This window comes from Algoriphagus aquatilis (assembly GCF_042657405.1).
In the GTDB taxonomy this organism is placed as follows: domain Bacteria; phylum Bacteroidota; class Bacteroidia; order Cytophagales; family Cyclobacteriaceae; genus Algoriphagus; species Algoriphagus aquatilis.
Genome location: NZ_JBHSKS010000004.1, coordinates 371,728 through 429,213 on the forward strand (window position 1 = coordinate 371,728; position 57,486 = coordinate 429,213).

The following is a 57,486-nucleotide window of genomic DNA, read 5'->3' on the forward strand; positions in this document are numbered from 1 at the left end:
TCGGTCGGATGTTTCTTCCTTTGCAGACGCTATTCCGATTTTCAATGGCAGAAAAAAACCTCAAAATATTTACGACCCTATCCAAGATAAGCGACAGCAGTTTAGCTCCGGGTTTTTCCGTTGGTTAAGTCCTGAAGGGCGATTTGAGTTCTATGGCGAGTATGGTACCCGGGACAATGACCGCACCTTCAACGATTTTATCACCACCCCTGAGTCAGGCAGAGCATTTACCTTTGGTTTTACTCATTTGATGGATTTAAAAAAGCCGAATCGATTTTTTGAGATCAGTTCGGAAATGACGCTTTCAGGGCAGACGATTCGTGAAGATATACGACAACTACGCACTTGGTACATTCACGATCATGTAAGGCATGGATATACCCATCAGGGACAAGTGCTTGGTATAGGAAATGGTCCCGCCAGTAACCAGATTTTTGTAGGCTTGGCTTGGGTGGAAGGATTAAAAAAGATAGGGTTTCAGTTTGAGCGAATTGAATATAACAATGACTTCTACTACTATCGATATGAAGAGTCAAAGGATATTCGAAACAAATATGTGGACTTGGTATTTACGCTGAATCCTGAATGGCAATTTGGAAATCTTTTGGTGTCGGGGAAATTCCAATATGTGAATACCCTTAACTACAAGTGGTACCTGGAGAATTATCCCAACCAGTATTTTGTACCTGGTTATGACCGAAAAAATATAGTAGGCTCTCTGGGCGTGGCGTATCTATTTAGGTGAAAAGCCGATTCTGGAACCTAGTTTTTGGAATCCCAATGAAATTATCCGCATGTAAATAGCTGATTTAACCTCATTGTGAAGAGAGGAATTTTTGATTTCTTTCAAGATCCTATGCCAAAGTGCCAATCGATTGGTCAATCCATGACTCCATCGCGCGGAAACTGATTTTTTTTGTAGACCTTTTTAAAGAGGATTTTGTCTGAAGTGACGAACTGCCCATAAAACCCCATTTTCATGATTGCAACCAAATCCAGCGAAAACTCTTTTTCTCCAAAACTTAGGGTGGATATTGGATAGGCTTTCAATACGTTTTCACTACGGTGAAGTCCATGAAAAGGCGCCCACCAATAATGAATATTTCTGTGTATGATCACCATAGTACGGTCAATCACATTTAAATCACCGGAAGCATGGGTATAGAATGAGCTGATCGTTTGGTCATGGTATTCATTTTCCATGCCTGGAATAGCGAGGCAAGCATTTGGTTTTGAAATCAAAAGTGAGACAAGCTCTGAAATATAGGTTGGGTAGGGTAAGTCATCATGTGGATTGGTAAAGCAAAAATCGCTTTCGATTGCAGCTGCTATCCAAAGATTTTGAGAAGTTTTGAACCATCCCAAATTTTTATCATTTCTCCATGCCTTGAATCGGCGATCCTTCTCCGCATATTTCTGACATATCTCTAAGGTATCATCTGACGAAGCATCATCACAGATCCAGATTTCAAAATTTGGATACTCTTGGGCAGCAAGAGCATTTAGAGTATTTTCAATAAAATGGGATGCATTATATGTAGGCACAAAACCTATCACTTTGGGATACCTATCCATCCGATCGTTCAAAAATTTAAATTCTGAAAATAGAAACAGTCAGAAATATAACCTTTGGTTAAATTTTAATTGGCTGTCCGTGCACTTTTTTTATTTATTACCTGCAGATCAAACATATGGATACCTTTCTATTGGATTCTTATAGAAAAAGGTAATCACAAAAGCTTTCAGGAAATTCTGAAAATACCGAAAGTAGGTATTGCAAAATGTATAAGATATTTTAACTCCATTCAAAAAAGACCCATTTTTGTGCCTTAAAATTCAGAATAATGAAAGCAGAAAAAGATAAAGTTGTCGCAGTCTCCTATACGCTTATGGTTGATGATGGGGAAAGTGGAAAGGAATTGTTCGAAACGGTATCCGAAAATCAGCCTTTTTATTTCCTCTTTGGGTACCAGAATGTGCTCCCAAAGTTTGAGGAGGCCATCGAAGGAAAGAGTGTTGGAGATACGTTTTCGGTATTTATAGATTTTGAAAATGGCTACGGGGATTACGATGAAAACAAAAAAGTAATCATCCCAAAAGCCAATTTCAAAGAAGATGGAAAGAAGAACAAAGATCTATTGAAAGTGGGAAGCGTCATCCCCATGCAGGATGATAAAGGGAATCAGATGAGAGGAGAAGTTTTGAAAGTGGATTACCTGGGAGTTCACATGGATTTTAATCCTCCTTTGGCTGGTTATGATTTATACTTTGAAGGGAAAGTGCTTGCAGTCCGAGATGCCGAACAGGTAGAATTGGAACATGGCCATGCACATGGTCCTGACGGACATCATCACCACTAATTCCCAATAAGTTCTTTTACTTCGAATGCCCTGTTTCCCGCGAAATAGGGCATTTGTCGTATGGTAGTAGCCATAGAGTAAGCATAGATTTGACCAGTAATATTTCTAATTCTAATCTTTTACTTCTATGAGCATGTGGATTGACATTTTGAGAAAAGCAGCTTTGTTGGGCTTTTTTATCGCATTTATGGCCTGTACCGCGGATGAAGGTCAAGATCCTTCGGGTGCGGCGGAAGAGTTTTCAGGTGAGGTAGCCGGAGTCGGTTCGATTTCTGCATCAAAGGACTTTGACACGATATCCGGGACAAAGATCTCCGCTGCGGGAGCGAGTATTGTAATGATGCAAGGCACAGATAATTCCGGAAAAGGATTTATGCTTAGGATTTCTACCTATAAGGGTACCGGTACTTATGATCTTGGATTCACCAATATTGCCAATACGGCCACTTTTATAGAAGGTACAGCTGCCGGTCAGCAATACAGCACTGCTTACCAGGGTACTTCTGGAAAAATAACTGTTACCGTCGATGATGGGAAACGTATCGAAGGCACCTTTGAGTTTGTAGGAAAGGTGAACAATACCTCTGCCACTCGGAACGTAACCAACGGGAAATTCAAGGTAAACCTTCAATAAGTCGAATCACTCAATGGGTGACTATTGAGTGGTTAGGCCATTTTTTGATATGGCACTTTTCGGCAGTGGGGTGATTGACCGGACAAGTTGCTGATCTCCCCGAATCTGATTCGGGGAGATTTTTGTTCAATTTCGAAGATCGTATCCGTATGTTTTGAATGCCAAGTCGATACTTAGCTCGCGGAGACCTTCGATCCGATCAGCAGGGTACAGCAAATACGCCTTAGATAGCTGATGGACAGCTTGCCCAAATTCCTGGTTGTTGAAATGCACGATGGCGTCATTGTAATACTGCAGGCCTGCGAGTTCTACTAATTTTACTTTTCTGAAAATAGAATTATCAGCCAAGACTAAGCTAGGTCCTGCCAATCTTTGGTTAAAATTCACAGGTGTGGCTTCCTTCTTGGGCAAATATGAACTCAGGTATTTTTCTATTTCTGATGGGGTAGAGATCATCCCTCCTACTGGGAGCGTACTTTCCAAGATCACAGGTTTACCCTCGATAGACACTTGAATGAATACATGGTAATCCGTCTCAATGATGTCATAGGTAAATCCAAATCTCTCCAACAACATACCCAACACTGCAGATCCACTCACACAATCATATCTGCCTTCTGTCAGCATCTTGTTGAAGGAGGAGTGCTGCTCATATTTTTTAAATAGACGCTGATGGGATTTTTGAAAAATAGTTCTCAACAATGAAAGCTGGTCAGGATTTTTTGCCGCTTTTTCATCTATTTCCTTGAGGAGATTCACCCATTTGGTGTCTTCTGAAAGTGATTTGGCATCCAAGGCAGTGAAATAGGGATAAGGATCATTGGGCTTGGCTTTCCAGATATTTTCTTCCGTTTCACTTTCGAAGACCAATTTGTCCAAGTCCAAAACATTATCCTGTGAATAGCCCTCAAGGACAATTCCCAGAAATAAGGTGAAGATCAGACCGGTCAGTTTCATTGTCTATGAAGCGAATGTTATTCAAAGTGAATAAAATTAACAATTAGATAACATTGACAAAAAAAATGACCCAAAACTTAACATGGGGAACATGTTAGGAAGCCTTATTCGTGATGATACGGTTCGTTTCGAAGGATAGTAAATGCCCTATACAGCTGTTCGATGAAAAACGGACGGATCATTTGGTGAGAAAAAGTCATCTTGGAAAGAGAAATTTTTCCATTTGCTCTTCCGTACACTGCATCCGAGAATCCATAAGGTCCGCCAATGACAAATACCAATTGTCGGAGACCTGAATTCATTTTTTTCTGCAAATACTCTGAAAATTCAACGGAACTGAAGTTTTTTCCACGTTCATCCAATAGAATCAATTCGTCCGAAGGGATCAGTTTTTTTAGAATCAGCTCTCCCTCTTTTTCTTTTTGAATGGACTCGGACAGTGATTTGGTGTTTTTGAGATCCGGAATGATTTCCAGTTCAAATCGGATGTAATACCCCAATCGGTCACTATATTCTGAAATGAGTTCCAAAATGGCTTTGTGATCCGTCTTTCCTATGGCTAACAGTTTGATTTGCATGGGCTAAATATCCGAAAAGTGCTTTTGCGAAGGGGGATTTAGCAGACTTTTTTCCATTAATCCCCTTCAGACCCCGCAGTTACATCAAATTTTCCTTTGGTACTTCTTAGCTGAAAATGGGCAAACATTACTGATAAACAGTCTGTTCGAAGCACATAAACCAAAATTATTACTACCCATGAAAAAAGTACTCTCTCTCGTGATGGTGATGACGATCTTCTTCGCTTCTGCCTTCACACCAAAAACCACCTCTGTACATGAAGTTGATGCAGACATTGTTGACTTGGCTGTATCCACTGAGTTTTTGTCCACTTTGGTAGCTGCTGTCAAAGCGGGTGACCTTGTGGGTGTCCTCAAAGGTGACGGACCTTTCACCGTATTTGCTCCGACTAATGAGGCATTTGCCAAATTGCCAGCAGGTACTGTTGAAAACCTCCTCAAACCGGAAAACAAAGCCCAATTGGTAGCAGTCCTTACCTACCATGTGGTCCCGGGAAAAGTGTTGTCCTCTGACCTCAAAAACGGAATGAAGGCAAAAACTGCTCAAGGCAGTGAAATTACCATTACCCTGAAGGATGGCAAAGCAATGGTGAATAATGCGACCATAACCGCTGCCGACATTCAGGCTAGCAATGGTGTAGTTCACGTGATTGACACCGTGATCTTACCAAAGATGTAAACCCAAATCTTCCAGTAAAAAAGAAGCCCGCTGTACATTGCAGCGGTCTTCTTTTATTTGATGAGTTCTTTTCTTTTGAGAATAGCCTCCAAGAATTTTTTGTCATTGTCTGAATTAAAAATTCGAAAAGGGAGGTGAATGAATTGTGCTTTGGAAAGATAGAGTACAAAGGCGTCTTTGGTCATTTCTACTTTCTTGATCATATTCCACTGAACAGGCATGCCTTCGCGGACGTTGATCTTCATCAAAATCTGTCGGCTATCAATTTCATAGGCCATCTTTTGGAAGATGGGTTTGTTTTGCTCCATCTGAGTCACTCCTGTAAATTGGATTGCCCAAAAGAGCACATACAAGCCATAGGCGATCAAAGCTCCGATAAACCACCAAATGGATGCGATCCAAAAGTAGCCACAGCAAATTGCCAAGGCGATCAAGATGACCCACCACTGTTCCTTCAGGATAGATACCAATCCCATTTTGATGTAAGTTCCGGTTTCCAGCTGGTATTTTTTGGTTTTAATGATCATGAGTCAGGATTTTGAGTGCGCAAATATCCACCTATCCCGGAGATTAAGCAAACGGATACCAATCAATAATGTGGACACAGATAGAAAACAAATCAAAAAACCATTGACTAAAACTAGAGATTGCTCTATCTTAAGTTTAAATTTTTGGTGATGAATAGTTTACTGATTGATTTGATAGTGTGTGGCTTGGCTTATGTCATTACAGTGTATTTCATAGCTACAATGACTAAAAATTCCCTGAATAAAGGAAAAGGTGGAGATGAGGGTGACGGAGGGATAGAGAAAATCACACCACCAAAAATCGATTTACCGCCTGGGGTCATCTGGCCCTCAGAAGCACCTAAAAAATCAAATCGCCCTGAGCCAATGGAAGTTTAGTGGCATTTTTCACATACTCCCTGCACCAGTAGATTCATTTCCTTTTTCTCAAATCCCTTGGGTAGTTTGATCTGAGGCAAAGTAATATCTTCCAGACAGGTAGTTTCTCCACATTTTTCGCACTTGAAATGTACATGTTCGTGGCTATGGGTATGTTCAGATTCCCCATGAGCACAAAGCGCATACTTCGTGGCCCCACTATCATCCAGTACTTTGTGAATCAAATCTTTATCTAAAAAAGTCTTGAGCGTCCTGTAGATTGTCACTCGGTCAAACTGATTGTTGAGCGTCTCCTCCAAGTCTGCATGGGAAAGCGCTATATTTTTATTTAAAAATTCCTGAATGATCTCCAGACGGCAATCGGTGATTCGAAGCTTGTGAGATTGTAGGATGGAATTGGGATTAGTCATACGGGTCTTTTGCTATTCCAAATTAACTCAAAAAATAGAAGTGAAAAAAAAGGCGCCGATATTGGCGCCCTTTTCGATTAATCTCCTGAAGTCTCTTTCAAGATTTTGTTGATTCTTTCCAAAGCATCTTCGAGGTGAAGTTTGCTCATACGGTCAGAAGTTCTTCCGATAGCTCCTCTGATTTGATTTTGAAGTGTTTTCAATTCACCTCTAGCAATTGGTCTGATATCAGACTGTGCCGCATTAAGCTGTGGACCAGCAAAAGCTCTGAATTGAGCAGGCAGCTGTGCCACACTTCCTGTAAGCAATAATTCCAATCGCTCAATGTGTGCTCTCTGCAAGGCTCTGCGGTGAACATCGATGGTTCTACCCGCAGCTAGTTCAGTCCAAATGCCTTTTCTCAAGTCATCAAACAGCTCGGTGATCTTGTAGGCATTGTTTCCATTGAGGGCTTCATTTTCGATCACTCTACCTAGTCTGCCCCATTCAAGGATGCCATTTAGGGTAGTAACTTGAATGCCTCGGATTCTTTCCAATGCACCAAAGTCTCCTATTCTGGCAATGATTGCCTCATCCATCAGCCAGCTTGGAGTTGCGAAAAGCTGCTTATTCAAGAAGTCCACTGCTGACTTTTGCATTTCCTTGGAGGTGTGGGTATAGACAGCTTCATTTTGTCCCGCAGACTTGTAGACTTCCATGACACCGCCGACGTTGGTTCTCACATGGCCCATGTATCGGTTAAACTGCCCGATGACCTGTCCATACATTTCTTCCAAGTCAGCATAGTTTTTATAAGGCTTGTCTTTTTCGCTGGTCCATTCCATCAGGTTTGGCATGATGCGCTTCAGGTTTTTGATCCCGTATTCGGATGCAAGCATGGCATTGTCACCCAAATCTTCAGATTGCGTCGTAGGGTCGTAGCTGTTGCCTTGACGACCGTAGCGGTACACAGGATCACCTTTTTTCTCCACGATCCACTTGTCCAAGGTTGGCAGCTCATCTTCAGGTGTCTTGGCATCCAGAATAGGCTTGTAACCCCACATGATGGCATACTTGTCATATGGCCCTACATCGGGCATCAGGCTAACGCCTTTGTCTTCCGGTTGGGCGACATAGTTAAAACGCGCGTAGTCCATGATTGAGGGTGCTGTTCCAAATTCCTTCGTAAAGGCCGGATCTCTCAGCTTTTCTACTGGATAAGCTACCGAAGAGGCAAAGTTGTGAGGCAGACCCAAGGTATGTCCCACTTCGTGAGCGGATACAAATCGAATCAATCTACCCATCACTTCGTCGTCAAATTTTACACTTCTCGCGTCAGGATTTACAGCAGCCGTCTGGATGAAGAACCAGTTTCTCAAAAGGTTCATCACATTGTGGTACCATCCGATATCAGACTCGATGATTTCACCTGATCTAGGATCAGATACGTGAGGTCCGTAAGCATTTTGAATATCAGATGCGAAATATCTGATTACGGAGTATCTCGCATCTTCAGGGCTCCAGGTAGGATCTTCTTCTGGACTTGGAGCTTCTTTGGCAATGATGGCATTTTTAAAACCTGCTGCCTCAAAGGCTTTCTGCCAGTCTTCGACTCCTTGCTTCAAAAATGGCACCCACTTCTTAGGCGTAGCAGGATCGATGTAGTATACGATCGGCTGCTTGGGCTCCACTAATTCCCCACGCTTAAACTTCTCCTCATCGCCAGGTTTCACTTCCAATCTCCATCTGTCAAGGTACCTTCTCGATGTGGCACGCTGCTCGTCTGCACCATAATCCACGTAGGATCTGGCAAACCAACCTACACGCTGATCGGCAAGACGCTGCTTCATCGGCTCCTTTGGAAGGAGGATCATGGAGGCATTCATCTCCAAGGTGATCAATCCCGTCACGCTGTTTGACGGAGGCTCTGAAGCTGCATAGGTAAGTACATACCTAGCTTCGATATTGATCGGATAGGTATGAATGTGCTGGATAAACGAACGCTCATTATCCAGTCGAGTGATACGATACTCAGTTCTTCGATTTCGCTGAATACCAAGGGCTTGGTTGTCTTTAGTAAATAGATCTGTTGCCTCGATCACGGTTCCTGTAGAATCTGTTCCTCTGGATTTGATGGCAAACTTCTGAAGAATGGGCTCTAGGTTGGAGGCCTTTACGGCCATGGAGATCGGTAAGGAGTCAGCAGCGTAGTTGTTGACAGAGACTACTTTAAGAAGGATGTCATCCTGATTTTTCTCCCACCGTACCATCAGGTTGGTGGTGTTTTCACCACCATATCCGATGCCGTCAGCAGTTTTGGCGATTCTCACCACCATCAGCATGTCACGGCCTAGTAGGGAATCAGGGATTTCGTAAAAGTATTTGTCTTCGATTTGGTGCACCTTGAAAAGTCCTGCTTTGCTTTTTGCTTTAGCTGTGATGACTTCTTTGTACGGTTTTGGTCCGTTGGCGGGTGCTTGTGGTCGGGCAGGTGTGGCAGGAGCAGCGGCAGCGGGAGTTTCAGCACCTTTTTTCTTTTTTTTCTGTGCGAAAGAGTCCTCTGCCTGAAGCAACGCACCCATTAGACCTAATACAAAGGTGGTTCTCCTTAGTAATTTGGGTAGGGTTTTGTTCATAGCTTTCAAATTTGATTAAGAAATAAAGTAACTTCCAAAGCGTGGGATAAGGGAGATGTAAAACTTATTTTTTGATAAGCGGTTGCATCATAAAATCAAAGGCACTTGGACAAGCAAAAAAGAGAAGTGATCGTCATCGGTGGAGGGCTTGCAGGATTGGTATCCTCCTTACTTTTGGCCAAAGACGGACACAAAGTACTACTGATTGAAAAGAAAGTTTATCCTTTTCATCGGGTCTGCGGCGAGTATGTTTCCAATGAAGTTCTAGACTTTTTAACCAGGAGTGGCCTTTTGCCTGATTTTTTAGAGCTTCCGCAAATCAGCCAATTTCAATTTTCGGACACCAAGGGTCAGACTGTTCGCATTCCTCTTGATTTAGGAGGCTTTGGCATTAGCCGATACGTCATGGATGAATGGCTTTATCAGCTTGCCTTGGAAGAGGGGGTGGAAGTCAAAACAGGAATTCAGGTAAGTGATTTGACTTTTGATCCTGCCTCTGACCTATTTCAGGTTCAGCTATCTGATTTTTCTACCATCACAGCAAAGTATGTTTTGGGGGCTTTTGGAAAAAGAAGCAAATTGGACAAGGTGCTCAAGCGCAAGTTTTTCTTTGAGCGAAGTCCCTACATCGGGGTGAAGTATCATGTGAAAACTGACTTTGACCGCGAAACAGTAGCTCTTCATAATTTCGATGGAGGGTATTGCGGGATCAACGCCATCGAATCCGGCAAATTCAACCTCTGCTATCTTGGTAGTAGGGATCAGCTCCGCACCTACGGTTCGATCGAGGAGATGGAGCGTGAGGTCCTTTGGAAAAACCCGATCCTCAAGCACATTTTTCAGGAGAGTGAATTTTTATTTGAAAAACCTGAGGTCATCAATGAAATCAATTTTGAGCCCAAGCAACCAGTAGAAAATCACGTGCTCATGATCGGTGACACCGCCGGATTGATCACCCCGCTCTGTGGCAATGGCATGGCCATGGCGATTCACTCTGCCAAGCTTGCCGTGGAAGCACTTACCCAAGGTGACTCACGGATTGAAGTAGAGCAGCTGTATTCCAAAAAATGGAATGCACATTTTCGACGGAGATTGGCCGTGGGACGGACAGTCCAAAAGCTCTTTGGTTCAGGTCGAGGGTCGGTGCTGGCCCGAGGACTTATCCAATATGTTCCCTTCGCAGCCAATCTGATTATGAGAAATACACACGGTCAGCCTTTTTGATCAGTACCCGAAGACCTGAAGGATCTGGGTATTTTCCAGAAAGTAATAAATAAAGAAAGCGTTGAGTGAAATAGCAGACAGGGCATTCATCCCCATGGCCCAGCTGTAGGAGGCATATTTTTCAGGATTGGTCCGAACAAAACCAAACCAAACCAGAAAAAACAACAGGATTGGAGCCATTGCCCCAAGGTAAATCCAGAGGATAGGGGTCTGTCCTCTGTCCAAAAAATACCAGACAAATGCAGCTCCGGTAAGGGCAAAGAAGAAACTTGAAAATGCAAAAGTACCTTGGATCCCCAAGGTTCTGCTCAACGTTTGGTCTCCTCTACGAGCATCTTCCCGATGCTGATAGACCTGGGTCAAGGGATAATTGCCCCAAAGCATCAAGCTGGTCAACAGGCCCGGGATGAGCACATGGGGCTTGAAGATTACTTCCCAACCCAATTCACTCAAGCCTGCATAGGCCATGGCAAAGGTGAAATAACCTTGAAAAAGTCCTGCGATCACCCAACTGGTCCAAGGATATTTTTTGATCCGGATGGAGGGATGACTATAAGCCATGCTTACCAAACCATAGACGGCGAGCATGCTGGCAAAAAACCAACTGATCCATGCTCCCAAAAGCAAGGCGATCACAAAAAAAACCTGTGCCAGCCAATATAAATCTGGAGTCACTTTGGGAGGAAATTTCAATCCTCCGATACTCTCCTCATCCCGATCAAAATAACTGTTGTACCCATTGCTACTGGGATACAAAAACAAGTGCAGGGCAATAAAGACCAAAGCCAATCGCATTTCGTTGAGATTGGGGGTCAGGGCCAGCGCAAAAAAGAAAACAGGCATCAGGAAAAATGAAAACGGAATGCGAAGATGTTTGATACTGGAGCGCGTGATCATAGCGGAGTTGGATTGGGTACTTAACCTTATTGGATAGAAAGGGTTGTGAGTATACAGACCAAATTAGAAATATTCCCCTAACTTGAATTAATGAATTCCAGCATTGTTAGCATTGGCATCTCCTATCCGGGAAAGCCGATTTCTCAGTCCGAAATATCCCGATTTATGCAGATGGCGCATCAGCTGGATGATTTGGAAAGCCGAAAGCTTCAATTTTTTTATCGGATTTCCGGAATTGATTTTCGCCATAGTGTCTTGGAAGATTTTGAGAAAAAAGAACCCAACGATTTTTCCTTTTTCCCCAAGTCAAAAGATCTAAACCCATTCCCTGGGACCAAGGCCCGGATGGAAGTGTTTCAAATAGAAGCACCTCGCTTAGCTTTGAAAGCTTCTCAATCCGCTTTGAATCAGGCAAAAGTTCCAGCTCATGAAGTTACCCATCTGGTGTTGGTCTCCTGCACCGGAATGGTCGCTCCGGGAGTGGAGCTGGACTTGGTACAGCACTTGGGTCTTGATGATTCGGTGGAGCGGTATTGCATTCATTTTATGGGCTGTTATGCTGCATTCACAGGATTGAAGCTTGCTGACAAAATCCTGAAAGCGCAGCCTGAGGCCAAAGTCCTGGTCGTGGCGGTGGAGCTTTGCACCCTTCATTTTCAGAAAGAATACACCGAAGACAACCTCCTCGCCAACTCGCTTTTTGGAGATGGGGCTGCAGCTGCCTTGGTCATGAGATCGGACCAGGGTTTGGTGATTAAAAACTACCTGAGTCAGATCCTGCGCGAAGGAGAAAAAGACATGGCTTGGGGCATTGGTGATTTTGGGTTTGAGATGAGGCTGAGCCAGTACATTCCTGCGCTTTTGGATCAGGGTATAAATAAATTGAAAGGTGCTTTTGAAGCGAAGTTTGGTCTCTCTCAGATTACCCAATTTGCCATTCATCCGGGGGGAAAGCAGATTTTGCAGAAAGTTCAAGAGGCTTTTGACCTACCTCCTGAAGTGAACAGGCATTCGATGGATGTCTTGAGAAATTTCGGGAACATGTCCTCTGTCAGTATTTTGTTTGTTTTGGAGAAAGTAATGAAGGACAATGCCATCAAGGGGGATTTATTAGCCATGGGCTTTGGACCTGGTTTGACTTTGGAAACACTCTTACTGGATAAGCGATGAGTATTTTTTCCCAAAGAAGTACGGAAAAGGAAATCATGGACGATCTGGACTGCTCAGGTCCTGTCCTAGAGCAGACCCTTCGAGAACTCAAAACCATCAATCGATGGCTGGGAGGAAATCACGTCACCACATTGGGACTGACCCAACTTATTCGCGAAAATCCCCAAAAGCACTACGAAATCACAGACATCGGTTGTGGTGGAGGAGATATGATCCGAGTCATGAGCAGGTGGGCTCAAAAGCATGAAATCCCGGCCCAATTTACCGGAATCGATGCCAACGGGAACATTATTGAATTTGCCAAGGTTAGACAAAGTGACCTGCCTGCCATCAGGTGGAGGGTTCAGAATGTCTTCGAACCCGAATTTGCTGCCGAAAAGACGGATCTAATTACCTGTACGTTATTTACCCACCATTTCACAGATGTGGAATTGAAGGAGCTTTTGAAAGCGATGAAATCAAAGGCCCGATTGGGGATCGTGATCAATGACCTGCATCGTCACCGCCTTGCCTATTACAGCATCAAGTGGCTGACCAAGCTCTTCAGCAGATCACCTATGGTACAAAATGATGCTCCGCTGTCTGTGTTGAGAAGTTTTTCCAAAACCGATTGGGAAAGAGTCCTTAAAGGCGCTGGCATTCAGCGGTTCCAAATTCGCTGGTTTTGGGCATTCAGATGGCAGGTCATCGTACGTTTTTAGGATTTAAACCAAAGCAATAACTAATGGAACTATCACCGGAAACAGTGAAAACCCTTTGGGATGAAGGCATTCAATTGGCCTACAAAATCATTCCCACATTGATATATGCTCTTCTTTTTTACCTAATCGGTCGTTTTTTCGTCCGTAAGCTCCTCAAAGGATTTGAGCTGATTTTGGAAAAAAGAGAAGCCAATCCTTCGCTAAATAGTTTTTTGGTAGGATTGGTGAAAGCCTTGCTTTACGTATCTCTATTTATTGGAGTGGCGACGATTTTGGGAGTGCCGATGTCTTCATTCTTTGCCATTCTCGGAGCAGCAGGTTTGGCGATAGGCTTGGCATTGCAGGGCTCTCTTTCCAATTTTGCCGGAGGAGTTCTGATCTTATTGTTTAAGCCATTCCAAGTTGGGGATGCGATCAATGGTCGCGGATTTACTGGTGTAGTAAGAAAAATAGACATCCTCTATACCCACTTGACCACTTTTGACAATCAGGAAGTAATCATTCCCAACGGAGCTTTGGCCAACTCAGAAGTGGTCAATCTCAACTCCCAACCCACACGCAGAGTCGAAATCAAGGTTGGTGTGTCATACAGCTCAGACCTTAAAGTAGTCAGAGAGACTATCCTGGCTTTGTTGTTAGAGGATTCGCGGATTTTGACTGATCCTCAGCCGGTGGTATGGCTCAATAATTTTGGCGATAGTTCACTGGATTTGGTGATTAGAGTTTGGACTCAGACGGAAAACCTGTGGCCGGTTTACTTTGAGACTATGGAAAAAATCAACAACACGTTCCGAGAAAAGAACATCGAGATTCCTTTCCCGCAGCGCGTGATCAATCAAAAAGGCGATTAACTCAATTCACCCTTTCAAGCTTTTTTAATACTTCTTGAGCACCTCATGTAAAGGTTTTCTTTCCAAATCAGGCACAAAAGCATTTTTCTTGGGATAGCCTACCGGTAAAAGCAAGTAGGGGCGTTCATTCTCTGGGCGCCCCAGTATTTTACTTAGAAAATTCATGGGGCTTGGCGTGTGTGTAACGGTCACCAAACCGGCCAAATGAATGGCCGAGATCAACATGCCGCAGGCTATTCCTACGGATTCGTTGACATAGTAGTGTTGGGATTTGACCCCATTTTCCAAGCCGTAAGATTGCTTGAAAACCGCGATCAGGTATGGCGCTTCTTCCAGAAAAGGTTTTTGCCAGTCAGTAGCCAGAGGTTTTAAATCTTGCTTCCAATCTTCAGGCATTCGTTCAGAATAGCTGATTCGTTCCTCTTCTTCGGCAGCTATCCGAATTTGTTTTTTGATTTCGGGATCAGAAATCATACAAAAAGTCCAAGGCTGCTTGTGTGCCCCTGAAGGAGCTGTGGCTGCGGTACGAATGATGTTTTCGATGATTTCCTCGGGGACCATTCGGGAGTCTATCGCTCTTACAGTCCTCCTTTTGTTCATTTTTTCGAAGAAAGAAAAAGCATTTACACGCATTTCATCCTCGGTGAGCTGATTGAATGGTAACCTGACATGAGGAAACCCATTGATTTCTATTTTTTCCATATTAAAAAAGGCTACCCCGAAAGATAGCCTTTACTTGATTTCCGAAAAAAACGACTTAGTCTAAAGTCATCTCTTTCACTCCACCGGGATAGGTAATGGTGAGTTTTTTATCACATTCTCCAGTACCATAGTCAACGGTGAAAACAAAAGACAAATAGCTAAAATTGATTTTTCCCTTGTTGGGGATCGAAATGCCTGATTCTACACAGGATTGGGTCACTATGAGTGGCTCTGAAATAGAAGCAGTGTAGGAGATTCCAGTCTTGCTCGTGCCACTGCCAGTGCCTGTTACAGATGCCTGATATCCCGAAGAGCCAAGGGTTATTTTTCTAACCTGATCGGTGATGAAAGAGGATACTTTTCCGTCAGGCCAGGTGACTTTGCCATTCTGGATTTTAACAGCCAGCGTGATTTCAAAATTCTGAATGTTGATGCCTGTATTGGTGATGGTGCGGGTACCTTCCACTTTGAGTCCGTTGACTTCGTAGCCTTGGAAAGTGGTAACCACGCTAGATCCGGGAATTAAGAAGCTGCCTGTATAGGTGAAAATGACTTTGCCTTTTCTGGTGATTCCATTAGAGGTACAACCTGAGCCAAATTCAAGAGTAATTTTTTTACCTGCTGTGTCGTGATTGAGTGTGGCAGTAGAGCAAATAGATCCATTGGCTATAGTAGTAGTTCGAAATCCAAGGCCGCTCGCTTCCAGAGACTTTAAGGTGAGATTGTCCAAGTCTTCCAAGACGGTGTTGACCTCAAATTCATCTTCCACCAAAGACAAATCTGGTTCCGGCAGGATGGAGTCGAGTCCTTCGTTACAGGAAAATAATGCAAACGTGATAAAGGATAAGACGACAAGTGGTCTAAATAATCGGGTCGTATTCATAGAGATAGAAGTTAAAAGTAGATCAAATCTACTCTTTATTTTCAGGTTTGGCAGGCCGGAAAACCTGTTTTTTTGACTTTCCTCCCACACAGCCGATGTTTTGCGTGAGGGGAATGTCCGTGGGCATTATCCCAAAACCTTCACTGAAATCCCATTCTTCCACGATAGGTTCTTGAGGTAGTTTCTTCTTTTTCATAGCACATCCAAGTTACCACTTTAAAACGGCCATGGATCCGAAAAAGGTTTATTGGCAAAATACAAAGTCAACTCATGGTCGGTAAGTAGGCATTTTTTGAGTTCCTCCGTGATGGTTTTTTCATCAGGATACTGCCCAATCAGAACTAGCTCATTCATCCGATCTCCAAAGTTTTTGTGCCATTTAGACTCAATCAAAGCCTGATTTTCGATGAAAGAAGCGTATTGAATGCGTTGCTTGAAAGGCATCGAAGCCCACCACACCCCCATGGGTTCTGCTTTGAGGCTACCCCCTGCCTGTGACCAGGAGATGGCTTCATCCCTTCTCGAGGCTATGTAAAATAGACCCTTGCTTCGAAGAATCGAAGTAGGCCAAGATTTGGCGACGTAATTCCAAAAACGCTGCGGATGAAACGGACGACGATCTCGGAACACAAAGCTTTTGATCCCATACTCCTCTGTCTCTGGCGTGTGTGTTTTCACCAGTTCATCCTGCCAGGCCTCCGTCCCTTCCAATTCTGCCGAGTCGTAAAGGCCTGTATTCAAAATTCGAAAAGGCTCTATTTTTCCAAATTGGGTTTCCAAAATCTTGGCTTTGGGATTTAGCTTGGACAAGATGGCCTTGAGTTCCCCCGCTTGTTTGGCACTGACCAGGTCGATTTTGTTGAGTAAGATGATGTTGGCAAATTCAATTTGATCGGTTAGCAGGTTGACGATTGAGCGTTGATCTTCCTCGTCTTCATTAAGACCTGAAGAAAAAACTGTCTCTCCGCTGCCAAACTGCTGTGGGAAATTATAGGCATCCACCACGGTGACCAAGGTATCTAATCGGCTGAATCGCGACAGGTCGATTCCTTTTTCCTCATCCACAAAACTGAAGGTCTGAGCTACAGGTAGCGGTTCGGAAATGCCCGTACTTTCAATGAGGAGGTAATCAAACCGGTTTTCTTGGGCCAGTTTTTCGATCTCAATCATCAAATCTTCCCTTAAGGTGCAGCAGATGCATCCATTGCTCATTTCTACCAGTTTTTCATCCGTTCGGGATAGGGTATTTCCTTGAGCAATAAGCTGGGCGTCCACATTGACTTCGCCCATGTCATTGACGATCACGGCTACTTTTAGGCCTTCCTTATTGTGTAGGATGTGGTTAAGTAGGGTTGTTTTTCCGGCACCCAAAAAGCCGCTTAAGACAGTGACTGGTAGTTTTTTGCTTGGATTCATGGGATAATTACTGCGTTTTGAATGATGAAGGTCATCTCTTCCACATCGGTTGCGTTGAGTTGGAGGATGCCACTGACTTTGATGATTTGATCGAGCTTGGGTCTCTTGGTAGGAGAATTTTTGAGATAGACTATGGCCACGCTTTCAGGGCCTGCCCCTCCGCAAAAGAAGCATTCGGCCATGGGGTATTTGGACAAAATCATCGTTTTGGAGGTGCTGGTCTCCAAGGGAATATAGAATCCCTGTAGCTCCACGGATTTCCCCTGAAGGGCCAGCAATTCGGTACTGAATCTTGGGTAGTAGAAGTAAACGCCGTGCGTTTTGTTGAATTTCTCTTGGAAAGTAGTCCTTCCGAAAAGCTCCCAAAGTCGGCCTTGAGGTGCCGAAAAGGCGAAAAGACCGACCAATAGTATCAAACCGAAAAAATCCTTTAACCCATACCTATCTTTTGCTTTCATCAGGTGAAAATTCTTTTTCAAACCTAGTGATCTCACGTTTTAAATGCAATAATGTTGCATTTATATTTTCTTATTCCAAATACGCCTTTAGCTATCTTTGTCCATGGTTGAATTTGATTTTGACAGCAAAGAGTTGAGGCTTAAGCTTCAGTCAGTCCGAAAAAAAGCGGTCCAATTGAGCACGTTTAGGTTGGGGGCGTTTTTCGGGATGCTTGCTTTCTCGATTTTGGGTGTGGCAGAGCATGTGCTTTGGCTGATTCCTGGAGTCCTGCTGATTTGGCTTTTTATCTTTTTGATCAAAAAATTCAATGTTGCCAAACATCAGGAAGCCATCTATTTGGCCATCGAAGAGATGGAGCGCCGAAAGGCCCTATGTCAGTCGCGTGAGCTTGCATCTTTGCCCGATGGGTTGGAGTTTGCTGACAAAGCCCATCCTTTTTCGGGGGATTTGGACTTGTTTGGATCCCATTCACTTTTTCAGCTGCTCAATCATACCACATCTATCGGCGGCAAAGCGAAATTGGCTCAGCTGATGAAAGCTGAGTTTTCACAGGAGCAAGCAAAAAAGCGTGAGCAAGCGGTGGAGGAGCTTAGGGGAAAACCTGAATTTCTCCGTGCACTTGAGTCGGTGGGATTGGCTTTTGGCACAGAGAAAGAAAGCTTCCAATCCTGGAAAAGCTGGTTGGCCGAGCCTCAGAAAATTTCTTTTCTTCATCAAATCTTAGCCGTTGCAGGTCCCCTTGGTGGACTTACGTTGCTTATTCTGATTTCATTGGGGATAATTCCTCAGGCGATTCTTGGAGTTTGGATTTTGCTTGGCGTGTTGACCTTGTCTTTGGTTTTTGTCCCGCTGAAGCGAGCGGCTGAGGTCATTCCTCTCTCTGCCCAAGTGAAGTCGATGGCGATTCGGGCGGAGAAAATCGAATCGGAAAATTTTCAGGCCGAATTACTTTCACAGGAAAAATCTAAAGTCTATTCGAGCGGACATCCTGCTTCCGCCCAACTTCAGGACTTGGATCGCCTTGGGCTTTGGGTACAAAATCGGCTCAATCTGCTCTATTTGCCAGTCAACTTGCTGTTTTGGACTGATTTTGCACTTTTTCTGACCCTAGCCAACTGGAAAAATCGAGTAGCAGACTCCCTACCACAGCTACCTGAAAGTCTGGAAAACTGGGAAGTCTGGGTTTCGCTGGGGAGTTTTGAACTGGAAGTCGGCCACGCTGGAAAAAGCCACTGGACTGAGGCAAGGATCCTGGATGCAAAAAATGCATCTCATCCCCTCATCCTTCCAGGAAAAGCTATTGGAAACTCCATTCAATTGGGAAATCAAAGTCAACTAGCCCTGTTGACAGGTGCCAATATGAGTGGCAAAACGACCTTTATGCGCACCCTCGGGATCAATGCGGTCTTGGTCAATCTTGGACTTCGGCCCTTTGCCGATGAACTCACTCTTGGGCCCATTCAGCTTTACACCAGCATGAGAAACTCGGATAATCTGGGGGAAAGTGTGAGTTCTTTTTATGCCGAGTTGTATCGTATTCGCACCTTGATTACACGATTGGAATCAGGAGAGGCTATTTTCTTTTTGTTGGATGAAATTCTCAAAGGAACCAATACCCAAGACCGAATTTCGGGATCAGAGGCTCTCATCCGTCAGATGTTACATACACAGGGTTTTGGAATCATTAGTACACATGATATCGAATTGGCCGAATTGGCTAAAAAAGAATCTCGCCTCAGGAATTTCTCCTTCCACTCGGAGATTCAGGATCAGACCATTGCCTTTGATTACAAGCTGAAAGATGGACCTTGCCCTAGTTTCAATGCTCACAAGCTCATGGAATTAATGGGAATACGGTTTGAGAATGGAGCGTGAATCCAAAAATTCTACTTTTTAGTGGCTGTAACTAGTTGCGGATCGGAGCTTAAAGAGGCATAAATCTATTTTTTATACCTAGACCTGCGCTTTTATTGATTTCCAGATTTATCTATAGATAGGTCAAAAATGATCACTTTAAATTAGGTTTAACCACATCGGATTACCCATCTTATTTTGTTTCAAGGCAGTTTTTAAGCGCATTTTTCCAAAAAAATGTGGTAGCTCAACCTGATTTTTCAGGCTTTGTTTTTTGGGATAAATGTTGATAAAAGTCACCTTATTTAAATCAGTAATCCTGAAAATATCGAAATAATTAGAGTTAAATTGATTCAAAATCAATCAGTTAACTTAAACAAAATTGCCATGAGATCTTTGCTCTATGTTATTGCTGTCATCCTGGTCATCGGATGGGTATTAGGTGCGTTTGTTTATAGCGCTGGTGGTTTGATCCACATTTTGTTGGTTATAGCCATTGTCGTTGTTTTGCTCAATGTAATCAAGGGAGGGACTTGAGCGGGAAATTGATCTTGCTTTAGGATAAATACCCCATTTTCAAGTCAATTCTTCTAATTTTGGGGTCTCTATGCCTACCAAATCACCTTCCGAAATTTTAGGAGTTCTTGGTGGCGGGCAGCTCGGCCGTATGCTGATCCAGTCCGCCATCAATTACAATCAGGACATTCACATCCTTGATCCCGACCCCAATGCGCCCTGTAAGGATATTGCGCAGCAGTTCCAAGTGGGTTCGCTAAAGGATTTCGACACGGTTTATGCCTTTGGGAAAAACTGTGACGTCATCACCGTGGAGATCGAGGCCGTCAATACGGATGCCTTGCAAAAGCTGGCTGAGGAAGGGAAAAAAGTTTTTCCTCAACCCCACATTCTTAAACTCATCCAAGACAAGCGCGAGCAAAAGCAATTCTATGCCCAGCATGGAATCCCCACGGCGGATTTTGTTTTGACTGAAAATAAAGCCGATGTCATCGCCAAAAAGTCCTTTCTTCCCGCTGTCAACAAACTGGGAAAAGAAGGCTATGACGGTCGTGGAGTGCAGATATTGAGATCTGAGGCAGATTTGGAGCAGGCCTTTGATGCGCCGGGATTGCTGGAAAAGTTGATTGATTTTGACAAAGAAATCGCGGTGACTGTAGCTCGGAATGAAAAGGGAGATCTCATCGCTTATCCGGCCGTAGAATGCGCTTTTCATCCGACCGCCAATTTGGTGGAGTTTCTTTTTGCTCCCGCAGAAATCACCCCTGAGGTCGAAGAAAAAGCCCAGCAAATCGCCAAGGAAGTCATCCTGAAATTGGACATGGTCGGCATTTTGGCAGTGGAGCTATTTGTGACCAAATCAGGCGAGGTCCTTGTCAATGAGATCGCACCCCGTCCGCATAACAGCGGACACCATACCATCGAGGCCAATTTTACCTCCCAGTTTGAGCAGCACTTGCGGTCGGTGATGAATTGGCCACTTGGCAATCCCGACCTGCGTTGCCCTGCCGCGATGATCAATCTGCTGGGTGAAGACGGGTTTTCGGGTCCGGCCATCATCGAAGGTAAAGAGGAGGCATTGGCAGAAAAAGGGGTGTACATTCACCTTTATGGTAAAAAATTGACCAAGCCTTTCCGTAAAATGGGCCATGTGACCATTTTGGATGAAAGCCTAGAGGCGCTCAAGGCAAAAGCAAATCGAATCAAAGAATTGATCAAAATAAAATCCATCTCATGAACCCACAGGTAGGAATCATCATGGGAAGTCAATCTGACCTCCCTGTCATGGCAGAAGCTGCCCAGTTTCTCGAAGAACTCGGAATCGGCTACGAGCTCACCGTGGTGAGTGCGCATCGTACGCCAAGGCGCATGATCGACTATGCTGAGTCAGCACGTGAGCGTGGGATCAAAGTCATCGTAGCAGGAGCAGGCGGTGCTGCCCATTTGCCAGGAATGGTAGCTTCGTTGACCAGTCTTCCTGTGATCGGAGTTCCGGTCAAAAGCTCCAATTCGATCGATGGTTGGGACAGTATTTTGTCCATTTTACAGATGCCAAGTGGGATTCCTGTAGCGACCGTGGCGCTAAACGGAGGTAAAAATGCCGGTATTCTCGCCGCTTCGATTGTCGGTGCTTATGATGCTGAGATCGGGAAAAAAATGGATGCCTTCAAAACGGGACTTCGTGAAAAAGTCGAAGAATCTGCAGCTCAGATTGAGGCTAAGGGTTGGAAAGAGGTATTGAAGAAATAATTCCTGATTTGAGGATTGAGATTTGAAATTTGGGTGTCTCCCTGAGCGGAGTCGAAGGGTGATGGTGTGAAAAGTTAAAAAGTTGAACTATTGAAAGTAGTCACATGGAATTGCAATGGAGCACTTAGGAAGAAGTTTCAAAAAATTTCTGAATTAGATGCTGATATCTATGTGATTCAAGAGTGTGAAGATCCCTTAAGATCAAATCATCCCGAATACCAAAGCTGGGCTAAGAACCATCTTTGGTTAGGTGATACCAAAAACAAAGGCCTGGGGATTTTTGCCCGAGAGGAAGTGAAAATTGAGCTTTTAGAATGGTCGAATTATTATTTAGATCATGCCGTCAAGTATTTTTTACCATGTAAAGTGAATGATGATTTCAACCTGGTTTCTGTTTGGGCACATCAAAATAACTCTCCCAATTTTGGGTATATCGGTCAGGTTTGGAAATATTTAAAGATCAATAAACTCCTATTAAAAGATGCATTTATAATAGGCGATTTTAACAGTAATGCGATTTGGGATCAATGGGATAGATGGTGGAACCATTCAGATGTAGTCAGAGAATTTGAGGAGTTAGGGCTTAAAAGTTTTTATCATCAATCAGCAAAAGAGGATCAGGGAAAGGAGTCTACTCCCACTTTTTATTTTAGAAAAAACGAAGAGAAAGTCTATCACATAGATTACATATTCGGCCCCGAGAGATATATTCCAAACCTTTTAAAATTCGAAATTGGAAAAAAGCAGGATTGGTTAGAATACAGTGACCATATGCCTGTCTTATGTCATTACTAAAATAGGCAAGGTTTTATTGTAACGTTTTTACTTAAACCTCACCACCTTCCCGTGGGCTTTGGAAGTCATTTCTTGAGGGATTGACTCGGTAATTTCATGGTAGAGCAATTCCACCAATTTTTGCTTCAAAAAACTGCGGTTGAGAATGATGCTGACTTCTCGAGTCGGTGCAGTGCCTAGAAATGGCCTCAGCCTGGATTTTTCTTCAAAGGATAGCTCATGGGTGGCCAACTCCGGCAGCAGGGTAAGCCCTTTGTAGCGGTTGACCATATTTCGCAGGCCTTCCAAAGAGCCACTTTCGTAGTGGAAATTTTTATGACCTGACAGGCTTTGATCACAAAAACTGATCACCTGATCGCGGAAGCAATGGCCTTGCTGCAGCACCCAAAGTTCCTCTTTCTTCAATTGCTCCGGACGGATTTCTTTTTCTTTCAGCAGTTCATGGTCTTTGGAAAAATAGGCGTAGAATTTTTCGTAAAACATGGGCTTTTCCACAATCCCCGGTTCATCCAACGGTGTCACGACAATGCCTAAGTCGAGTTCGTCGTTCTTCAGTCTTCGGACTACTTCCTCTGTCACCATTTCCTGCACCTCCAATTTGACATTGGGGTACTTTTCCAAAAATTTTCTAACAAACAAATGAAGCAGGTAGGGAGCCAATGTCGGAATGATACCCAGTTTGATGACACCTGAGATATCCCCTTTCAGCTGAGCGACCAGTTCCATGATTCCTTTGCTTTCAGAGACTACTTTTTTAGCCTGGGAAATGATTTGCACGCCGATTTCAGTGGGTATCACAGGCATTTTACTTCGATCAAAAAGAATTACTCCGAGTTCTTTTTCCAGTTTACTCAGCTGCGCACTGAGCGTAGGTTGAGTCACAAAACAAGATTCGGCCGCATTTCCAAAGTGGCGATGCTTATCTACGGCGATCAAATATTCAAGCTGTTGAATAGTCATTTTGATAGAAAATTTCTATGGCAAGAAAGTAAAAAGGGAGGAAAAGAGTTCAATTTGAGTACCTGAGAAAAGTCATGTAGCTTTCCTTTCATCGGGAAATAACCCTCCTTTATCAAATTGACTTCCTGAAATTTCGAAAGACGAATCATTTCTGGTAATTTATTTCGCTTATCGCACAAAACACTTTAAACCCATTAACCTGATGAGTTCCAATTCCTTTTCCCGCCGAAAATTTCTCGGTGCCAGTCTCCTGACTTCCGCCGGATTGAGTTTGCTTCCCGGGCTTTCCCTTGCCTCTTCCCCCACCCCGTTATTTAAAGCTGCTCATGAAAGAGTCCGCTTAGGCTTCATAGGAGTGGGCCGCCAAGCCATGGGTCTGTTGAATAACTTCATGCGTATTCCCGGTGTAGAGGTCGTCGCCGCAGCGGATGTCTATGCGATCAAAAGAGAGCGTTTTGCGCTTCGCGTTCAGAAGAACATGACTGAAGCTGGCAAAACCTATGTTGCTCCCAAGCTGTATGAAGATTACCGCGAGCTCTTGGCAAATCCAGAAGTGGATGCCGTGGTGATTGCTTCTCCTGACCATTGGCATGCGATCATGGCGATTGATGCCTGTCGTGCCAAAAAGGATATTTACCTCGAAAAACCCCTCACCTTCACCATCAAGGAAGGTCAAGAACTCGTGAAAGCGGTCCGTGAAAACGGCATTGTACTCGCTGTAGGCTCCATGCAGCGGGCAGCAGTTAATTTCCAGACAGCCGCCATGCATGTGCAGCGAGGTAAGTTGGGCAAAATCTCCCAAGTGCTCGTCCACGTAGGAGACAATCCACATCCTAAACCGTATGATCTGGCCAAGGAAGAAATCCCGGCGGGACTCAACTGGGAAAAGTGGCTCGGCCCAATTCCATCACTCCATTTCAATGACCTCTTAAATCCAGGTATTTCCCTGAATCCTGAAAAAAATGAATCCGCTTGGGGAGCTTGGAGATGGTACAAGGAAACAGGCGGTGGGCTGATGACCGATTGGGGCGCACATATGATTGACATTGCTCAATGGGGACTCAGCATGGACCGAAATGGTCCGGTCCAGGTCATTCCTGCTGCTGGGGATAAGCCGCTCACCTATCGCTATGCCAATGGGGTGGAAATGCTCATCACCAAGTTTGACGAAGGTCGACAAGGCGTTAAGTTTTTGGGAGAAAAGGGATGGATCAAAGTTTCCCGAGGAAACTACGATACCTCAATCGCCGATTTGCAGATTGGAAAGGAACAGGAGAATTTCAGTTTTGGTGCGCATCATGTGGATTTCATCGATTGCATCCGAAAGCGAAAAGATCCTATTGTGCCAGTAGAAGTAGGTCATAGCACTTGCTCAGCTTGTACCATTGGCAATATTGCCCATGAGCTTGGCCGTCCACTGAAGTGGGATCCCATTGCGCAGGTTTTCACAGATGCAGAGGCCAACAAAAAGCTCCATTACACCTATCAGCGTGGACTTTCCCTTTGATTAAGAAGTACCTTGCTCTGGAATTTCCCGAATAATTTTTGTTAGCAGGATTGGAAACAAGTAGATTGTATCCAATCCTGTTTTTGCTTATGAACCCTTCCGAATTTCCTTCCCTGCACCTTTCCCAATTGCTCTATACCAGTTCGAGACTGTTGATTCAGCAGATTCAAGTAAAGCTGAATGACTTTGGATTGACTTATTTGCAATTTTTGGTGCTTTCGATCCTTTGGGAAGAGGATGGCTTAAAAGTCCATGAACTTGGAGCAAGGCTAAGTTTGGATTCAGGGACATTGACGCCGCTTTTGAAAAAGCTTGAATCCCAAAACCTTCTTAAAAGGAAGCGAGGTGATGCTGACGAACGCACGGTAAGTATTCACTTGACTTATCCCGGAAAAACACTTCAATCCAAAACTTTGGAAGGCATTCGGGAGTTGGAAAGCCAATTAGCCCAAGAATTAGGAAAATCAGCTGACAAAGCGATTATTCAATTGGAGGGCCTAGTGGAAAACCTAAAATCAATTAAAAAGTAAGATGGAAAAACTGATTGTGGACTACACCGCCGTAGCGGTCAATACCGGAGGAAGAAAAGGTCATGTACGCACCGAGGATGGAATGCTTGATTTTGAAGTGGCTATGCCAAAAGAAATCGGAGGCGAAGGTGGCAAGACCAACCCTGAGCAACTTTTTGCTGCAGGCTATGCAGCTTGCTTTGGTGGTGCTTTGGGGGCAGTGGCCGGGAAGACTAGTCTAAGAGATTCGGAGATCAAAGCCAAAGTACACTTGGGTCATTACGGACCGGATAGCTTTGGATTGGCGGTAGATATTGAAGTGAAAATTCCCCATGCTGAATCCCTCGAGCACGCTCAGCAATTGGTAGAGGCAGCCCATCAGGTGTGTCCGTATTCTAAGGCAACACGAGGAAACATTGAAGTGAATGTGAAAGCAGTTTAATTTCAATTGAATTTGTATCGAAAAGGCAGGTGAAAGCTTGCCTTTTCTATTTACATAGCTCATCTCCCAATTTTCTCTGATTGGTGCTTCCTTCACCGCTAAAAGCATTTAACTTTCCAATCGAAATAAAATTTTCCTTATGAAGAAAAGTATACTGTCTTTGACATTTGTCTTCACCTTGGTATGGGCAGCTATGGCCCAGCTTAAGACCCCGGAGCAGTTTTTGGGCTACAAGCCCGGAGATCGGTTCACCCCGCATCACCGTATGGTGGATTATTTTGAGTATGTGGCTTCGCAAAATCCAAACATCAAACTGATCCAATACGGTGAAACCAATGAAAAACGTCCACTGATCATGGCTATCCTTTCCAGCCCGGAAAACATGGCACGTCTGGAGCAGATCCGTACCGATAACCTCAAGCGTGCAGGTCTGATGGAAGGTGCGCCAAGCACCGAGATTCCAATCAACTGGATGTCCTTCAATGTGCACGGTAACGAATCGGTCGGCATGGAAGCAGCGATTTCCACATTTTACACACTGGCAGATCCGAAAAATCCCAAGTCTCAGGAATGGCTCAAAAATCAGGTCATCATCTTAGATCCTTGCATCAATCCCGATGGCCGCGACCGCTATGCGATGTGGTACAATCAGAAAATGAATACCCGTCTCCAGCCAGACCCGCAATCCATGGAGCACAATGAACCTTGGCCGGGAGGGAGAGCCAACCATTACCTTTTTGACCTTAACCGTGACTGGGCTTGGCAGGTGCAGGTAGAATCTCAGCAGCGCCTCAAGATGTACCAGCAGTGGATGCCACAGTTGCACTTGGATTTTCATGAGCAAGGCATCGATCAGCCCTTTTACATGGCCCCGGCAGCTGAGCCTCTTCATGAGCAGTTGACTCCTTTCCAGCATGAGTTTCAGGATATCTTTGGTCGCAATACGGCCAAGTATTTTGATCAGATGGGAAGATTTTACTTCACCAAGGAGCGCTTTGATCTTTTGTATCCCTCCTATGGCGATACCTATCCGATGTACAACGGTGCCATCGGGATGACCATAGAGCAAGGGGGTAGCGGACGTGCAGGCATCGGGGTTTACAATTCGATAGGAGACACAGTGACCCTCAGCGGACGAATTGCCGGTCATTACACCGCAGCGATGTCAGCAGCAGAAGTCACCAGCCAAAATGCCAAAAGACTGGTCACCGAGTTTGCAAACTATTTCAAGAATAACTCGACCAATCCAAAAGGAAAATACAAAAGCTTTATCATCAAAGGAGAAAACAATCCTGCTCAGGTGACCAAGTTGCTTGAGCTTTTGGATAAAAATGGCATCCGCTATGGTAAGGCTGGAGCTAAAGCCGGACTGAAAGGATTTGAGTATCAAAGCGGAAAGTCTGGGGTTATTTTTTCTACTTCAGACAAAGACATTGTAATCAATGCATACCAACCCAAGTCCGTTTTGGCTCAGGTTCTTTTCGAGCCAAATCCAACCCTTAATGATTCCATCACCTATGACATCACGAGTTGGGCGATGCCTTATGCCTATGGCTTGAAGGCCTACGCTTTGGAAACTCGACTGGATGCATCAGGAGCCTATGAGAAGCCTGCTTTCTCTGCCAATGTAGCGAGCAGTACTCCGGTGGCTTACTTGGCTCCTTGGCAAGGTACCCGGGATGCAGCCTTCCTTTCTGCCCTTCTCAACCAGAAAATCCGTGTTCGCTACGCAGAGTATCCATTCGTCGTGGAGGGCAAAAGCTATCCTGCCGGGACATTGATGATCACCAAAGGAGGGAATGAATATGTGGCGGACTTTGACAAAAAAGTAACCGAAACGGCCAATCGCTTTGGGGTTACTTTGGCGACTACGCAAACAGGCTATGTGGACAAGGGAAAAGACTTTGGATCACCAAATATCCGAGTGATCAAAGCCCCTAAAGTGGCCTTGGTCGGCGGAAACGGTACTTCTTCGCTTAACTATGGTGAAGTTTGGCACTTCTTCGAAAAAGATTTGGATTATCCTTTGACCAATCTCGATGCAGCGTCCATGGGAAGCTATGACCTAAGCAAGTACGATGTGATCATTTTGCCTTCCGTATTTGGTGCGGCTCTCAATGGTGGTGCTCAGACTAAACTGACCGACTGGGTAAAAGCAGGCGGAAGGCTGATCGCGATCGATGCCTCCGTCAATCTATTCGCAAACAAAGAAGGATTCAAGCTGAAAACCTTTGACACCGATGAGGAGAAAAAAGCTGCCGATAAGGCCGCTCAGGAGTTGGCTAAAGAGGAAAGATTGGAACCCTACACCGAAGGCGAGCGATTGGATATCTCAGGTGGCACTGCCGGAGCGATCTATGAAATCAAAATGGATGAAACCCATCCGCTTGGCTATGGTACAGGAGGTAAATTCTACACACTAAAAAATAACTCCAACCGATTTGCTTACCTGACTGGTGGAGTGAATGCAGGGATTATTTCAGGAAATGATGCCTACCGTACCGGCTACATCGGATACAAGATCAAATCACAGATGGGCAACTCGATGGTCATCGGTGCCGAAAATCAAGGTCGCGGACAGATCGTTTATTTTGTTGACAACCCGATTTTCAGAGGATTCTGGGAAAGCGGCAAATTGGTTTTGAGCAATGCCATCTTCTTAGTAGGGCAATAAATTTGAGATCGAATTTTAAATAAATAGAACCTGCTGCAGGAATGTGGCCGGTTTTTTCGTGCAAAAGGAAAATTGAGGGTTTCCAAAAGCATTTTTAATCCTGTGATTATTCCCTATCTTTTTCCTGAAATTTTGAAAGGATTCAAAATCCTTGCTCAAAGCCTATTTTGATTCACTCATGAGACATATCCTACCTCTTTGGGGATTAGCTTTTTTACTTTTTGCCTGCGGCAAAAATAAGCCTGGCTCTGAGCTGCAAAGTGATACCGTTTTACCTCCGAAAGAGATTCTGATTTCTCAACTTCCGGATTCTTTACAACCTCAACAGGTCTATTTAAAAGACACTCCTCGGCCAAGGTCAATTACTATTCCGAAAAGTGATGGTGGATATTATTCTTTTCAAGACCCTAATGGGGAATACTTGTCATTTCCCCTTTTGGCCCCAAGGTCTCAGGAGTTGTTGATGCTCAAAGATCCAAATGGAGAGGTAATTAAAAATGAGAACGGATTGCCTTACCTTCTCGGTGAGGGTGGTATTTCTCAATTCCGAACCTATTCTACCGATGATGGACTTGCCCTGGATGCGATAAATTGTTCTTTACTGGACAGCAGAGGGCATCTTTGGTTTGGCACCAATGGAGGTGGGGTAAGTCGGTACGACGGAAATTCCTTTACCAACTATACCACCTCCCAGGGCCTGACGGGAAATACTGTCCGAAGTATCTATGAGGATAGCAAGGGGGCGATTTGGTTTGGGACGATCTCAGGTGTCAGTCGGTTTGATGGATTTTCATTTACCAACTTCACGTTTGAGGATGGCTTGGCCGATGATGTGGTTTTTGGAATTACCGAAGATCAAAATGGCCACTTGTGGTTTGGAACAGGAGGTGGAGGCGTAAGCAAGTTTGATGGCAGCACATTTACCAATTACACCAAAGCAGATGGTTTGGCAGATGACGTCGTGATTGCTGTGGCCAAAGATGACAAGGGCCATATTTATTTTGGAACCAACGGGGGTGGGTTTAGCCGTTTTGATGGCAAGTCTTTTACCAATTTTACCGAATTAGATGGCTTGGCAGGAAATCGTGTCCGAAGCTTTGGCATGGCTTCCGACGGTTCTATTTGGATCGGTACGATAGGCGGCGGAGTCAGCCGATTTGATGGAAAAGTGTTCCGAAATTACTCCATCAAGGATGGCTTGGCTGATAATATTGTAAGATCCATTTTGGAGGACCATAATGGACATATTTGGTTGGGTACGGAGCGAGGAACCAGCAGATTTGACGGCAAGTTTACTACCTATACCCGTGATCAGGGCATGCCAGCCAACAGTGTCTTGACTATCGCATTGGATGATTCGGGAAAGCTGTGGTTTGGAACCGATGGAGGTGGCGTTACCCGCTTTGACGGAAGTTCATTTACCAGCTTTACAGTCAATCAAGGCCTTGGAGGCAATATTGTACTCAGCACTTTGGAAGATAAGTCTGGCAATCTTTGGTTTGGAACTGCCGGAGGCGGACTCACCAGATTTGATGGGAAGGGATTTACTACCTATTCTCTATCCCAGGGATTGGCAGGTGAGATTGTCTACTCTATCATTGAGGATAAAAATGGGAATATCTGGATAGGTACAGGAGGCGGCGGAATCAGTAAGTATGATGGCAAAACTTTTACTACCTATACCAGCAGGCAAGGACTACCTTCGGATGAGATCTTGGCGATCGCAGAAGATCAAAAAGGTATTATTTGGATAGGAACAGACGGAGGAGGGATTACTAGATTTGACGGGGAAAGTTTTGTCAACTACGGAACAGACCAAGGATTGGCAGGTCAGGTCATTCTTACCCTTTTGCCTGAAAAAGAAGGCGGTATTTGGATAGGTGCCGTTGATGGCGGAGTGAGTTATTTTGATGGGAAAAAATTTACCAACCTCACTACTGAACAAGGCTTGGTCGACAATGAGATCATGCAATTGAAGAAAGATCAGGAGGGCAACCTTTGGATTGGAACCTTGCATGGTCTTGGGTTTTTGCCCAAAAAATCCATTTCTGAATTTTTAAAGGGCAAAGATCAACTACAGGCCTTGTCCACATTGAAGTCCTTTGGAATAGAGCAAGGATTGCCGGATAATGTGATTTTGCAAATAGTCCCAATGCGGTCCGGTAAAATGGCGGTGGGTACCAATCTTGGAATTGCATTTTTTGATCTTCTCAAAGCCGATGGAGAAGAGGAGTATAAATTGCAAAACATTGAGATTTTTAATTCGGAAACCGGCTACCCAGTCAAAGACCTCACTGATGGGCAAAACGCCATGTTTGAAGACAGTAAAGGGGTGCTTTGGGCAGGAACAGGTAGTAATAAGACAGCATTGGTCCGCTTTGATTACAATGCCTTGGTTAGAAACAATAAACTCCCAAAGGTCTTTTTGAAGCAGCTTCGGATCAATGAGGAAGTGATTTCGTGGGAAACCCTCAAAAAAGGAGAGGAATCTAGCTTGGTTGATTTTGATGAGCTAAGTACCTATGGCAAAATTCTAAGTGATGCAGATCGATCAGCTTTTCAGAAGCGCTTTAAAAATCTGGAATACGACCGCCTGAGTCCATTTTTTCCGATTCCTTTGGAGCTGGAATTACCTTACCGGCATAACCACATCAACGTGGACTTTGGCACAAATGAGCTTGCAAAACCGAATCTGATCGAATACCAATACATTCTGGAGGGATATGATGAGGAGTGGAGCCCTGTCCTCAAGAAGACCAGTGCGACGTTTGGTAATATTCAGGAAGGGGAATACACATTCAAGGTAAAGGCAAGATTTATTGGACCAAGTAGTGGCCAGGCAAGTCAATGGACTGAACCGATCAGTTATTCCTTTAGTGTGCTTCCTCCTTGGTATCGTACGTGGTGGGCATTTGCGATCTATGCAGTGGCCTTTCTCTCGCTCATCTATCCAGTACATAAATACCAGCGAAATTTGGTGATCAAAGCCGAGCAAGAGAAAGCCAGGGAGCGGGAATTGGCGCAGGCAAAAGAGATAGAAAAGGCATACACCAAGCTGGAAGCAGCTCACGAAAATCTCAAATCCACCCAAGCACAGTTGATTCAACAGGAAAAACTTGCCTCTCTTGGTCAGTTGACCGCAGGGATTGCACACGAGATTAAAAACCCTCTCAATTTTGTGAACAACTTCTCAGGATTGAGTCTCGAATTTATAGACGAAATAGAGGAAGAGCTTGATAAAATGGAATCTACAGACGCTGTAGAGAACGTCCGAGACCTCCTAACAGATATCAAAACCAACTTGACCAAAATCAAGCATCATGGCGGAAGGGCTGATGGAATTGTGAAATCCATGCTTATGCACTCCCGTGGTGGAAGTGGTGCCATGGAACCTGCCGATCTCAATGAAGTGATCAAGGAATATGTCAATCTTTCCTTTCACGGAATGCGAGCTAATAAAAATCCGATCAACGTTGACATCGCACTTGATCTTCAGGAAGACTTGCCAAAAATCCCGCTGAATTCGGAGGACTTCAGTCGCGTGATTTTGAATCTGACCAAAAATGCCTTCGATGCCATGCGTGAAAAAATCACAAAAGCAGGGCCTGATTATAAAGCCAAACTGGAAGTCCGGACAAAAGATTTGGGAGATAAAATCCTTATTGAGGTGGAAGATAATGGGCCCGGTGTGCCTGATGAAATCAAGGACAAACTCCTCATGCCGTTTTTCACCACCAAAAAAGGTACAGAAGGCACAGGTTTGGGATTGAGTATTACTCACGACATCATCAAAGCCCACAAAGGTGAATTGGATATTACTACGCAAGTAGGCGAGTGGACAAAATTCAGCTTGACTTTGCCCAAAACGCAATGAATAGGAGACTCAAATTGAGGAAAATGAGTGCCTGCCATTCGAAGAATTTTTCAAAGTATCGGCGATTTGGTTCTTGCTTTTCTAAAGGATAGATTTTAAAATTATTCATATTTCATTTTTAACCCTGTTTATTCACTTTGGAACCTAATTCCCCAAGAAAGTCCCACTATCAAAGGATTTTATTTCGTCTGTTTGGCGATGCAGATCTTGAGTTTATCGACCAAATTTTATCCTCCGGTAAATCGCTAGAACTTGAAACAGGCCAGTTCCTTTTTCATCAAGGGGATACAGGCAATTCACTTTACATAGTTCTTTCGGGAAGATTTAGGGCTTTGGCCACACAAAACGACAATGTGCTCCATGCGTTGGGAGACATTGGGGAAGGCGAGCCGATAGGTGAGTTTGCTTTATTTACTTCAGCTCCCCGATCTGCATCCGTAGTTGCCATCCGTAAATCAGTCGTTCTGGAATTGACTGAGTTCGAATATCTCAAGCTGGTAAGTAAAAAGCCGGAGTTTTCTACGCTTATGGCAAGGTTTGTAATCAACCGAATGCGAAGAAACTCCCTACAACAGCATTTGGAAAGTTCTGCCAAAAATATTGCAGTCATGAACCTTCAGGCAGATCGGGATATCACTGCCTATACGAGTGCTATCCAGCTGGAATTTGAGGCCTTGAATGTTCCCATCCAGGTGTTAGATCATGATTCACATGCCTCTTGGGACACGCATGATTTGTATCGGGCACTGGAAGACCATGAGGGATTAAACTTTCTAGTATGTAGTGAAGCCGACTTGCACTGGTCACAGCAATGTGCCATCTATGCCGATTTGATTGTGATTGCCACCGATTTTTACGCAGAAAGTGAGCTGTATGAAATAGAAAAAAGATTGGGTCTGTATTCCCAGAACATTCTGAATAAAAAGATCTTCCTGCTTCTACTTCATCCTGAAAATGCCCCAAATCCAGTCAATACCAGACGATGGTTTGAAAATAGGAAGCTCGATTTGCATATTCATTACCGATTAAATCATGGTCCGGATATCCGTAGATTTGCCCGAATACTGACCAATAAAGCCATAGGTTTAGTATTAGGCGGTGGAGGAGCCAAAGGGTTTGCGCATTTGGGGGCTGTCTTGGCGCTTAATGAAATGGGTGTGGAAATCGACTTTTTAGGAGGTACCAGTGCAGGAGCACTTTATGGTATTACTACATCTTATTGTGACTTTGATCCGGAGAAGATTAGATTTTATGCCAATGATTCAGCATCAAATAAGCTGACCCGCAATGATTTCACCTTTCCCATCCTGTCGATTATGTCCGGGAAAAAAATGATCAACTACCTGAAGAAAATGATGGGAGAGACTCACTTGGAGGATTTTTGGGTGACTAGCTATTGTGTGTCCACCAATTTTTCAAATGCTTCTACCCGAATACATGATTCAGGAGTGGCCTGGAAGCAGATTGCCGCGAGTATAGCCATACCCGGTATTTATCCTCCCGTGGTGATAGATCATCAACTTCATGTAGATGGAGGAGTAGTGGATAATTTGCCTATTGAAACCATGTACAATTATCCGGTTAGGCACATTATCGCCATTTCCCTTACCCAGCTGAGGTCACAACCGGTAAAATTTGAAGAGATCCCTTCAGCCGGCACCTTGCTGATGGATTCTCTTCTCGGGAGAAAAAAATACCGACTACCTGGCATCACCTCAATTTTGGTCAACTCGCTGACGCTAAATAGCCGACAAAAGCAAGAAATGTCCAAATCCGGGGTAGCTGTCTATTTGGAAATGGAGCTCAAAGGGATTGGGATGCTAGATGACTCCAGGTGGAAAGAGATCGTACAGAAAGGCCACGATCAGATGAAATCAGCTCTGGAATCTTTGCCTGAGGAAGAGAAATTCTGGGTGAGAGAGCCCTGATTCAGTAAATTTCTAAGTTTAATTAATTCAGGGTATTGCTAATCTTCTGGTTTTTTTCAAATTAGGATTGAAAATAGAATCCATTCGGCCTACTTTGGAAAAACGAACTGTTTGAAATGACTTTTATTAACCTCATTTCCTTATTTCTCCTTTACTACCTTAAAAAAAGTAGTGAGTCCGATGGGCTGAGAGAGGACCTAAAAAAATACCTCAACTACGGCATGTTTTTGTCGGGGTTGTTGGCAGTGTTGACTAATACGGAGCTACCTCCTGTTTACCTTTATCAGTTTTTTTCCTTTTTGCTGGTCGGGGGCATTATTTATTTCATTGTAAATACCCCAGTTTTTGACAAGCATAAAAATCTTGCAATTACTCCTTTACCGATTATAGGTATTTCTCTTTTGCGCTTTTTGGTGAAGTTATATGATGAGGACATCTATGAATCGATAGAGTCCTATATCGATGCTGGGGGTGTTTTTGCCTTTATCTGGGCAGTCACCATGTGGTTAAACCACAGAAAACAAATCAAGGACAAGAAGCTCGAGCAGCTCATAGCAAAGGAGAAGGAGCGTCAATTTCACCTAGCCCAAGAAAAAAAGAATGAGCTGGAGCGATTGGTCAGTGAAAGGACTTTTGAAATCAACCAGCAAAAAGAGGAACTGCAAGAGGCCCTAGATAGTCTGAGATCAACTCAGGAGCAATTAATTCAGCAGGAGAAACTGGCCTCTCTGGGTCAATTGACCGCCGGGATAGCTCATGAGATCAAAAACCCACTGAATTTTATCAATAACTTTTCGGAACTCAGTCAGGACTTTCTTGATGAAATTGAGGAAGAACTTCAGAAGTTGCCCAATTCCCCCGAGGTCGAAAATATCCAAGACTTACTGAGTGACGTGAAGTCCAACCTTGGCAAAATAAGACATCATGGCTCGAGGGCTGATGGCATAGTCAAATCCATGCTCATGCATTCTAGAGGTGGTACAGGAACCAAAGATCCAACAGACCTGAATGCACTTATCAGGGAGTATTCCAACTTAGCTTTTCATGGCATGCGCGCCAATCCCAATCCCATTAACGTGGATGTTCAGCTTGAGCTGGACGAGTCCTTGCCAAAGGTGGATCTGAATTCTGAAGATTTCAGCAGGGTAATTCTAAACCTTGTCAAAAATGCGTTTGATGCGATGAGGGAAAAAATCGCAAAAGAAGGGAGTGATTATAAAGCCAAAGTTACCGTCCGAACAAAAGATCTCGGCGATAGGGTCTTGATCGAAGTTGAAGACAATGGTCCTGGAGTGCCTGATGATATCCGCGATAAGTTGTTGATGCCCTTTTTTACGACTAAAAAAGGAACAGAAGGTACCGGTCTTGGATTGAGTATTACCCATGATATTATTAAATCCCATGAAGGTAATCTTGAAATAAGCTCCAAAGTAGGCGATTATACCAAGTTTAGCATTGAATTACCCAAAGTCAAATCCTGAATTTTTACGATATGAAGATTTTAATAGTAGATGATGAGAGAGATGTTGAGGACCTTTTTCGTCAAAAATTAAGGAAGGAAATTCGAAGCGGTCAGCTCGAGCTCGTGTTTGCATTTTCAGGTCAAGAAGCGTTGGAAATCTTGGGTAGTGAAAATCCTCCACAGGTGGTTTATGTCTTTTCAGACATAAATATGCCTGGGATGAGTGGCCTTGAAATGCTGGCCATAATCAAGGAAAGATTCCCACAAATCCATGTAAGCATGGTGTCAGCATATGGTGACAGCGAAAACTATAACAAAGCCATAAAATCCGGGGCGAAAGGCTTTTTTACCAAACCGGTTGATTTTGAGTCTCTCAAAAAAGAGATTTCTAATCTTCAAGGAGGGTAATAACCCTATTTTCTTTGACTTCTGTGAAGAGAAAAGTCCGTCACAATTCCATTCATATCTAAAAAGAGCGAAATCCGATTTTTGTCCTTCAGAAAGCAAATTAATTGGTGTTGAATTGGAATATAAAGCTAAATTAGAAACGGGAATGGCAAGCGCTCAAGATTTATGCTGAACGATTAATTTATTTTAAATCAGTAAGTTGAAAATCTTATCGAGAATCCATTAGGGATTGATGAACTGGATTCTTTGGGAGGTATTGAGGTCTCTACTTTGGTCAGAATTTAGCAATCGGGTTGAGCTTTAGGCTAACCATTACCAAATACATCTGAAAAGACACTTTAACTTTTTAAAAAATGAAAATTTTGATAGTAGACGATGAGCAGGATGTAGAAATCATGTTTCTTCAAAAATTCAGACGTGAAATAAAAAGTAAGCTGTTGGAAGTTGAGTTTGCATTTTCTGGTCAGCAAGCGCTTGAATTTTTGAGTAAATCCGATTCTCCCGATGTGGTTTATGTTTTTTCTGACATCAATATGCCAGGTATGAGTGGATTGGAGCTTTTGGAAAACATCAAATCCAAGTTTCCCCAAATTCAAGTGAGTATGATTTCCGCTTATGGAGACAGGGAAAATTACAACAAGGCAATAAATTCGGGAGCCAAGGGATTCTTTACCAAACCTGTAGATTTTGAATCTCTAAAAAATGAAATAGCTGAATTGCTTACGAATAAATAACATGGCAAAAATACTGGTTGTTGACGACGAGGAAGATTTGGAAATGCTCTTCAGACAGAAGTATCGACAAAAAATCCGTTCGGGAGAATACGAGATGCTCTTCGCTCTCAATGGACAGCTTGCATTGGATACTCTGAAAGAAAATCCTGATGTAGATATCATCCTCAGTGATATCAATATGCCCGTAATGGATGGGCTGACTCTTCTTTCCAATACCAAAGAGAAAAACCCCCTTACCAAGACAATCATCATTTCAGCCTATGGAGATATGGAAAACATCCGAAAGGCGATGAATTTGGGTGCTTTTGACTTTGTAACCAAACCGGTGGATTTTCAGGATTTGGAGATTACCATGGAAAAGACCCTGAACTACATCAATCAGGTGAAAGGAACCATCCAAGCAATGAGGGAAAATAACATACTCAAAATGTATGTAGATGAGACCGTACTCAACTTCATGGGCGGAAAGGAAATCGAATCAGCTCTCATGGAGAATGAGACCATAGAAGCTACGGTAGCATTTATTGACTTGGTGGGATTTACCAAAATTTCAGAGTCAGAAGAACCCAATACAGTAGTAGGCCTGCTCAATGAATACTTTGATCTGATGGTCAAAGAGATCATTGAGGAAAAGGGAAGCGTAGACAAGTTTATCGGAGATGCCGTAATGTCTGTTTTCCAAGGGCCAAATCATACCGAAAGAGCGGTGAAGGCCTGCTTGGCAATTCGGGAAAAAATGAATGCCATTCCTGAATATTCGCTCAAATCACATTTCAAACCGCAAGTTTCTATTGGTATCAATTCCGGAGAAATGGTGTCAGGAAATATTGGTTCCAAGTCTTTGAAGAGACTGGATTATACCGTAATCGGAGATGTAGTCAATGTGGCTTCCCGATTACAGAATGCAGCCAATCCCAGTCAGATTTTGATCTTGGACAAGTGTGCCGAAAATCTGTCAGGGAGTTTTGCTTTAAATGCTGTGGGTGAACTTGCACTCAAAAATAAATCCAATCCAGTACGGGTTTTTGAAGTAAATTGATCAGATAATCTGGCTCATTATGCTTCCTTTTCTAAAAAAAATCCGACATCAGCTCGTCCAGGAAAACAGATTTTCAAGATATCTCCTCTACGCCATAGGGGAGATTTTTTTGGTGGTAATAGGGATTCTGATCGCCTTGCAGATCAACAATTGGAATGAGGAGAAAAAGATCAGAAACTATGAACTTAAAATGCTTAGGGAGCTAGCCAATGTGATCAAAAAGGATGAAGGTTATTTTGGCTCGATGGTGGAAAGGCTAAATCAAAAGGGTGAAGCTGTGGATAAGTTACTCCAATTAAGGGAATCCAAAATGGCTATCCGCGACTCCATTAGCAAGTATTTTCAGGTGACCAGATACGAGACTCTCTTTCAATACAACTCAGGACCCTATGGCTCAATCAAATCCAGTGGGATCGAGAAGATTTCCAATGATTCTATCCGAACCCGAATGGTGGATTTGTATGAATTTCTAATTCCAAGGACTGAGAAAATCTTGGAGAGATTAGAGGGTTCAAATTCCAAAGAAGAGGAATTGATGGAGTCTCTTACTGAACGTGTATTGATAAATAGAAACGGTAACCAGATCATTCAAAGAGTAATAGCTGATCCTCAAGTAATTTATAAGCCTGATTTTCTTCAGTTCATCCAAGTGCACAAGAGTAACACCTATGTCGCCCAATCCAGGATAGAGGCAATATTACCCGCAATGGCTCATCTAGATTCCCTTATTGAAATAGAGCTATCCTCCAGAGATGACAAATGATGTCCGTTAACGGTCTATTTTACACGGGATTGTGAAAATCTTTTTGAAAGAGAATACTTCCTGTTAGATTCATTGCCCAAACCCAAATTAGAATGAAAAAACTTACCCAACCGGCAATTTTGATTGCTTTGGGAGCGACAATCAGTGCTGCGGCAATCATGCCCAAATCCACTGAACTGTTTTTCCCAACTCTCAAAGTTGAAAAAACTATCCTTGCGGACAGCACCAAAAAGGATTCTTTAAACTATCCAAAATTCAAGGATTTGCCACTTAAGCCCGAACGTGAAGTCAAATTTACTACACAGGAGGGTACATGGATGAGTGTCGATGTCAGTCCGGATGGCAAGACGATTGCCTTTGACCTGATGGGAGATATTTATACCATACCTATGGAAGGCGGTAAAGCCAGTCCCTTGACCAGTGGCATCGCCTATGAAACCCATCCTAGGTATTCCCCCGATGGGAAAAAAATACTTTTCACCTCGGACCGTGCCGGAAATGATAACCTCTGGTACATCGATATGGAGAAAAAGGACACAGTGCAGGTGACCAAAGATAAAAACGGCGATGTACCGGGTGCACATTGGACTCCTGATGGTAATTACATTGTGGTATCCAAGGGCCGTAGAATTTCAAAACTATGGATGTATCATGTCGATGGAGGCGGAGGAATCCAACTCAACGACAATCCTGCAACCATGAAAACCATAGATCCTTTTGTAAGTCCTGATGGCAAGAGGGTGTATTTCTCTTGGAGAACAGGCTCTTGGAATTACAATGCACTGCTTCCACAGTACCAAATAGGTACTTACGACTTTGATAAAGGAAAAATCACCAGTATCACTTCCCGCTATGGATCGGCTTTTACCCCTACGCTGAGCAAGGATGGAAATTGGATGGTCTATGGCTCTAGATGGCAGGAAAAAACCGGTTTAGTTATCAGAAACATGAAGACTGGTGATGAAAAGTGGTTGGCTTATCCTGTGCAGCGTGACGAACAGGAATCCATTGCTCCCCAGGGGGTATTGCCTGCGATGGCTTTCACTCCTGACAGCAAATTTGTCATTGCTTCCTACGGTGGAAAGATCTGGAAACTCCCGGTAGATGGTAGTGCGGCTTCAGAGATTCCTTTTGAAGCAGATGTAAAATTGGCTATGGGGCCTCGATTGTATTTTAACTATGCGATCAAGGATACTACCCATAAGTTAGCTACCCAAATTCGTGATGCCGTTCCTTCTCCAGATGGTAAAAAGCTGGCATTTACGGTTTTAAATAGGCTGTACGTGATGGACTATCCAAATGGAAATCCAAAGCGAATCACCAAAAATGAGTTTACCGAAGCCATGCCCACCTGGAGTCCTGACGGTACTCAATTGGCTTTTGTCACCTGGGAAGAAAAAAATGGAGGAAGCCTATACAAAGCTACTCTTACAGGGAATGGCTCGATTATTAAGCTTTCTACCGAATCTGCACTATACTCAAGTCCAACTTGGGCTCCTAGAAACCGAATTGTAGTATTCAAAGCTCCCAATAGAGCACAAATGGAAGCCGAAGGACCATTCGTGGATGGAGCTGAAGCGGAGATGATTTGGATTCCTGCTGCGGGTGGACCCGCGCGGAGAATCATGGATGCAGGTAACTATGGCAATGCCCATTTTACTCAAGATACTAGCCGAATCTTCCTCAACGGTCCTGGAGGATCTCTGCTAAGTATCAAATGGGATGGTACAGATGAGAAAGTTTTGGCAAGAATCTCAGGGATCACGCCATTTGGCTCAGCAGCTGATCCAAATACCGACCATTCAGGTCATGACCATTTGCCTTCAGATGTAAGGTATGTGATGGGTAAGCCTTATTCCAATGCGGATGCTGTCAATTACTGTATGCTGCCTTCTGGTGCTAGCAATCGTGAACCTCAGATGATGCCCGCCAGCGCAAGCACCATCTTGATGGCTCCGGTGGGAAATAAAGCACTCGCACAAGTAAATAATAATGTCTATGTAGTGACGATTCCTTCTGCGGGAAAAGTGCCTTCCATTAATGTTTCTGAACCGGCTGCAAGTAATTTTCCATCACGTCAGCTGACTGAAATCGGTGGGGAATGGCCGGCATGGGAAGCCAATGGCAAAAAAGTACATTGGTCGTTGGGCAACGGACATTGGGTATTTGATATCGAGCGGGCTGAGTTTGTCGAGGATTCGGTGAAATCTGCCAAAAAAGCCAAAACCCTTGCTGATGCAGACAGTGTATCTGCCTTGAAAGCTAAAGGTGAAGCAGCTGTGAAAATGGCCGATTCATTGGCAAAAGCAGATAAAAAGCGAATCGATTCCCTGTTTAAAGAAGATAAGGTCAAGTTCAAAGCTGATAGTGTCCACAAAGCCAAGCTCAAAGAAAGAGAAACGTACAAGCCTACAGAGCATCAGGTCAAAGTCTACTTTGCGAAAGACACGCCCAAGGGAAGCATTCTTTTGAAAAATGCCAGAATTGTCACCATGAATGGATCTGAGGTTATTGAAAATGGGGACATTCTCATCGAAAACAATAGAATAAAAGCAGTGGGCAAATCAGGAACCCTGGATGCAGGAACAGCCAAAGTCGTGGATGTGACCGGCAAAACGATCACTCCTGGATTTATTGACACCCATGCGCACATGTGGCCAACTTGGGGCTTACACAAAAACTCCGTTTGGATCTATGCCGCAAATCTGGCTTATGGTGTTACTACGACAAGAGATCCGCAAACTGCTACCACTGACGTCCTGACCTATGGAGATATGGTGGAGGCGGGGATGGTTCCCGGACCTAGGGTCTATTCTACCGGACCCGGAGTAGGCTATTGGATGTATAACCTCAAGTCGCTCGATCAAACTAAAAATGTGCTCAAGCAATACAGTAAATACTACAATACCCAGTACATCAAAATGTACCTAGTGGGTAATAGACAGCATAGACAGTGGGTGATTATGGCAGCCAAAGAACAGCAGTTGATGCCAACCACCGAAGGGGGACTAGATTATAAATTAAATATGACCCAGCTCTTTGATGGGTATCCGGGTCATGAGCACTCAATTCCTGTATTCCCACTTTATAGCGATGTGACAAAAACCATTGCTCAAAGCAAAATGGCATACACGCCTACTTTGTTGGTTTCTTATGGAGGTCCTTGGGCAGAAAACTACTATTATACCACCGAAAGTCCACTTCACGATCCTAAGCTTAACCGATTTACACCTTATAATGAGCTAAATGAAAAGGCAAGGAGACGAGTAGGCGGTTTGGGAGGTTGGTTTGCACCGGAAGACCATGTGTTCCAAAAACATGCCCAGGGCGTAAATTCTATTGTAAAACAAGGTGGCTTGGCTGGTGTAGGATCTCACGGACAGCTTCAGGGTTTGGGTTACCATTGGGAGCTATGGTCTGTGGCGAGCGGAGACATGAGCAATCTGGATGCGCTTCGTGTAGCCACCATCTTGGGAGCTGAATCATTGGGATTGGATAAGGAACTGGGAAGTATCGAGGCCGGAAAATTGGCTGACTTGGTGATCATGGATAAAAATCCTCTGGAAAATATCAGAAACACCAATACGATAACCCATGTGGTAAAGGACGGACGCCTTTATGACGGCAATACTTTAGATGAATTACTTCCTACTTCCCGTAAACTTGATGTAAGTCAGTGGACCAAGGAAGCTCCAAAAGTGACCACCTCAGTGAAGGAATAAATACCTTGAAAAAAGGATTGAAGGCCGGCGATCAACTTAGCCGGCCTTTTTTAATTTAACCACCAGATGGTTGCATTCAATACTGTTGCGAAAGAAACCCACAGAAGGTAAGGAACCATAAGTCCCGATGCCCATCCACTTACTTTTTTGAATTGGAAAATACAGAACAGGATGCTAGCCCATAGTGGAATAATCACGACTAATCCCAATATGGGACTTTGAGCACCAAAAAAAGCAGGAGACCAAAGTGCATTGAGTACCAACTGAATGAAGTAAAAAGAAAGTAATTGCTTTTTTAGTGGGTGCTCGCTTTTCCAGATTAGAAAGCAGCTGATTCCCATTAATACATTGAGTGTAGTCCAAACGGGCCCAAATAGCCAGTTCGGTGGATTCCATTCAGGGCGATTGATGGTGAGGTACCATTCTCTTACAGAGCTTAATGTGAAAAAAGCACCTAAACCACCTGCCAATTGTGGAAGAAGAAGACTGATGAATAATTTGATGGGATTAGAAATAAGGTTAGACTGTCTCTAGAAGTGATCGGAAAGAAACGGCCTTATCCTGATAGCGTTCTTTGGTTTTGATGCGGAGAGCCGTGGCGTGGGTTTTCTCGTATTCCATCATCTTTTCCATTGACTCAGTGAAAAACTGAATGGAGTAGTTGACAGAGCCGTCCTCTGAGTCATGAAGAAGTTTATAGAATTTGTGATCCAGAAAAATTCCTGTCTCCATTACTTCAGGAATATGGATCGATTTCATCCAAGTGATAAAGTCTTCTTCGATATCAGCGGTAACGTTTGTGGTAATATTATACAAGATCATAATCAGTCTTTTGGCTTTTATTTACTTTTTTTGGTAACAATTATTTCTAGGCAAAGTTAGGAATCCCGAATAGAATCCGCCTCTAGGCTAATTTAATATGCACAAATTCAACCCCGAACGAGGAAAAAGTAAGCTTTCCAAAGAGCTCATCGGCAAAATTATCCTAGTAGCACTTCATGTGGTTGGGGTAATTGGTCTTTCCTTACCTGAGTACCAAGAACTTTTTTTGATGCTTACTCCAGCCCACTTATTAACCACTATGGTATTGATGTTACTTTACCATAAAGGTTGGAATGATGCCTTTCCAATTTTCGCCGCCGCAGCATTTTGGATAGGATTTGGATCAGAGATTATTGGAATTCATACGGGCTACCTTTATGGGGATTACGTCTATGGACCCACTTTGGGACCCAAACTATGGGATGTTCCACTAGTAATTGGCGTCAATTGGTTTATACTAGCCTATCTCACAGGCTCAGTTTTTCACAAAATACCCAATGACTGGTATGCTGCATTTTTGGGAGCTACAGCCATGACTGCCCTAGATTACATCCTTGAGCCAGTAGCAGTCGCCTTGGAATTCTGGGCGTGGAAGTGGGAGACTATTCCTGTAAGCAATTATTTGGGATGGTTTGGTGTGTCGTTTCTAGTGCATTTGATCTATCGAAAAGCCAACTTTGAGAAGTCTAATCCCATTGCTGTCTTTCTGCTGATCACTTGGATTCTTTTTTTCACCATTTTAAATTTCACACTCATCGGATAAGAAGCAGGAGTCAAGTTAGTATTGCTAACTGAAAAAATCCTTTTCAAACAAAGCAGTTAGAATTTGGTTTTGCAGATAATGATTACGGCAATAGCGTTTATAGTCCTTGGGTTTGCGGCAATGGAATTTTCAGGATGGTTTATTCATAAATTCCTGATGCATGGCCCATTATGGGTAATTCATAAGACACATCATCAGCCATCCAAGTCCTTTTTCGAATTGAACGACTTATTTTCAGTTCTTTTCGGAAGTGTGGCCATTGTACTTATTTTGCTTGGAGTCAGTGAATTGGACTATAGATTTTGGATGGGGATGGGAATCAGTCTTTACGGATTCCTTTATTTCATCCTTCATGATGTGATGGTCCATAGGAGGCTAAAATGGTTTGATCGGCCTAAAAATTCTTTTCTAAAAGGAATTTTCAAGGCACATCAAGCACACCATAAAACCAACCAAAAGGACGATGCAGTTTCTTTTGGCTTATTTGTAGTACCCAAAAAATTCTTTAAAAACGAAGAAAAGTGAGCACGTATTCAATCAAGGATTTGGAACAGCTGTCTGGGATTAAAGCCCACACGCTTCGTATTTGGGAACAACGGTATAATTTGTTGAACCCAAAAAGAACGGATACTAACATTCGCTTTTATGATGACGATGACCTCAAGCTGATTTTGAATGTCGCTCTTTTGAATGACAATGGATTTAAAATCAGCAAAATCGCTTCGATGGCATCTCATGAAATCAGAGATGAAGTAATTAAGCTGACTGAGCGCTCACTTACTCATGACGACCAGATCCATGCACTTACCATCTGTATGATCGAGATGGATGAAGAGCGTTTTGATAAAATTTTAAGTACCAACATTATCAAGTTAGGATTTGAGCAGACCATGCTCAATATCATCTATCCTTTCATGTCCAAAATCGGGGTACTATGGCAAACCGGAGCAATCAACCCGGCTCAAGAGCATTTTATTTCTAATCTGGTCAGGCAAAAATTAATTGTAGCTATAGATGGACAAATTTACCATGGTGGAGGAAAGAAGTTCTTGCTTTTCCTCCCAGAGGGTGAGCTTCATGAAATTTCGATTCTCTTTGCCAGCTATCTCATCAAGTCTAAAGGCCATAAAGTAATCTATCTGGGACAGAGTACTCCAAATGATGATTTGCTATCCGTCTTTAAACTTCATCAGCCGGAATACCTGCTTACGGTTATCACCACCTCTCCGTCTTCAGAGTACGTACAAGAGTATGTAAATGCCCTTTCGGAAAGATTTTCTTCCTGCCAAATATTGGTGACAGGATACCAGGTTATTGGTCAGGACTTGGTATTTCCAAAAAACGTACGACAAATGAATTACATCCGAGACATTAAGGATCTTCTGGAAGAACTTGAAGAAGTCTCTCAAGAAAAATAGTTAAACAAAATTGATTTTTGTTTAAACAAAGGCGCTTCTTCAAAAAGCGCCTTTTTTCGTTCATTTGGGCCTTTTGTTCCTAAAAATTATACTTTTGTTACTTTTTGTTTAACGTTTAAAAAAAAATATTCTACAAAACGTTTGCATTTTGTTTAATACTGTCTAGATTTGATTAAACAAAACAAAGCAACCATGACAACTCTAGAATTTAGCTACTCTCTTCAAAAGCTGTCTAGCTCTTTGAAGCCTTTTGCGATGAAGTTGACCCGTGATGTGGATGATGCCAATGACCTATTGCAGGACACCATGGTAAAAGCATTCACTAACAGAGACAAGTTCACCGAGGGTACCAACCTCAAAGCATGGTTATATACTATTATGAAAAACACCTTCATCACCAACTATCAGCGAATGGTGAGAAGAGGTACATTCGTAGACACGACAGATAATCTTCATTACATTAATTCTAGTGATGCCTTGATTGAAAACGGGGTATTCGGAAGCTTCACCATGGACGATATTCAGGTGGCTATCGATAAGCTGGATGATGTCTATAAAACTCCATTTTTGATGCACTTCAGAGGTTTCAAATACCACGAGATCGCAGATAAGCTTCAAATCCCGATAGGAACTGTTAAAAATAGAATCCATATTGCCCGTAAGCTTCTTAAAGAGGACTTGATGGTTTATAAGCATAAAAACTAATTCTATGTCAAAAAAACACGTGGTGGTAATCGGATCCGGATTTGCCGGTCTTTCCGCAGCCACGCACTTGGCAGACAAAGCAAATTGTACAGTAACCCTTCTTGAGAAAAATGATTCCCCCGGTGGAAGAGCTAGAAAGTTCGAGCACCAGGGGTTTGTTTTTGATATGGGGCCAAGTTGGTATTGGATGCCGGATGTATTTGAGCATTATTTTTCCCAGTTTGGGAAAAAGCCATCCGACTATTATGATTTGATCAGGCTGGATCCCTCCTATGCAGTAATCTATGGCCAAGAAGATGTCCTGGATATTCCTGCTGATTTGGGGGAATTCAAATCGATGCTGGATCGCATTGAGCCTGGCGCAGGAGCCAATTTGGATAAATTTTTGGCCCAGGCCAAATACAAATACGAGGTGGGAATCCATGACTTGGTACAGAAGCCAAGTAGATCCATTTTCGAATTTACCTCGCCGGGTTTATTGGTAGACATGGTCCGAATGGATATTTTCCAATCCATGTCCAAGCATGTGAGAAAGTTTTTTTCTCATGACAAAATCATCCGATTGATGGAATTCCCGGTGCTTTTCCTTGGTGAAACAGCCGAAAATATTCCTGCACTCTACAGTTTGATGAATTATGCAGATATCGCCTTGGGTACTTGGTATCCAAAAAAGGGCATGCATGAGATCATCAAAGGCATGGTTCAATTGGCTGAGGAAAAAGGTGTCAAAATCAGGTATTCAGCTGAAGTTGAAGAAATCGAGATCTCAAATGGTTTAGCAAAATCAGTTAGGCTAAAATCTGGGGAAAAAATACAAGCAGATGTGGTCGTGGCAGGAGCAGACTACCACCATGTGGACAGACACTTACTCAATCCTACATACAGCAACTACTCTGAAGATTATTGGGATAAGAGGGTCATGGCGCCTTCGAGCTTATTGTTTTACCTCGGTATCAATAAAAGATTAAATAATCTCAGACATCATAATCTCTTCTTTGATGAGCCTCTTGGACCGCATGCAGACGCGATCTACACCAATCCAAGATGGCCAGACAAGCCACTCTTCTACGCCTCGGTACCTTCTATCACCGACCCTACCGTAGCCCCAGAAGGTATGGAAAATGTGTTTTTGCTTATTCCACTAGCTCCGGATTTGGATGATTCGGAGGAGATGAGGGAGAAATATTACCACATCATCATGGACCGATTGGAAAAAATTTCGGGCCAAGAGATCCGCTCTCATGTGATCTACAAAAGGTCCTATGCGCACAGCGATTTCAAGTCAGATTACCATGCGTTCAAAGGCAATGCCTATGGATTGGCGAATACATTGCTTCAAACCGCGATTTTAAAGCCTGGACTGAAAAACAAAAAAGTCCGAAACCTGTATTATACAGGTCAGTTGACGGTGCCCGGACCAGGCGTTCCTCCGTCGCTGATTTCAGGAGGTGTGGTAGCGAAAGAGGTGATGAAAGAAAACAATTTGTAGACAAAAAGGTATATTATAGCAATGGATGCAATCGCGCTTTTTGACCAAACCACCCTTGAGTGCAGTAAGCTGATCACTCAGCGATACAGCACGAGCTTTACTCTAGGCATCAAGACCCTGGACAAAAAGTTTCATCTTCCGATCTATGCCATCTATGGCTTTGTCCGATATGCAGATGAAATCGTGGATACTTTCCATGATAAAGATAAACAGGCACTATTGGATCAGTTTAAAAAAGATACCTACGCGGCCATCGATGCCGGAATCTCTTTGAATCCAGTGCTTCATGCGTTCCAACTTATGGTGAATAAATATCAGATCGACAAAGACCTGATAGAAGCTTTCCTACACAGCATGGAGATGGATCTTGATTTTAGGATTTACAATGATTCTAAGTATCACGAATACATCTACGGTTCGGCAGAGGTAGTGGGTTTGATGTGTCTGAAAGTGTTTTGTGAAGGAGATCAGGCTATGTATGAGCGTCTTCGTGAACCTGCCTGCAAGCTTGGTGCTGCCTTTCAAAAGGTGAATTTCCTGAGAGACATCAAGAGCGACTACGAAGAAAGAGGCAGGGTCTACTTTCCAGGAGTAGACTTTACCCAATTTGACAAATCTGCTAAGATGCTGATCGAGGAGGATATCCAAAAAGACTTCAATGATTCACTGATTGGTATTGAAAGGTTGCCAGCTGGCGCTAAAATGGGGGTTAAAGTTGCCTACCTCTATTATCAAAAGCTTTTTGATAAGATCAAAGGACTTCCTGCGGAAGTGATCACTCAAAAAAGAGTTAGAATCCCCAATTCTCAGAAACTTTCTCTTTTGGTGGGTACTTATTTTGAAACCAAACTTGGGATTCTATAATGGAAAAATACCTCTATTTCGGTGTCCTGTTGTTTGCGATTTCCTACCCCTTGGTTCAGTCGTTCGAGCGTCGGATTCGCTATGCGACCAAATGGAGTATGCTTTTTCCAGGGATGCTGGGCACAGCATTCTTTTTCATCGTATGGGATATTTGGTTTACCAAAATTGGAGTTTGGGAATTTAACCCAACTTATATTTCAGGCCTTTTTCTTGGAAATCTGCCCATAGAAGAAGTGTTGTTCTTCTTTATCATTCCATTTTCCTGCGTCTTTATCTATGAAGTGCTGATTTATTTCTTACCGAAGGATTATTTCAAGCCTCTAGGAAAGCCGTTTGTCTGGGTTTTGGTGCCTTTTCTATTTGTGATGGGACTAATCCACCTTGATAAATGGTATACTTCAGTCAATTTCTTAGTGGGGTCTATTACCTTACTGGCCCATTACCTGTATTTCAAAGATCGTTACCTAGGCAGATTCATCTTTGCATACATCATTCATTTGATTCCTTTGATGCTTTGCAACGGCATTTTGACAGGGGGAATGACTGAAGAACCGGTCGTTATTTACAATAATGCCGAAAACCTTGGAATTCGCATCTGGACTGTACCTATCGAGGACACTGTCTATTCCATGACGCTATTTCTGATGAATATCAGCTTCTTTGAACACCTGAGAAGTCAAAAAACAATTCAGTTAACTTGAAGTTTAAAGACGAAATGAAAAATCTCCAAGTACAAATCGACGACCACTCCGGCTTTTGCTTTGGTGTAGTCTATGCGATCGAAATGGCTGAAGAAATCCTGGATGAACAGGGATACCTGTACTGTCTTGGAGATATTGTACATAATGACGAGGAAGTCAGCAGACTCTCCCGAAAAGGGCTTAAAATCATTGATCACGGAGATTTGCATGGACTGAGAGATGAAAAAGTGTTAATCCGTGCTCATGGCGAACCGCCATCTACCTATGAGTTGGCAATCAAAAATAATTTGACCCTAATCGATGCCTCTTGTCCTGTCGTTTTGAAGCTCCAAAACAGGATCAAAAACTCATTTGATAAGGATGAGACAATCTATATCTACGGCAAGCATGGTCATGCAGAAGTGATCGGATTGCTTGGTCAGACCAATAACAAGGCGGTAGTTTTTCAAGATATCTCCGAATTGGACATTGAGACCCTCCCAAAAAATATTACCCTATACAGTCAGACGACCAAAAGCACAGATAAATTCTACGAAATCAACAATATTCTGAAGGATAACGGCATCACAGTCAATACCAATGATACCATTTGCCGTCAGGTTTCCAATCGTGATAAGGAGCTGAGAGATTTTGCAGAAAAGTTTGACAAGATTGTTTTTGTCAGCGGTACCAAATCCTCCAATGGCAAGGTGCTTTACAACGTCTGCAAAGAGAAAAATCCAAACACCTATTTCGTCTCCAATCCGGATCAGATTGAGGCCTGTTGGTTTGGCGAAAATGAGACGGTTGGGATTTGTGGTGCTACTTCTACGCCGATGTGGCTGATGGAGCAGGTTAAAGAAAGGATATTGACTTTTTAAACCATGAAAGGCGTCAATAGCCCTACTTCCACGATAGATCCGAAAGGACTCGTGATCGGCTGGTCGATCATTGTACTTTGGGCAATATCATTGGTGTTTTTGCTGATGTGGGATTTTTCTTGGGCTAGTCCATTGACTTACCTTGCTGTATTGCTTCAAATGCATCTTTACACGGGTTTGTTTATCACGGCTCATGACGCCATGCACGGAGTAGTCACCTCTCACAAAAAGCTGAACCACCTTACCGGTTGGATAGCCGCAGTATTATTTTCTTACAACTTTTACTGGAAGCTATTTCCCAAGCACCACGAGCATCATCGCTACGTCGCCACTGACCAAGATCCCGATTACCATGCTTCTGAACGATTCATTCCCTGGTACCTCAGTTTTATCCGTCAGTATGTCAATGTGTGGCAAATACTTCTGATGGCCGTGACATTTAATATTCTGAAGCTCTTTTTGCCTACGGAAAATCTCATCATCTTCTGGATGGTGCCTGCAGTGCTATCCACCCTACAACTATTTTATTTTGGGACGTATCTTCCACACAAGGGGGAAAGTGAAAACAAGCACCATTCCCACTCTCAGTCAAAAAACCACCTTTGGGCATTTTTGAGCTGTTACTTTTTTGGATACCACTTTGAGCACCATGATTCTCCGGGCACACCTTGGTGGAGGCTTTGGAGAGTGAAAGAGGGACAAACTGCCTGAAATCACGTATCAAATCAAAATTTCTATAAAAAAATCAAACAAAAGGCGCCTTTCTGGATTTAGCCTTCAAACCAACTATTCATGAGGACAGCAATACTCTTTTCTGCGTTTTTTTTCCTTTTCGGAACGGCCTTTTCACAAGGAATAATTCGAGGAAAAATCACCAATCCAGTTAACAATCAGCCCGTAGGTTTTGCCAATGTACTGATCCTAGGTACTGAATTGGGAGCCATTTCTGACGAAAACGGGAACTATGAGATCCAGAATGTCCCTCCCGGATTGTATAATGTCCGAGCGAGTTTCGTAGGATTCAAGACCTCCACCGTATTTGAGGTACAGGTTACTTTGGCCAGGCCAGTTCAGTTGGACTTTAGTCTGTCTGAAGATGCAGCAGAGCTCTCTGAAGTAGTGGTCAGCAGTGAATTTACCCGCTCGGAAGAGACGCCGCTATCTGTGAGGAAATTGAATACCAATGAAATCGAACGATATCCAGGCGGTAATCGGGATATTTCGAGGGTAATCCAAGCTTTACCGGGCGTTGCCAGTACGCCAAGTTTTCGAAATGACATCCTCATCCGTGGAGGCGCTCCCAATGAAAACCGATTTTACATAGATGAGATCGAAGTGCCGGTGATTAATCACTTTGCCACGCAGGGATCTTCAGGCGGACCGGTTGGGATTCTGAATGTAAACCTCATTAAAAATGTGGATTTGATCGCAGGTGGTTTTCCTGCCAATCGCATGAATGCACTGAGTTCGTTTTTTGAAATCTCCCTGAAAGAAGGACGACGTGACAAAATGTTTACTCAGCTGACCGTAGGAGCTTCTGAACTGACGCTTTCCAATGAAGGACCCTTGACACCGAAAACGACCTACATCCTTTCTGCCAGAAGGTCTTATCTGCAAGGACTCTTTCGGGTTTTGGGATTGCCTTTCTTGCCTACTTTCAATGATTTTCAGTTTAAAACCACCACCAAAATCAATGAAAAGACGGAACTGACATTTATCGGAATTGGCGCAATAGACCAGTTTTCGCTCAATTTTGACATCCCGGAGGATGAAACACAAGAAGAAATCGAAGAGCGAAAATACCTCCTAAATGTGCTTCCGATACAGTCTCAATGGAACTACGCCACTGGTGCCAAATTGAAGCGTTTCCGAGAAAATGGTTTCTGGACTTTTGTCCTCAGCCGAAATATGCTGAACAACGAGTCTTTCAAGTATGCCGGAAATGATGATAGCTCGGAGCGAAATCTTCTTTTCAACTACCAGTCCCAAGAATCTGAAAATAAATTCCGCGCTGAAAACAGCATTTTCGGAAAAGGATATACGCTCAAGTATGGGGTGAATTACGAGTATTCCCGATACCTGATAGACAACTTTGACCGAGCGACTCTTTCCACTACAGGAGGTGTGATTGACGTCTCTTCAGTTTCTAATTTCAATACCTATGGGGCATTTATTTCAGGTACCCGAAATTTGAAGGCTGACAGACTTTTGCTCAGCGGGGGTATTAGAGTGGATGGATCTGACTTTGGTAAGACGGCTTCCAATCCACTCAATCAGTTTAGTCCTCGTTTTTCTGTTTCCTACCAGCTGCGGCCAAATCTTTTTGCTACTGCCAATGCGGGTATTTACTATCAGCGGCCATCTTACACCATCTTGGGTTTTCAAAACAATGAAGGTGCGTTTGTCAACCAAGACAATGATGTTAGATTTATCAGAAATGCCCAATTGATCGGTGGGATCGAGTTTTTGGTTCCAGAAAAGTCCCGACGTTTTACGGCTGAGGTATTCTATAAAAAGTATAGCAATTACCCGAGTTCGGTCAGAAACGGGATTTCCCTTGCCAACCTCGGAGCTGACTTTGGAGTCATCGGAAATGAGGCCGTGCAGTCTAATTCTGAAGGACGTGCCTATGGGGTAGAGTTCCTTGCTCAACAGCGCTTGCTGAATAACTTCTATGGAATTGCCTCACTGACCCTTGTAAGGAGTGAATTTACCAATCCTAATACGGACGGCTTCATCCCATCTTCTTGGGACAATCGCTTTATCGTGAGTTTGACGGCAGGAAAGCGATTTGGCAAGAATTGGGAGATTGGGGCCCGATGGAGGTTCTTGGGAGGTACTCCCTACACTCCAAATGATATCGCAGCTTCCTCGCTGATTAGTACTTGGAACTTGAGAAATTCTGCCATTTTGGATTTCAATCGGATCAATGGAGTGAGATTGGCCTCATTTCATCAGTTGGATTTGAGGGTGGATAAAAAGTATTATTTCCAAAAGTGGAATCTCAACTGGTATTTTGATATCCAGAATGCCTACAATTTCCAAGCAGAACAGCCGCCCTTACTGATTGCGACCAGAGATGCTCAAGGAAATATTCCTGTAAATCCTGCAGATCCAAGTCGCTACTTACTCAGAGAGCTTTCCAATCCAGCGGGAACCCTGTTGCCGACGGTGGGCATTATTGTAGAATTCTAAGAGTTCTTACCTAAATATTCCAAAAGCCGGACGATTCGTTCGGCTTTTTGCTCTTCTGTATTTGCCGAATAGATCATTTCCAGCCATCTGGTTTGCTCCTCGGATGTCAGGCTAAGGTATAGATCAAGCTTTCCGGGATCATCGAGTAAGCAATCTCTTAATTCCTCAGTCAGTTGGGTAGGAATGCCATTTCGGAATAGTTGAAGAATTACCTTTTCCCCGTCTCCCTTCTTGATTTGGGTGCGGATTTCTTTGGAAATGGGTAAAAACAAGAAGCCATCTCCCATGGGCATGAGGGTTTTTTCGCTGAATTCAAAGCTGTCCACACTTCCTGATACCTTCAGCATGCCAAAATGTGTTTTTGCGCCTAGTTGGGAAAGGGGTAGCCTGACAAAAGTCCATCCGCCTTTTCCCGAGAATTTTTCCAAAAAGAACTCGCCTTCGATTAGTTTTTCCATAAAAAAAGCCGTCCAATTGAACGGCTTAAAGGTATTGATTTTCTTAGAGTTAGTTTAATCTCCAGCGCACGTTTAGACCAAAACCTGCACTGAACTCGGTCACTTCTACCAAAAATAAATAAGGTCTGAAATCCAGACCAACTGTGATCGGAACTTCGGAAAAAGCATATTCAGCTCCTACCTCACCTGCTCCGCCAAATCTGAAATTTTCGGAAAGGTAAATGGACGGACCAAATCCGGCGTACCATTTAAAGTCTGTATCCGGGATGTCTTCATAAATAGGGTTCCAGAGTGCATCTACACCTAGACCATTTCCGCCAAAGCTGACATTGGCGTGAATTCGGCTAAAATCACCTGTAGCGAAGATACCGTCGATGGCTACATTGTTACCATAGAAGTTTCCAAATCGAAGACCTACTTCCTGTGCTTGTGATTCGATAGTGGTCAAAAGAGCAAGGCCCAAGACAAGAGCGAATAGTTTGATTGTTTTCATATTGTTTAAAAGTTTGGCGAATAAATAGCGAAAATTAAGCCAAAAAGGCTTTTTACTTCAATTTTGATCAGATGGTATGAATGGAATGACCGATTCTTACTACTTCCGATACTAGTAAGTCCATGTCCTTCATTCGGGTACGCTGATTGACATTGGCCACACGAAGAGTATATTTTCCTTTTAAAATCGTGGAGCTCGGTGAGGCGATTCCTTCTTCCTGAAGTCGTAGTAATATCTCCCGATTCAGCCTTCTCAGTTGATCTTCATCCCAGTCGGCTCTTTTCATTCGAAAGCAAGTAATGCTCATCGAAACAGGAGCTGTCAGTTCTAAATCTGGATGCTGATTGACCAAATCAGCCAGATACTCTGCTTGCCGGTTATTTTGGGCGATCATCTTCGCGTATTTTTCACGCCCATGTTCTTTTAGGGACATCCAGATTTTCAGGGCTTTGAATCCGCGTGATAGTTCAAATCCATAGTTATTGATAGAATCCAGCCCTCCAGAAAGTCCCCGACTCTCTTGTAGGAGGTAATTTGGCGTGATTGCAAAGGCTTCTCGATGTTTCTTAGCATCCCTGATTAAGGTGCAACCCACTTCGTACGGCACGTACAGCCACTTGTGGAGGTCAAAGGCTAAGCTATCTGCAGCCTCGATCGCTTTCAATCTTTCGGAATAGTTGGGATCCAACTTGGCCAAGGCCCCATAAGCTCCATCCACATGAAACCAAAGTCCATATTTTCTGGAAATTGCAAGTAGCTCCTCCATCGGATCAATAGCCCCGGTATTCACTGTACCCGAAGTGCCGACAACGCAAAAAGGTAAAAGCCCCTGACTCAAATCGGACTGAATTTGGGTTTCCAACTCATTTACCTTCATTTCAAAGCGGTCATTCACACCGATTTTCCGGACCGCATCTGTACCCAAACCAATGATTTCTGCGGCTTTTTGTATGCAGGAGTGAGTTTCTACGGAGCAATAAAGCACCAACTGTGCGGAGGCAGCCTTGAGTCCTCGTTGTCTGATTTTTTCTTCTCCAAAAGAATTTCGCGCCACAGTCAATGCCGTGATATTTGCCATCGATCCGCCACTGACCAAAATCCCGGATGCCTCGGAAGGAAAGTTCATCAGTTGCTTGCACCAATTGACGACCTGACGGTCTACGTACATGGCAGCATGCTCTCCTATGGTCGTATTGGGATTCATCCCCGAGGCAAGTAAATCGGCAAGCGTACCTAGTGGAGTCCCCGTACCCTGAATCCATGCAAAAAACCGAGGATGGACATTGCCTTTGTTGTAAGGAAAAATATACTTTTTGAAGTCCTCGTACACTTCGTTTGGATCTTGACCCGTTTCAGGGATGGGTTGATCCAAAAAGTCTTTTACTTCTGCCGGGATTGGTTTCCAAATCTTTTGATCTCGGATAGACTGCCAATAGTCGAATAAATCATCAATCATCTGATGACCAAGCTCCCTCATTTGATCCCAGTTTTCGGGATCAAGGGTCAGGTCTTTTTTAGGTTTGGGATTTTCCATCTTTTAAGTTTGAGAAAAGGAAGGGTGAAGCGCTTCCTATTTTTTGAAAATGAAATAGACTGCCAAAATCAAAAGTACCGCACCTATGAGATGATTAAGCTTTAAGGTTTCATTTTTGAAAGCGATCAAGGTGAAAATCATAAACACCACCAAGGTGATCACCTCTTGAAGTACTTTCAGTTGGACGAGCGAAAAAGGTCCTCCATTGCCGGAAAAGCCAATTTTATTGGCGGGCACCTGAAAACAATATTCGAAAAGGGCAATTCCCCAACTGATTAAAATAACCGAAACCAGTCCGAGTTTGCTGAACCATTTCCACTCAGCAAATTTCAAATGACCGTACCAAGCTAAGGTCATGAAGGTGTTGGAAAGGACTAGGAGTCCGATGGTGAGGAGAGCTTTCATTGACTTTGAAGTAAATTCCTCAAAAATAGGTAGGATGTAGGTTCTGATAGTTAAAAAATCAACTGATACATTTCCTCCAACTTACTTACCTGGAGAATCTGTATTTTAAACTTACTCAAGTCAAGTCCCTTTACTGCGTATTTTGAAACCACGATTTTTTTGAAACCCAGCTTTTCTGCTTCAGCGATGCGGTTTTCGATGCGGGAGACCGCGCGGATTTCTCCACCGAGCCCCACTTCTCCCGCAAAACAGATCTGCTCCGATACTGGTGTATCCTCATAGCTGGAAATCAACGAAGCGCACACTGCCAGGTCTAGTCCAGGATCGTCCACTCTCAGGCCACCTGCCACATTCAAAAACACATCCTGCTGCCCAAGTCTCATTCCTCCACGTTTTTCCAACACAGCCAAAAGCATGTTCAGTCGCTTGGCATCGTGGCCTGTGCTACTTCGCTGAGGCGTACCATAAGTCGCCGGACTGACCAAAGACTGGATCTCGATCAACAGTGGGCGATTCCCTTCCATCATGGCGCCGATAGCCACACCGTTCAGTACTTCTTCGCGTTGTGTCAACAGGATTTCCGATGGATTGGCTACGGATCTCAGCCCTTCAGCGCGCATCTCGTAAATGCCGAGTTCGTGGGTGGAACCAAAGCGGTTTTTGGATGTGCGGAGAATCCTATAAGTCAAGTGCCGATCTCCTTCAAACTGCAAGACCGTATCCACCATGTGCTCGAGGACTTTCGGCCCGGCGATGGAACCGTCCTTGGTAATATGACCGATGAGGAAAACAGGTGTCCCAGTCTCCTTCGCAAATTTCATCAGCTCTGCGGTACACTCTCTCACCTGCGATACCGATCCAGCTGCGGATTCTACATACTGGCTGTTGAGTGTCTGAATGGAGTCGATGACCAAAAAGTCTGGCTTGAGTAGTTCAATCTGCTGGAAAATCTGTTGGGTATTAGTCTCAGAAAGGACATAGCAATCCGGGTTTTTGGCCGACATGCGATCTGCCCGCATTTTGATTTGGGCTTCACTTTCCTCTCCTGAAACGTATAGTACTTTTTTCCCTTTTAGGGTCAGCGCAATCTGAAGCATTAGCGTGGACTTTCCGATTCCGGGTTCGCCACCGATAAGGACCAAAGAACCTGACACGATTCCTCCTCCCAGCACCCGATCCAATTCTGGATCGGAAGTGATCCAGCGCGGTTGCTCCTCGTAGTTGACCTCAGCGATTTTCTTAGGGACACTGGCTTTTTTGAGCCCTGAACCTTGGGGCTTCCAACTCCCTTTTCCTACTTCTTCTTTCTGGAGAATTTCTTCTACATAGGTATTCCATTCCCCACAAGCAGGGCATTTGCCAAGCCACTTGGGACTTTGAGCGCCGCAGTTCTGACAGAAAA

56 protein-coding genes (2 of these 56 cut by a window edge) are annotated in these 57,486 nt (G+C 43.6%); 36 read left to right on the plus strand and 20 right to left on the minus strand.

Annotation, left to right across the window (positions count from 1 at the left end; genetic code table 11):
- Positions 1–745, plus strand: partial view of a capsule assembly Wzi family protein gene (locus ACFPIK_RS07875; RefSeq protein WP_377913956.1) — the 3' portion only. The gene continues 944 nt to the left of window position 1, outside the view; the window shows 745 of its 1,689 coding nt (coding positions 945–1,689); the start codon falls outside the window, past its left edge; the stop codon is at positions 743–745.
- 134 nt (positions 746–879) lie between these two features.
- On the opposite strand, the gene ACFPIK_RS07880 is transcribed toward ACFPIK_RS07875, so the two are convergent.
- Positions 880–1,575, minus strand: a complete 696-nt coding sequence (locus ACFPIK_RS07880) for a glycosyltransferase family A protein (RefSeq protein ID WP_377913958.1) — start codon at positions 1,573–1,575, stop codon at positions 880–882.
- Positions 1,576–1,844: 269 nt separating this feature from the next.
- Between ACFPIK_RS07880 and ACFPIK_RS07885 the strand changes: the two genes are divergently transcribed.
- Both ACFPIK_RS07885 and ACFPIK_RS07890 read left to right on the plus strand, forming a co-directional pair.
- Positions 1,845–2,360, plus strand: coding sequence for an FKBP-type peptidyl-prolyl cis-trans isomerase (locus tag ACFPIK_RS07885; RefSeq protein WP_377913960.1), 516 nt, complete (start codon positions 1,845–1,847; stop codon positions 2,358–2,360).
- A gap of 127 nt (positions 2,361–2,487) precedes the next feature.
- Positions 2,488–2,994, plus strand: a complete 507-nt coding sequence (locus ACFPIK_RS07890) for a DUF6252 domain-containing protein (RefSeq protein ID WP_377913962.1) — start codon at positions 2,488–2,490, stop codon at positions 2,992–2,994.
- Between the two features lie 126 nt (positions 2,995–3,120).
- Here the strand turns inward: ACFPIK_RS07890 and ACFPIK_RS07895 are convergent, their stop codons facing one another.
- Positions 3,121–3,951: a hypothetical protein gene (locus ACFPIK_RS07895; protein ID WP_377913964.1), complete on the minus strand. Its 831-nt coding sequence runs from the start codon at positions 3,949–3,951 to the stop codon at positions 3,121–3,123.
- A gap of 104 nt (positions 3,952–4,055) precedes the next feature.
- Positions 4,056–4,529 (minus strand): 23S rRNA (pseudouridine(1915)-N(3))-methyltransferase RlmH, encoded by a 474-nt coding sequence (gene rlmH / locus ACFPIK_RS07900; protein WP_377913966.1) that lies wholly within the window; start codon positions 4,527–4,529, stop codon positions 4,056–4,058.
- 178 nt (positions 4,530–4,707) lie between these two features.
- On the opposite strand from rlmH, the gene ACFPIK_RS07905 reads away from it, so the two are divergent.
- Entirely contained in the window at positions 4,708–5,208 is a 501-nt protein-coding gene (locus ACFPIK_RS07905) for a fasciclin domain-containing protein (RefSeq protein ID WP_377913968.1), read from the plus strand.
- Positions 5,209–5,261: 53 nt separating this feature from the next.
- Here the strand turns inward: ACFPIK_RS07905 and ACFPIK_RS07910 are convergent, their stop codons facing one another.
- Complete coding sequence (locus tag ACFPIK_RS07910; RefSeq protein ID WP_377913970.1) at positions 5,262–5,735, minus strand: YcxB family protein; 474 nt, start codon at positions 5,733–5,735, stop codon at positions 5,262–5,264.
- A 150-nt stretch (positions 5,736–5,885) separates the two neighbouring features.
- On the opposite strand from ACFPIK_RS07910, the gene ACFPIK_RS07915 reads away from it, so the two are divergent.
- Positions 5,886–6,113, plus strand: a complete 228-nt coding sequence (locus tag ACFPIK_RS07915) for a hypothetical protein (protein WP_377913972.1) — start codon at positions 5,886–5,888, stop codon at positions 6,111–6,113.
- Here the strand turns inward: ACFPIK_RS07915 and ACFPIK_RS07920 are convergent.
- Complete coding sequence (locus tag ACFPIK_RS07920; RefSeq protein ID WP_377913974.1) at positions 6,110–6,523, minus strand: Fur family transcriptional regulator; 414 nt, start codon at positions 6,521–6,523, stop codon at positions 6,110–6,112. The two genes, ACFPIK_RS07915 and ACFPIK_RS07920, sit on opposite strands and share 4 nt — an antisense overlap.
- A 77-nt stretch (positions 6,524–6,600) precedes the next feature.
- Complete coding sequence (locus ACFPIK_RS07925) at positions 6,601–9,084, minus strand: zinc-dependent metalloprotease (protein WP_377914074.1); 2,484 nt, start codon at positions 9,082–9,084, stop codon at positions 6,601–6,603.
- A gap of 159 nt (positions 9,085–9,243) precedes the next feature.
- Here ACFPIK_RS07925 and ACFPIK_RS07930 point away from each other — a divergent pair, with 159 nt between their 5' ends.
- On the plus strand, positions 9,244–10,362 hold the full coding sequence (locus ACFPIK_RS07930) for an NAD(P)/FAD-dependent oxidoreductase (protein ID WP_377913975.1): 1,119 nt from the start codon (positions 9,244–9,246) through the stop codon (positions 10,360–10,362).
- On the opposite strand, the gene ACFPIK_RS07935 is transcribed toward ACFPIK_RS07930, so the two are convergent.
- On the minus strand, positions 10,363–11,259 hold the full coding sequence (locus tag ACFPIK_RS07935) for a UbiA family prenyltransferase (protein WP_377913977.1): 897 nt from the start codon (positions 11,257–11,259) through the stop codon (positions 10,363–10,365).
- A 90-nt stretch (positions 11,260–11,349) separates the two neighbouring features.
- On the opposite strand from ACFPIK_RS07935, the gene ACFPIK_RS07940 reads away from it, so the two are divergent.
- The 3 genes from ACFPIK_RS07940 to ACFPIK_RS07950 are packed head-to-tail and all read left to right on the plus strand — an operon-like array spanning position 11,350 to position 13,981.
- On the plus strand, positions 11,350–12,429 hold the full coding sequence (locus ACFPIK_RS07940; RefSeq protein WP_377913979.1) for a type III polyketide synthase: 1,080 nt from the start codon (positions 11,350–11,352) through the stop codon (positions 12,427–12,429).
- 35 nt (positions 12,430–12,464) lie between these two features.
- Positions 12,465–13,130 carry a methyltransferase domain-containing protein gene (locus ACFPIK_RS07945; protein ID WP_377913981.1) on the plus strand — a complete coding sequence of 222 codons (666 nt, stop codon included), beginning with the start codon at positions 12,465–12,467 and terminating at the stop codon, positions 13,128–13,130.
- A gap of 23 nt (positions 13,131–13,153) precedes the next feature.
- Positions 13,154–13,981 (plus strand): mechanosensitive ion channel family protein, encoded by an 828-nt coding sequence (locus tag ACFPIK_RS07950; RefSeq protein WP_377913983.1) that lies wholly within the window; start codon positions 13,154–13,156, stop codon positions 13,979–13,981.
- A gap of 24 nt (positions 13,982–14,005) precedes the next feature.
- Here ACFPIK_RS07950 and ACFPIK_RS07955 read toward each other — a convergent pair whose 3' ends face one another.
- The 5 genes from ACFPIK_RS07955 to ACFPIK_RS07975 are packed head-to-tail and all read right to left on the minus strand — an operon-like array spanning position 14,006 to position 17,440.
- Entirely contained in the window at positions 14,006–14,683 is a 678-nt protein-coding gene (locus ACFPIK_RS07955) for a nitroreductase family protein (RefSeq protein ID WP_377913985.1), read from the minus strand.
- Between the two features lie 55 nt (positions 14,684–14,738).
- Positions 14,739–15,566 carry a hypothetical protein gene (locus ACFPIK_RS07960; protein ID WP_377913987.1) on the minus strand — a complete coding sequence of 276 codons (828 nt, stop codon included), beginning with the start codon at positions 15,564–15,566 and terminating at the stop codon, positions 14,739–14,741.
- Between the two features lie 28 nt (positions 15,567–15,594).
- Positions 15,595–15,762 (minus strand): hypothetical protein, encoded by a 168-nt coding sequence (locus ACFPIK_RS07965; RefSeq protein ID WP_377913989.1) that lies wholly within the window; start codon positions 15,760–15,762, stop codon positions 15,595–15,597.
- Positions 15,763–15,782: 20 nt separating this feature from the next.
- Complete coding sequence (locus ACFPIK_RS07970) at positions 15,783–16,982, minus strand: GTP-binding protein (RefSeq protein ID WP_377913991.1); 1,200 nt, start codon at positions 16,980–16,982, stop codon at positions 15,783–15,785.
- Positions 16,979–17,440 (minus strand): hypothetical protein, encoded by a 462-nt coding sequence (locus ACFPIK_RS07975; RefSeq protein WP_377913992.1) that lies wholly within the window; start codon positions 17,438–17,440, stop codon positions 16,979–16,981. The genes ACFPIK_RS07970 and ACFPIK_RS07975 overlap by 4 nt, the downstream gene beginning before the upstream one ends.
- A gap of 103 nt (positions 17,441–17,543) precedes the next feature.
- On the opposite strand from ACFPIK_RS07975, the gene ACFPIK_RS07980 reads away from it, so the two are divergent.
- The 5 genes from ACFPIK_RS07980 (at position 17,544) to ACFPIK_RS08000 (ending at position 22,355) form a co-directional block, all read left to right on the plus strand.
- Positions 17,544–19,316, plus strand: coding sequence for a MutS-related protein (locus ACFPIK_RS07980; protein WP_377913994.1), 1,773 nt, complete (start codon positions 17,544–17,546; stop codon positions 19,314–19,316).
- A 366-nt stretch (positions 19,317–19,682) separates the two neighbouring features.
- Positions 19,683–19,832, plus strand: a complete 150-nt coding sequence (locus ACFPIK_RS07985; protein ID WP_377913996.1) for a lmo0937 family membrane protein — start codon at positions 19,683–19,685, stop codon at positions 19,830–19,832.
- A 70-nt stretch (positions 19,833–19,902) separates the two neighbouring features.
- Positions 19,903–21,048, plus strand: coding sequence for a 5-(carboxyamino)imidazole ribonucleotide synthase (locus ACFPIK_RS07990; protein ID WP_377913998.1), 1,146 nt, complete (start codon positions 19,903–19,905; stop codon positions 21,046–21,048).
- The gene (gene purE / locus ACFPIK_RS07995; protein WP_377914000.1) at positions 21,045–21,560 is read left to right on the plus strand and encodes a 5-(carboxyamino)imidazole ribonucleotide mutase; all 516 of its coding nucleotides are present in this window, start codon (positions 21,045–21,047) and stop codon (positions 21,558–21,560) included. The genes ACFPIK_RS07990 and purE overlap by 4 nt, the downstream gene beginning before the upstream one ends.
- Positions 21,561–21,650: 90 nt before the next feature.
- Positions 21,651–22,355: an endonuclease/exonuclease/phosphatase family protein gene (locus ACFPIK_RS08000; protein ID WP_377914002.1), complete on the plus strand. Its 705-nt coding sequence runs from the start codon at positions 21,651–21,653 to the stop codon at positions 22,353–22,355.
- Positions 22,356–22,382: 27 nt separating this feature from the next.
- On the opposite strand, the gene ACFPIK_RS08005 is transcribed toward ACFPIK_RS08000, so the two are convergent.
- Entirely contained in the window at positions 22,383–23,315 is a 933-nt protein-coding gene (locus ACFPIK_RS08005) for a hydrogen peroxide-inducible genes activator (protein ID WP_377914004.1), read from the minus strand.
- A 202-nt stretch (positions 23,316–23,517) separates the two neighbouring features.
- Here ACFPIK_RS08005 and ACFPIK_RS08010 point away from each other — a divergent pair, with 202 nt between their 5' ends.
- The 12 genes from ACFPIK_RS08010 (at position 23,518) to ACFPIK_RS08065 (ending at position 42,377) form a co-directional block, all read left to right on the plus strand.
- On the plus strand, positions 23,518–24,822 hold the full coding sequence (locus ACFPIK_RS08010; protein ID WP_377914006.1) for a Gfo/Idh/MocA family protein: 1,305 nt from the start codon (positions 23,518–23,520) through the stop codon (positions 24,820–24,822).
- Positions 24,823–24,911: 89 nt separating this feature from the next.
- On the plus strand, positions 24,912–25,352 hold the full coding sequence (locus tag ACFPIK_RS08015) for a MarR family winged helix-turn-helix transcriptional regulator (protein WP_377914008.1): 441 nt from the start codon (positions 24,912–24,914) through the stop codon (positions 25,350–25,352).
- A gap of 1 nt (position 25,353) precedes the next feature.
- The gene (locus tag ACFPIK_RS08020) at positions 25,354–25,773 is read left to right on the plus strand and encodes an organic hydroperoxide resistance protein (protein ID WP_377914010.1); all 420 of its coding nucleotides are present in this window, start codon (positions 25,354–25,356) and stop codon (positions 25,771–25,773) included.
- Between the two features lie 139 nt (positions 25,774–25,912).
- The gene (locus ACFPIK_RS08025) at positions 25,913–28,447 is read left to right on the plus strand and encodes a M14 family metallopeptidase (RefSeq protein WP_377914012.1); all 2,535 of its coding nucleotides are present in this window, start codon (positions 25,913–25,915) and stop codon (positions 28,445–28,447) included.
- 178 nt (positions 28,448–28,625) lie between these two features.
- Positions 28,626–32,321, plus strand: a complete 3,696-nt coding sequence (locus ACFPIK_RS08030; protein ID WP_377914014.1) for a two-component regulator propeller domain-containing protein — start codon at positions 28,626–28,628, stop codon at positions 32,319–32,321.
- Positions 32,322–32,458: 137 nt separating this feature from the next.
- Positions 32,459–34,249, plus strand: a complete 1,791-nt coding sequence (locus ACFPIK_RS08035; protein WP_377914016.1) for a patatin-like phospholipase family protein — start codon at positions 32,459–32,461, stop codon at positions 34,247–34,249.
- A 116-nt stretch (positions 34,250–34,365) separates the two neighbouring features.
- Positions 34,366–35,730 carry a sensor histidine kinase gene (locus ACFPIK_RS08040; protein ID WP_377914018.1) on the plus strand — a complete coding sequence of 455 codons (1,365 nt, stop codon included), beginning with the start codon at positions 34,366–34,368 and terminating at the stop codon, positions 35,728–35,730.
- Positions 35,731–35,741: 11 nt separating this feature from the next.
- Entirely contained in the window at positions 35,742–36,119 is a 378-nt protein-coding gene (locus ACFPIK_RS08045) for a response regulator (protein WP_377914020.1), read from the plus strand.
- Positions 36,120–36,472: 353 nt separating this feature from the next.
- A complete protein-coding gene (locus ACFPIK_RS08050) occupies positions 36,473–36,853 on the plus strand; it encodes a response regulator (RefSeq protein ID WP_377914022.1) in 381 nt (126 codons plus the stop codon).
- Between the two features lies 1 nt (position 36,854).
- On the plus strand, positions 36,855–37,892 hold the full coding sequence (locus ACFPIK_RS08055; protein WP_377914024.1) for an adenylate/guanylate cyclase domain-containing protein: 1,038 nt from the start codon (positions 36,855–36,857) through the stop codon (positions 37,890–37,892).
- A gap of 19 nt (positions 37,893–37,911) precedes the next feature.
- Positions 37,912–38,655 carry a DUF6090 family protein gene (locus ACFPIK_RS08060; RefSeq protein ID WP_377914026.1) on the plus strand — a complete coding sequence of 248 codons (744 nt, stop codon included), beginning with the start codon at positions 37,912–37,914 and terminating at the stop codon, positions 38,653–38,655.
- A 92-nt stretch (positions 38,656–38,747) separates the two neighbouring features.
- The gene (locus ACFPIK_RS08065; protein WP_377914028.1) at positions 38,748–42,377 is read left to right on the plus strand and encodes an amidohydrolase family protein; all 3,630 of its coding nucleotides are present in this window, start codon (positions 38,748–38,750) and stop codon (positions 42,375–42,377) included.
- A gap of 50 nt (positions 42,378–42,427) precedes the next feature.
- On the opposite strand, the gene ACFPIK_RS08070 is transcribed toward ACFPIK_RS08065, so the two are convergent.
- Positions 42,428–42,892 (minus strand): TspO/MBR family protein, encoded by a 465-nt coding sequence (locus tag ACFPIK_RS08070; RefSeq protein ID WP_377914076.1) that lies wholly within the window; start codon positions 42,890–42,892, stop codon positions 42,428–42,430.
- A gap of 4 nt (positions 42,893–42,896) precedes the next feature.
- Positions 42,897–43,199, minus strand: coding sequence for a DUF4286 family protein (locus ACFPIK_RS08075; RefSeq protein ID WP_377914030.1), 303 nt, complete (start codon positions 43,197–43,199; stop codon positions 42,897–42,899).
- Positions 43,200–43,296: 97 nt separating this feature from the next.
- Between ACFPIK_RS08075 and ACFPIK_RS08080 the strand changes: the two genes are divergently transcribed.
- From ACFPIK_RS08080 to ACFPIK_RS08125, 10 genes are all read left to right on the plus strand, one after another.
- The gene (locus ACFPIK_RS08080) at positions 43,297–43,962 is read left to right on the plus strand and encodes a carotenoid biosynthesis protein (protein ID WP_377914032.1); all 666 of its coding nucleotides are present in this window, start codon (positions 43,297–43,299) and stop codon (positions 43,960–43,962) included.
- A gap of 78 nt (positions 43,963–44,040) precedes the next feature.
- The gene (locus tag ACFPIK_RS08085) at positions 44,041–44,487 is read left to right on the plus strand and encodes a sterol desaturase family protein (RefSeq protein ID WP_377914034.1); all 447 of its coding nucleotides are present in this window, start codon (positions 44,041–44,043) and stop codon (positions 44,485–44,487) included.
- Complete coding sequence (locus ACFPIK_RS08090; protein WP_377914036.1) at positions 44,484–45,380, plus strand: MerR family transcriptional regulator; 897 nt, start codon at positions 44,484–44,486, stop codon at positions 45,378–45,380. Before ACFPIK_RS08085 ends, ACFPIK_RS08090 begins: the two co-directional genes overlap by 4 nt.
- 192 nt (positions 45,381–45,572) lie before the next feature.
- The gene (locus ACFPIK_RS08095) at positions 45,573–46,085 is read left to right on the plus strand and encodes an RNA polymerase sigma factor (protein ID WP_377914038.1); all 513 of its coding nucleotides are present in this window, start codon (positions 45,573–45,575) and stop codon (positions 46,083–46,085) included.
- A 4-nt stretch (positions 46,086–46,089) separates the two neighbouring features.
- Entirely contained in the window at positions 46,090–47,574 is a 1,485-nt protein-coding gene (locus ACFPIK_RS08100) for a phytoene desaturase family protein (protein WP_377914040.1), read from the plus strand.
- Between the two features lie 21 nt (positions 47,575–47,595).
- Positions 47,596–48,438: a phytoene/squalene synthase family protein gene (locus ACFPIK_RS08105; RefSeq protein ID WP_377914042.1), complete on the plus strand. Its 843-nt coding sequence runs from the start codon at positions 47,596–47,598 to the stop codon at positions 48,436–48,438.
- The gene (locus ACFPIK_RS08110; RefSeq protein ID WP_377914044.1) at positions 48,438–49,139 is read left to right on the plus strand and encodes a lycopene cyclase domain-containing protein; all 702 of its coding nucleotides are present in this window, start codon (positions 48,438–48,440) and stop codon (positions 49,137–49,139) included. Before ACFPIK_RS08105 ends, ACFPIK_RS08110 begins: the two co-directional genes overlap by 1 nt.
- Positions 49,140–49,153: 14 nt before the next feature.
- On the plus strand, positions 49,154–49,999 hold the full coding sequence (locus ACFPIK_RS08115) for a 4-hydroxy-3-methylbut-2-enyl diphosphate reductase (protein WP_377914046.1): 846 nt from the start codon (positions 49,154–49,156) through the stop codon (positions 49,997–49,999).
- 3 nt (positions 50,000–50,002) lie between these two features.
- Positions 50,003–50,710 carry a fatty acid desaturase gene (locus ACFPIK_RS08120; protein WP_377914048.1) on the plus strand — a complete coding sequence of 236 codons (708 nt, stop codon included), beginning with the start codon at positions 50,003–50,005 and terminating at the stop codon, positions 50,708–50,710.
- Between the two features lie 81 nt (positions 50,711–50,791).
- Positions 50,792–53,194, plus strand: coding sequence for a TonB-dependent receptor (locus tag ACFPIK_RS08125; protein WP_377914050.1), 2,403 nt, complete (start codon positions 50,792–50,794; stop codon positions 53,192–53,194).
- Here the strand turns inward: ACFPIK_RS08125 and ACFPIK_RS08130 are convergent.
- The 5 genes from ACFPIK_RS08130 to radA all read right to left on the minus strand — a co-directional run.
- The gene (locus tag ACFPIK_RS08130; protein WP_377914052.1) at positions 53,191–53,652 is read right to left on the minus strand and encodes a YdeI/OmpD-associated family protein; all 462 of its coding nucleotides are present in this window, start codon (positions 53,650–53,652) and stop codon (positions 53,191–53,193) included. The two genes, ACFPIK_RS08125 and ACFPIK_RS08130, sit on opposite strands and share 4 nt — an antisense overlap.
- Positions 53,653–53,701: 49 nt before the next feature.
- Positions 53,702–54,145, minus strand: coding sequence for an outer membrane insertion C- signal (locus tag ACFPIK_RS08135; RefSeq protein ID WP_377914054.1), 444 nt, complete (start codon positions 54,143–54,145; stop codon positions 53,702–53,704).
- Between the two features lie 67 nt (positions 54,146–54,212).
- Complete coding sequence (locus tag ACFPIK_RS08140) at positions 54,213–55,679, minus strand: pyridoxal phosphate-dependent decarboxylase family protein (protein WP_377914056.1); 1,467 nt, start codon at positions 55,677–55,679, stop codon at positions 54,213–54,215.
- A 36-nt stretch (positions 55,680–55,715) separates the two neighbouring features.
- Entirely contained in the window at positions 55,716–56,084 is a 369-nt protein-coding gene (locus ACFPIK_RS08145) for a DMT family protein (RefSeq protein ID WP_377914058.1), read from the minus strand.
- Positions 56,085–56,134: 50 nt separating this feature from the next.
- Positions 56,135–57,486, minus strand: the 3' portion of a protein-coding gene (radA, locus tag ACFPIK_RS08150; RefSeq protein WP_377914060.1) for a DNA repair protein RadA. 22 nt of this gene lie beyond the right edge of the window; the window shows 1,352 of its 1,374 coding nt (coding positions 23–1,374); the start codon falls outside the window, past its right edge; it ends in the stop codon at positions 56,135–56,137.

Bases quoted from the DNA above. Each gene is read 5' to 3' on its own strand.
- ACFPIK_RS07880 (WP_377913958.1), bottom strand. From the start codon at position 1,575: ATGGATAGGTATCCCAAAGTGATAGGTTTTGTGCCTACATATAATGCA.
- ACFPIK_RS07885 (WP_377913960.1), top strand. From the start codon at position 1,845: ATGAAAGCAGAAAAAGATAAAGTTGTCGCAGTCTCCTATACGCTTATG.
- ACFPIK_RS07890 (WP_377913962.1), top strand. From the start codon at position 2,488: ATGAGCATGTGGATTGACATTTTGAGAAAAGCAGCTTTGTTGGGCTTT.
- ACFPIK_RS07895 (WP_377913964.1), bottom strand. From the start codon at position 3,951: ATGAAACTGACCGGTCTGATCTTCACCTTATTTCTGGGAATTGTCCTT.
- rlmH (WP_377913966.1), bottom strand. From the start codon at position 4,529: ATGCAAATCAAACTGTTAGCCATAGGAAAGACGGATCACAAAGCCATT.
- ACFPIK_RS07905 (WP_377913968.1), top strand. From the start codon at position 4,708: ATGAAAAAAGTACTCTCTCTCGTGATGGTGATGACGATCTTCTTCGCT.
- ACFPIK_RS07910 (WP_377913970.1), bottom strand. From the start codon at position 5,735: ATGATCATTAAAACCAAAAAATACCAGCTGGAAACCGGAACTTACATC.
- ACFPIK_RS07915 (WP_377913972.1), top strand. From the start codon at position 5,886: ATGAATAGTTTACTGATTGATTTGATAGTGTGTGGCTTGGCTTATGTC.
- ACFPIK_RS07920 (WP_377913974.1), bottom strand. From the start codon at position 6,523: ATGACTAATCCCAATTCCATCCTACAATCTCACAAGCTTCGAATCACC.
- ACFPIK_RS07925 (WP_377914074.1), bottom strand. From the start codon at position 9,084: ATGGGTGCGTTGCTTCAGGCAGAGGACTCTTTCGCACAGAAAAAAAAG.
- ACFPIK_RS07935 (WP_377913977.1), bottom strand. From the start codon at position 11,259: ATGATCACGCGCTCCAGTATCAAACATCTTCGCATTCCGTTTTCATTT.
- ACFPIK_RS07940 (WP_377913979.1), top strand. From the start codon at position 11,350: ATGAATTCCAGCATTGTTAGCATTGGCATCTCCTATCCGGGAAAGCCG.
- ACFPIK_RS07945 (WP_377913981.1), top strand. From the start codon at position 12,465: ATGGACGATCTGGACTGCTCAGGTCCTGTCCTAGAGCAGACCCTTCGA.
- ACFPIK_RS07950 (WP_377913983.1), top strand. From the start codon at position 13,154: ATGGAACTATCACCGGAAACAGTGAAAACCCTTTGGGATGAAGGCATT.
- ACFPIK_RS07955 (WP_377913985.1), bottom strand. From the start codon at position 14,683: ATGGAAAAAATAGAAATCAATGGGTTTCCTCATGTCAGGTTACCATTC.
- ACFPIK_RS07960 (WP_377913987.1), bottom strand. From the start codon at position 15,566: ATGAATACGACCCGATTATTTAGACCACTTGTCGTCTTATCCTTTATC.
- ACFPIK_RS07965 (WP_377913989.1), bottom strand. From the start codon at position 15,762: ATGAAAAAGAAGAAACTACCTCAAGAACCTATCGTGGAAGAATGGGAT.
- ACFPIK_RS07970 (WP_377913991.1), bottom strand. From the start codon at position 16,982: ATGAATCCAAGCAAAAAACTACCAGTCACTGTCTTAAGCGGCTTTTTG.
- ACFPIK_RS07975 (WP_377913992.1), bottom strand. From the start codon at position 17,440: ATGAAAGCAAAAGATAGGTATGGGTTAAAGGATTTTTTCGGTTTGATA.
- ACFPIK_RS07980 (WP_377913994.1), top strand. From the start codon at position 17,544: ATGGTTGAATTTGATTTTGACAGCAAAGAGTTGAGGCTTAAGCTTCAG.
- ACFPIK_RS07985 (WP_377913996.1), top strand. From the start codon at position 19,683: ATGAGATCTTTGCTCTATGTTATTGCTGTCATCCTGGTCATCGGATGG.
- ACFPIK_RS07990 (WP_377913998.1), top strand. From the start codon at position 19,903: ATGCCTACCAAATCACCTTCCGAAATTTTAGGAGTTCTTGGTGGCGGG.
- purE (WP_377914000.1), top strand. From the start codon at position 21,045: ATGAACCCACAGGTAGGAATCATCATGGGAAGTCAATCTGACCTCCCT.
- ACFPIK_RS08005 (WP_377914004.1), bottom strand. From the start codon at position 23,315: ATGACTATTCAACAGCTTGAATATTTGATCGCCGTAGATAAGCATCGC.
- ACFPIK_RS08010 (WP_377914006.1), top strand. From the start codon at position 23,518: ATGAGTTCCAATTCCTTTTCCCGCCGAAAATTTCTCGGTGCCAGTCTC.
- ACFPIK_RS08015 (WP_377914008.1), top strand. From the start codon at position 24,912: ATGAACCCTTCCGAATTTCCTTCCCTGCACCTTTCCCAATTGCTCTAT.
- ACFPIK_RS08020 (WP_377914010.1), top strand. From the start codon at position 25,354: ATGGAAAAACTGATTGTGGACTACACCGCCGTAGCGGTCAATACCGGA.
- ACFPIK_RS08025 (WP_377914012.1), top strand. From the start codon at position 25,913: ATGAAGAAAAGTATACTGTCTTTGACATTTGTCTTCACCTTGGTATGG.
- ACFPIK_RS08030 (WP_377914014.1), top strand. From the start codon at position 28,626: ATGAGACATATCCTACCTCTTTGGGGATTAGCTTTTTTACTTTTTGCC.
- ACFPIK_RS08040 (WP_377914018.1), top strand. From the start codon at position 34,366: ATGACTTTTATTAACCTCATTTCCTTATTTCTCCTTTACTACCTTAAA.
- ACFPIK_RS08045 (WP_377914020.1), top strand. From the start codon at position 35,742: ATGAAGATTTTAATAGTAGATGATGAGAGAGATGTTGAGGACCTTTTT.
- ACFPIK_RS08050 (WP_377914022.1), top strand. From the start codon at position 36,473: ATGAAAATTTTGATAGTAGACGATGAGCAGGATGTAGAAATCATGTTT.
- ACFPIK_RS08055 (WP_377914024.1), top strand. From the start codon at position 36,855: ATGGCAAAAATACTGGTTGTTGACGACGAGGAAGATTTGGAAATGCTC.
- ACFPIK_RS08060 (WP_377914026.1), top strand. From the start codon at position 37,912: ATGCTTCCTTTTCTAAAAAAAATCCGACATCAGCTCGTCCAGGAAAAC.
- ACFPIK_RS08065 (WP_377914028.1), top strand. From the start codon at position 38,748: ATGAAAAAACTTACCCAACCGGCAATTTTGATTGCTTTGGGAGCGACA.
- ACFPIK_RS08075 (WP_377914030.1), bottom strand. From the start codon at position 43,199: ATGATCTTGTATAATATTACCACAAACGTTACCGCTGATATCGAAGAA.
- ACFPIK_RS08080 (WP_377914032.1), top strand. From the start codon at position 43,297: ATGCACAAATTCAACCCCGAACGAGGAAAAAGTAAGCTTTCCAAAGAG.
- ACFPIK_RS08085 (WP_377914034.1), top strand. From the start codon at position 44,041: ATGATTACGGCAATAGCGTTTATAGTCCTTGGGTTTGCGGCAATGGAA.
- ACFPIK_RS08095 (WP_377914038.1), top strand. From the start codon at position 45,573: ATGACAACTCTAGAATTTAGCTACTCTCTTCAAAAGCTGTCTAGCTCT.
- ACFPIK_RS08100 (WP_377914040.1), top strand. From the start codon at position 46,090: ATGTCAAAAAAACACGTGGTGGTAATCGGATCCGGATTTGCCGGTCTT.
- ACFPIK_RS08105 (WP_377914042.1), top strand. From the start codon at position 47,596: ATGGATGCAATCGCGCTTTTTGACCAAACCACCCTTGAGTGCAGTAAG.
- ACFPIK_RS08110 (WP_377914044.1), top strand. From the start codon at position 48,438: ATGGAAAAATACCTCTATTTCGGTGTCCTGTTGTTTGCGATTTCCTAC.
- ACFPIK_RS08115 (WP_377914046.1), top strand. From the start codon at position 49,154: ATGAAAAATCTCCAAGTACAAATCGACGACCACTCCGGCTTTTGCTTT.
- ACFPIK_RS08120 (WP_377914048.1), top strand. From the start codon at position 50,003: ATGAAAGGCGTCAATAGCCCTACTTCCACGATAGATCCGAAAGGACTC.
- ACFPIK_RS08125 (WP_377914050.1), top strand. From the start codon at position 50,792: ATGAGGACAGCAATACTCTTTTCTGCGTTTTTTTTCCTTTTCGGAACG.
- ACFPIK_RS08130 (WP_377914052.1), bottom strand. From the start codon at position 53,652: ATGGAAAAACTAATCGAAGGCGAGTTCTTTTTGGAAAAATTCTCGGGA.
- ACFPIK_RS08135 (WP_377914054.1), bottom strand. From the start codon at position 54,145: ATGAAAACAATCAAACTATTCGCTCTTGTCTTGGGCCTTGCTCTTTTG.
- ACFPIK_RS08140 (WP_377914056.1), bottom strand. From the start codon at position 55,679: ATGGAAAATCCCAAACCTAAAAAAGACCTGACCCTTGATCCCGAAAAC.
- ACFPIK_RS08145 (WP_377914058.1), bottom strand. From the start codon at position 56,084: ATGAAAGCTCTCCTCACCATCGGACTCCTAGTCCTTTCCAACACCTTC.